The sequence below is a fragment of the Enterobacter sp. fkY84-1 genome (assembly GCF_052974705.1).
On sequence record NZ_CP169393.1, the window covers coordinates 4,396,247 to 4,453,513 of the forward strand.

General features: G+C 57.9%; 52 protein-coding genes (2 of these 52 only partly in view). 27 read left to right on the top strand and 25 right to left on the bottom strand.

Going from position 1 to position 57,267, the window contains the following annotated elements; translation table 11 throughout:
• The 10 genes in view from ACEPLT_RS21085 to acpT are tightly spaced (at most 3 nt apart) and all read left to right on the top strand, a layout consistent with a single transcriptional unit that may run on beyond the window.
• Window positions 1–1,210, top strand: the 3' portion of a protein-coding gene (locus tag ACEPLT_RS21085) for a glycosyltransferase family 2 protein (protein ID WP_069598852.1). 482 nt of this gene lie to the left of the window's left edge; the window shows 1,210 of its 1,692 coding nt (coding positions 483–1,692); the start codon falls outside the window, past its left edge; its stop codon occupies window positions 1,208–1,210.
• Window positions 1,211–1,213: 3 nt separating this feature from the next.
• On the top strand, window positions 1,214–1,636 hold the full coding sequence (locus ACEPLT_RS21090; RefSeq protein WP_008503087.1) for an acyl-CoA thioesterase: 423 nt from the start codon (window positions 1,214–1,216) through the stop codon (window positions 1,634–1,636).
• Window positions 1,633–2,238: a LolA family protein gene (locus ACEPLT_RS21095; RefSeq protein ID WP_232929178.1), complete on the top strand. Its 606-nt coding sequence runs from the start codon at window positions 1,633–1,635 to the stop codon at window positions 2,236–2,238. Before ACEPLT_RS21090 ends, ACEPLT_RS21095 begins: the two co-directional genes overlap by 4 nt.
• Window positions 2,207–4,531, top strand: coding sequence for an MMPL family transporter (locus ACEPLT_RS21100; RefSeq protein WP_232929177.1), 2,325 nt, complete (start codon window positions 2,207–2,209; stop codon window positions 4,529–4,531). The genes ACEPLT_RS21095 and ACEPLT_RS21100 overlap by 32 nt, the downstream gene beginning before the upstream one ends.
• The gene (locus ACEPLT_RS21105; protein WP_046092700.1) at window positions 4,528–5,106 is read left to right on the top strand and encodes a DUF3261 domain-containing protein; all 579 of its coding nucleotides are present in this window, start codon (window positions 4,528–4,530) and stop codon (window positions 5,104–5,106) included. Before ACEPLT_RS21100 ends, ACEPLT_RS21105 begins: the two co-directional genes overlap by 4 nt.
• Before the next feature lies 1 nt (window position 5,107).
• The gene (locus ACEPLT_RS21110; RefSeq protein ID WP_008503091.1) at window positions 5,108–6,277 is read left to right on the top strand and encodes a beta-ketoacyl-[acyl-carrier-protein] synthase family protein; all 1,170 of its coding nucleotides are present in this window, start codon (window positions 5,108–5,110) and stop codon (window positions 6,275–6,277) included.
• Window positions 6,274–6,747, top strand: a complete 474-nt coding sequence (locus ACEPLT_RS21115; RefSeq protein ID WP_008503092.1) for an ApeP family dehydratase — start codon at window positions 6,274–6,276, stop codon at window positions 6,745–6,747. Before ACEPLT_RS21110 ends, ACEPLT_RS21115 begins: the two co-directional genes overlap by 4 nt.
• Window positions 6,744–7,475 carry a 3-ketoacyl-ACP reductase FabG2 gene (locus tag ACEPLT_RS21120; protein WP_008503093.1) on the top strand — a complete coding sequence of 244 codons (732 nt, stop codon included), beginning with the start codon at window positions 6,744–6,746 and terminating at the stop codon, window positions 7,473–7,475. The genes ACEPLT_RS21115 and ACEPLT_RS21120 overlap by 4 nt, the downstream gene beginning before the upstream one ends.
• A complete protein-coding gene (locus ACEPLT_RS21125; RefSeq protein ID WP_021242168.1) occupies window positions 7,472–8,701 on the top strand; it encodes a beta-ketoacyl-ACP synthase in 1,230 nt (409 codons plus the stop codon). Before ACEPLT_RS21120 ends, ACEPLT_RS21125 begins: the two co-directional genes overlap by 4 nt.
• A gap of 2 nt (window positions 8,702–8,703) precedes the next feature.
• Complete coding sequence (acpT, locus tag ACEPLT_RS21130; protein WP_232929176.1) at window positions 8,704–9,312, top strand: 4'-phosphopantetheinyl transferase AcpT; 609 nt, start codon at window positions 8,704–8,706, stop codon at window positions 9,310–9,312.
• Here acpT and arnF read toward each other — a convergent pair.
• The 8 genes from arnF to ACEPLT_RS21170 all read right to left on the bottom strand — a co-directional run bounded on the left by arnF (window position 9,269) and on the right by ACEPLT_RS21170 (window position 17,466).
• Window positions 9,269–9,649, bottom strand: a complete 381-nt coding sequence (arnF, locus tag ACEPLT_RS21135) for a 4-amino-4-deoxy-L-arabinose-phosphoundecaprenol flippase subunit ArnF (protein WP_032675597.1) — start codon at window positions 9,647–9,649, stop codon at window positions 9,269–9,271. The genes acpT and arnF overlap by 44 nt on opposite strands.
• Entirely contained in the window at window positions 9,646–9,981 is a 336-nt protein-coding gene (gene arnE, locus ACEPLT_RS21140; RefSeq protein ID WP_126534890.1) for a 4-amino-4-deoxy-L-arabinose-phosphoundecaprenol flippase subunit ArnE, read from the bottom strand. Before arnE ends, arnF begins: the two co-directional genes overlap by 4 nt.
• The gene (gene arnT, locus ACEPLT_RS21145; RefSeq protein WP_232929175.1) at window positions 9,981–11,636 is read right to left on the bottom strand and encodes a lipid IV(A) 4-amino-4-deoxy-L-arabinosyltransferase; all 1,656 of its coding nucleotides are present in this window, start codon (window positions 11,634–11,636) and stop codon (window positions 9,981–9,983) included. The genes arnE and arnT overlap by 1 nt, the downstream gene beginning before the upstream one ends.
• Window positions 11,633–12,535: a 4-deoxy-4-formamido-L-arabinose-phosphoundecaprenol deformylase gene (arnD, locus tag ACEPLT_RS21150; protein ID WP_032664767.1), complete on the bottom strand. Its 903-nt coding sequence runs from the start codon at window positions 12,533–12,535 to the stop codon at window positions 11,633–11,635. Before arnD ends, arnT begins: the two co-directional genes overlap by 4 nt.
• Window positions 12,532–14,514 carry a bifunctional UDP-4-amino-4-deoxy-L-arabinose formyltransferase/UDP-glucuronic acid oxidase ArnA gene (arnA, locus tag ACEPLT_RS21155; protein WP_025910241.1) on the bottom strand — a complete coding sequence of 661 codons (1,983 nt, stop codon included), beginning with the start codon at window positions 14,512–14,514 and terminating at the stop codon, window positions 12,532–12,534. Before arnA ends, arnD begins: the two co-directional genes overlap by 4 nt.
• Complete coding sequence (gene arnC, locus ACEPLT_RS21160; RefSeq protein ID WP_447088382.1) at window positions 14,511–15,494, bottom strand: undecaprenyl-phosphate 4-deoxy-4-formamido-L-arabinose transferase; 984 nt, start codon at window positions 15,492–15,494, stop codon at window positions 14,511–14,513. Before arnC ends, arnA begins: the two co-directional genes overlap by 4 nt.
• Before the next feature lies 1 nt (window position 15,495).
• On the bottom strand, window positions 15,496–16,635 hold the full coding sequence (gene arnB, locus ACEPLT_RS21165) for a UDP-4-amino-4-deoxy-L-arabinose aminotransferase (protein WP_232929174.1): 1,140 nt from the start codon (window positions 16,633–16,635) through the stop codon (window positions 15,496–15,498).
• Between the two features lie 327 nt (window positions 16,636–16,962).
• Complete coding sequence (locus tag ACEPLT_RS21170) at window positions 16,963–17,466, bottom strand: phenolic acid decarboxylase (protein ID WP_008503103.1); 504 nt, start codon at window positions 17,464–17,466, stop codon at window positions 16,963–16,965.
• Between the two features lie 99 nt (window positions 17,467–17,565).
• Between ACEPLT_RS21170 and ACEPLT_RS21175 the strand changes: the two genes are divergently transcribed.
• The gene (locus ACEPLT_RS21175) at window positions 17,566–18,447 is read left to right on the top strand and encodes a LysR family transcriptional regulator (RefSeq protein WP_232929173.1); all 882 of its coding nucleotides are present in this window, start codon (window positions 17,566–17,568) and stop codon (window positions 18,445–18,447) included.
• Between the two features lie 32 nt (window positions 18,448–18,479).
• Window positions 18,480–19,274: an SDR family NAD(P)-dependent oxidoreductase gene (locus ACEPLT_RS21180; protein ID WP_021242161.1), complete on the top strand. Its 795-nt coding sequence runs from the start codon at window positions 18,480–18,482 to the stop codon at window positions 19,272–19,274.
• A 5-nt stretch (window positions 19,275–19,279) separates the two neighbouring features.
• On the opposite strand, the gene ACEPLT_RS21185 is transcribed toward ACEPLT_RS21180, so the two are convergent.
• The gene (locus tag ACEPLT_RS21185; RefSeq protein WP_175441106.1) at window positions 19,280–19,726 is read right to left on the bottom strand and encodes an NlpC/P60 family protein; all 447 of its coding nucleotides are present in this window, start codon (window positions 19,724–19,726) and stop codon (window positions 19,280–19,282) included.
• Between the two features lie 320 nt (window positions 19,727–20,046).
• Here ACEPLT_RS21185 and ACEPLT_RS21190 point away from each other — a divergent pair, with 320 nt between their 5' ends.
• Window positions 20,047–20,706 (top strand): HAD family hydrolase, encoded by a 660-nt coding sequence (locus ACEPLT_RS21190; RefSeq protein WP_023345058.1) that lies wholly within the window; start codon window positions 20,047–20,049, stop codon window positions 20,704–20,706.
• 65 nt (window positions 20,707–20,771) lie between these two features.
• On the opposite strand, the gene ACEPLT_RS21195 is transcribed toward ACEPLT_RS21190, so the two are convergent.
• Together ACEPLT_RS21195 and ACEPLT_RS21200 are read right to left on the bottom strand one after the other, a co-directional pair.
• Window positions 20,772–21,797, bottom strand: a complete 1,026-nt coding sequence (locus ACEPLT_RS21195) for a TerC/Alx family metal homeostasis membrane protein (protein ID WP_232929171.1) — start codon at window positions 21,795–21,797, stop codon at window positions 20,772–20,774.
• Window positions 21,798–21,960: 163 nt separating this feature from the next.
• Window positions 21,961–22,359 (bottom strand): potassium channel family protein, encoded by a 399-nt coding sequence (locus ACEPLT_RS21200; RefSeq protein ID WP_008503110.1) that lies wholly within the window; start codon window positions 22,357–22,359, stop codon window positions 21,961–21,963.
• 315 nt (window positions 22,360–22,674) lie between these two features.
• On the opposite strand from ACEPLT_RS21200, the gene ACEPLT_RS21205 reads away from it, so the two are divergent.
• A complete protein-coding gene (locus ACEPLT_RS21205; protein WP_045336746.1) occupies window positions 22,675–24,012 on the top strand; it encodes an MFS transporter in 1,338 nt (445 codons plus the stop codon).
• Window positions 24,013–24,046: 34 nt separating this feature from the next.
• On the opposite strand, the gene ACEPLT_RS21210 is transcribed toward ACEPLT_RS21205, so the two are convergent.
• On the bottom strand, window positions 24,047–24,784 hold the full coding sequence (locus ACEPLT_RS21210) for an IclR family transcriptional regulator (protein WP_021242157.1): 738 nt from the start codon (window positions 24,782–24,784) through the stop codon (window positions 24,047–24,049).
• A gap of 169 nt (window positions 24,785–24,953) precedes the next feature.
• Between ACEPLT_RS21210 and ACEPLT_RS21215 the strand changes: the two genes are divergently transcribed.
• A complete protein-coding gene (locus ACEPLT_RS21215; RefSeq protein WP_039267176.1) occupies window positions 24,954–25,646 on the top strand; it encodes an RraA family protein in 693 nt (230 codons plus the stop codon).
• Window positions 25,646–26,584 (top strand): NAD(P)-dependent oxidoreductase, encoded by a 939-nt coding sequence (locus tag ACEPLT_RS21220; RefSeq protein WP_232929194.1) that lies wholly within the window; start codon window positions 25,646–25,648, stop codon window positions 26,582–26,584. Before ACEPLT_RS21215 ends, ACEPLT_RS21220 begins: the two co-directional genes overlap by 1 nt.
• 32 nt (window positions 26,585–26,616) lie before the next feature.
• Here ACEPLT_RS21220 and ACEPLT_RS21225 read toward each other — a convergent pair whose 3' ends face one another.
• A complete protein-coding gene (locus tag ACEPLT_RS21225) occupies window positions 26,617–27,813 on the bottom strand; it encodes a BaiN/RdsA family NAD(P)/FAD-dependent oxidoreductase (protein WP_063436675.1) in 1,197 nt (398 codons plus the stop codon).
• Between the two features lie 228 nt (window positions 27,814–28,041).
• Here ACEPLT_RS21225 and pitA point away from each other — a divergent pair, with 228 nt between their 5' ends.
• The gene (pitA, locus tag ACEPLT_RS21230; RefSeq protein ID WP_008503116.1) at window positions 28,042–29,541 is read left to right on the top strand and encodes an inorganic phosphate transporter PitA; all 1,500 of its coding nucleotides are present in this window, start codon (window positions 28,042–28,044) and stop codon (window positions 29,539–29,541) included.
• A gap of 53 nt (window positions 29,542–29,594) precedes the next feature.
• Here pitA and uspB read toward each other — a convergent pair whose 3' ends face one another.
• A complete protein-coding gene (gene uspB, locus ACEPLT_RS21235) occupies window positions 29,595–29,930 on the bottom strand; it encodes a universal stress protein UspB (RefSeq protein ID WP_003861224.1) in 336 nt (111 codons plus the stop codon).
• Between the two features lie 283 nt (window positions 29,931–30,213).
• On the opposite strand from uspB, the gene uspA reads away from it, so the two are divergent.
• A complete protein-coding gene (gene uspA, locus ACEPLT_RS21240; RefSeq protein ID WP_003861223.1) occupies window positions 30,214–30,651 on the top strand; it encodes a universal stress protein UspA in 438 nt (145 codons plus the stop codon).
• 92 nt (window positions 30,652–30,743) lie between these two features.
• Here uspA and rsmJ read toward each other — a convergent pair whose 3' ends face one another.
• Window positions 30,744–31,496 carry a 16S rRNA (guanine(1516)-N(2))-methyltransferase RsmJ gene (gene rsmJ / locus ACEPLT_RS21245; protein ID WP_032675612.1) on the bottom strand — a complete coding sequence of 251 codons (753 nt, stop codon included), beginning with the start codon at window positions 31,494–31,496 and terminating at the stop codon, window positions 30,744–30,746.
• A gap of 7 nt (window positions 31,497–31,503) precedes the next feature.
• The gene (prlC, locus tag ACEPLT_RS21250) at window positions 31,504–33,546 is read right to left on the bottom strand and encodes an oligopeptidase A (RefSeq protein WP_447088314.1); all 2,043 of its coding nucleotides are present in this window, start codon (window positions 33,544–33,546) and stop codon (window positions 31,504–31,506) included.
• Between the two features lie 207 nt (window positions 33,547–33,753).
• Between prlC and ACEPLT_RS21255 the strand changes: the two genes are divergently transcribed.
• From ACEPLT_RS21255 to ACEPLT_RS21265, 3 genes are all read left to right on the top strand, one after another.
• A complete protein-coding gene (locus ACEPLT_RS21255) occupies window positions 33,754–34,596 on the top strand; it encodes a 23S rRNA (adenine(2030)-N(6))-methyltransferase RlmJ (protein ID WP_008503119.1) in 843 nt (280 codons plus the stop codon).
• A 71-nt stretch (window positions 34,597–34,667) separates the two neighbouring features.
• Window positions 34,668–36,020, top strand: a complete 1,353-nt coding sequence (gene gorA, locus ACEPLT_RS21260) for a glutathione-disulfide reductase (protein WP_023345065.1) — start codon at window positions 34,668–34,670, stop codon at window positions 36,018–36,020.
• A gap of 183 nt (window positions 36,021–36,203) precedes the next feature.
• Window positions 36,204–37,853 carry an alpha,alpha-trehalase gene (locus ACEPLT_RS21265; RefSeq protein WP_021242149.1) on the top strand — a complete coding sequence of 550 codons (1,650 nt, stop codon included), beginning with the start codon at window positions 36,204–36,206 and terminating at the stop codon, window positions 37,851–37,853.
• Between the two features lie 51 nt (window positions 37,854–37,904).
• Here the strand turns inward: ACEPLT_RS21265 and ACEPLT_RS21270 are convergent, their stop codons facing one another.
• On the bottom strand, window positions 37,905–39,494 hold the full coding sequence (locus tag ACEPLT_RS21270; protein WP_232929168.1) for an STY4199 family HEPN domain-containing protein: 1,590 nt from the start codon (window positions 39,492–39,494) through the stop codon (window positions 37,905–37,907).
• A 147-nt stretch (window positions 39,495–39,641) separates the two neighbouring features.
• On the opposite strand from ACEPLT_RS21270, the gene ACEPLT_RS21275 reads away from it, so the two are divergent.
• Window positions 39,642–40,181: a GNAT family N-acetyltransferase gene (locus tag ACEPLT_RS21275; protein ID WP_070531739.1), complete on the top strand. Its 540-nt coding sequence runs from the start codon at window positions 39,642–39,644 to the stop codon at window positions 40,179–40,181.
• 71 nt (window positions 40,182–40,252) lie between these two features.
• Entirely contained in the window at window positions 40,253–40,591 is a 339-nt protein-coding gene (locus tag ACEPLT_RS21280) for a lysozyme (protein WP_008503124.1), read from the top strand.
• Here ACEPLT_RS21280 and ACEPLT_RS21285 read toward each other — a convergent pair.
• Both ACEPLT_RS21285 and ACEPLT_RS21290 read right to left on the bottom strand, forming a co-directional pair.
• Complete coding sequence (locus tag ACEPLT_RS21285) at window positions 40,570–41,172, bottom strand: response regulator transcription factor (protein WP_023294761.1); 603 nt, start codon at window positions 41,170–41,172, stop codon at window positions 40,570–40,572. The two genes, ACEPLT_RS21280 and ACEPLT_RS21285, sit on opposite strands and share 22 nt — an antisense overlap.
• 154 nt (window positions 41,173–41,326) lie before the next feature.
• On the bottom strand, window positions 41,327–42,085 hold the full coding sequence (locus ACEPLT_RS21290; protein ID WP_025910193.1) for an SDR family NAD(P)-dependent oxidoreductase: 759 nt from the start codon (window positions 42,083–42,085) through the stop codon (window positions 41,327–41,329).
• Window positions 42,086–42,204: 119 nt separating this feature from the next.
• On the opposite strand from ACEPLT_RS21290, the gene ACEPLT_RS21295 reads away from it, so the two are divergent.
• From ACEPLT_RS21295 to ACEPLT_RS21305, 3 genes are all read left to right on the top strand, one after another.
• Window positions 42,205–43,104, top strand: coding sequence for a LysR family transcriptional regulator (locus ACEPLT_RS21295; RefSeq protein ID WP_008503127.1), 900 nt, complete (start codon window positions 42,205–42,207; stop codon window positions 43,102–43,104).
• A gap of 50 nt (window positions 43,105–43,154) precedes the next feature.
• Window positions 43,155–44,180, top strand: a complete 1,026-nt coding sequence (yhjD, locus tag ACEPLT_RS21300) for an inner membrane protein YhjD (RefSeq protein WP_008503128.1) — start codon at window positions 43,155–43,157, stop codon at window positions 44,178–44,180.
• Between the two features lie 260 nt (window positions 44,181–44,440).
• Window positions 44,441–45,763, top strand: a complete 1,323-nt coding sequence (locus ACEPLT_RS21305; RefSeq protein WP_008503129.1) for an MFS transporter — start codon at window positions 44,441–44,443, stop codon at window positions 45,761–45,763.
• Between the two features lie 93 nt (window positions 45,764–45,856).
• On the opposite strand, the gene ACEPLT_RS21310 is transcribed toward ACEPLT_RS21305, so the two are convergent.
• Entirely contained in the window at window positions 45,857–47,899 is a 2,043-nt protein-coding gene (locus tag ACEPLT_RS21310) for an AsmA family protein (RefSeq protein ID WP_045909059.1), read from the bottom strand.
• Between the two features lie 65 nt (window positions 47,900–47,964).
• A complete protein-coding gene (gene pdeH, locus ACEPLT_RS21315) occupies window positions 47,965–48,738 on the bottom strand; it encodes a cyclic-guanylate-specific phosphodiesterase (protein WP_045909060.1) in 774 nt (257 codons plus the stop codon).
• Between the two features lie 229 nt (window positions 48,739–48,967).
• On the opposite strand from pdeH, the gene ACEPLT_RS21320 reads away from it, so the two are divergent.
• The gene (locus tag ACEPLT_RS21320) at window positions 48,968–49,897 is read left to right on the top strand and encodes a 2-dehydro-3-deoxygluconokinase (protein WP_063622769.1); all 930 of its coding nucleotides are present in this window, start codon (window positions 48,968–48,970) and stop codon (window positions 49,895–49,897) included.
• Window positions 49,898–49,943: 46 nt separating this feature from the next.
• Here the strand turns inward: ACEPLT_RS21320 and ACEPLT_RS21325 are convergent, their stop codons facing one another.
• The 4 genes from ACEPLT_RS21325 to bcsC all read right to left on the bottom strand — a co-directional run.
• Window positions 49,944–51,437, bottom strand: coding sequence for a M16 family metallopeptidase (locus ACEPLT_RS21325; protein WP_045909062.1), 1,494 nt, complete (start codon window positions 51,435–51,437; stop codon window positions 49,944–49,946).
• A 227-nt stretch (window positions 51,438–51,664) separates the two neighbouring features.
• The gene (locus ACEPLT_RS21330) at window positions 51,665–52,951 is read right to left on the bottom strand and encodes a dicarboxylate/amino acid:cation symporter (protein WP_045909063.1); all 1,287 of its coding nucleotides are present in this window, start codon (window positions 52,949–52,951) and stop codon (window positions 51,665–51,667) included.
• 159 nt (window positions 52,952–53,110) lie between these two features.
• Window positions 53,111–55,117, bottom strand: coding sequence for a biofilm formation regulator HmsP (hmsP, locus tag ACEPLT_RS21335; RefSeq protein WP_048027807.1), 2,007 nt, complete (start codon window positions 55,115–55,117; stop codon window positions 53,111–53,113).
• A 119-nt stretch (window positions 55,118–55,236) separates the two neighbouring features.
• Window positions 55,237–57,267 carry the 3' portion of a cellulose synthase complex outer membrane protein BcsC gene (gene bcsC, locus ACEPLT_RS21340; RefSeq protein WP_232929166.1) on the bottom strand. 1,452 nt of this gene lie beyond the right edge of the window, so only the last 2,031 of its 3,483 coding nucleotides appear in the window; the start codon falls outside the window, past its right edge; its stop codon occupies window positions 55,237–55,239.

Sequence of the window (57,267 nt, forward strand, 5' to 3'; positions counted from 1 at the left end):
CTATCCGGTTTCACCCACGCTGCGGCTGGCAGCGCGCGAACCGCTCGGCAAGCGGATGGACTTTGACACCGAAGTGATGGTTCGTCTCTACTGGCAGGGCAACACCAGCGTCTTTCTGCCCACGCGCGTGACCTATCCGCAGGACGGTTTGTCCCACTTCGACGCGCTAAAAGATAACGTGCGGATCTCCCTGATGCATACCCGGCTCTTCTTCGGCATGCTGCCCCGCATGCCCGGCCTGCTTTTCCGTCGACGCCGCCAGCACTGGGCGCAGCAGGACGAGGTCAAGGGTCTGTGGGGGATGCGCCTGATGCTGCGCGTCTGGGAACTGCTGGGTCGGCGGGCCTTTACCGTGCTGTTGTGGCCGGTTATCGGCGTGTACTGGCTTATCGCGCGTCCGGCGCGGCAGGCCTCGCGGCAGTGGATGGCGAGAGTGAAGCAAGAACTGCGTCAGCGGAGCATGCCTGTTCCCTCACGGCTTAACAGCTTTTTCCATTTCATGCGCTTCGGCAACGCGATGCTGGATAAAGTCGCCAGCTGGCGCGGCGAGCTGAAGCTTCATCGCGATATTGTCTTTGCCCCTGGCGCGAGCGAAGCGTTAAACATCGCGGCGCCGCAGGGCAAACTGCTGCTGGCCTCGCACCTTGGCGACGTAGAGGCCTGCCGGGCCCTGGCTCAGCTGGAAGGCAGTAAAATCATCAACGCCCTGGTTTTCAGCGAGAACGCCCAGCGCTTTAAGCAAATCATGAGCGAAATGGCGCCCGAAGCTGGCGTGAATTTGATGTCGGTCACCGACATCGGCCCGGACACCGCCATTGCCATCAAAGAGAAGCTTGAGCGCGGTGAATGGGTCGCGATTGTGGGGGATCGCATCGCGGTGAATCCGCAGCGCGGCGGCGAATGGCGCGTGATCTGGAGCCGATTCATGGGCCAGCCTGCACCGTTCCCACAGGGGCCGTTTATCCTGGCCTCCATCCTCCGCTGCCCGGTGGTGCTGATTTTCGCCCTGCGCCAGCAGGGTAAGCTCGTCCTGCACTGCGAGCCGTTTGCCGACCCGCTGCGCCTGCCGCGCGGTGAACGCCAGCAGGCACTGCAAGATACCGTCGATCGCTATGCGCAGCGGCTGGAACATTACGCCCTCATGTCGCCGCTCGACTGGTTTAATTTTTTCGATTTCTGGCATCTGCCAGAGTCCAGTGAGAAGGAGTAAAGGGTGCTGACCGATCCCCGCTTTACGACTGAAGTCGAGATCACCGTTCCGTTCCACGACGTCGATATGATGGGCGTGGTCTGGCACGGTAACTATTTCCGCTACTTTGAGATCGCCCGCGAGGCGCTGCTCAATCAGTTTGATTATGGCTATCGCCAGATGAAGGCCTCCGGCTACGTCTGGCCCGTCGTCGACACCCGGGTGAAATACCGCGATGCGGTGACCTTTGAGCAGCGTATTCGCGTCCGCGCGCACATTGAAGAGTATGAAAACCGCCTGCGCATTGCCTATCAAATTTTCGATGCGCAGACCGGCAAACGCACGACCACCGGTTACACCATTCAGGTGGCGGTGGAAGAAGCGACCCGCGAAATGTGCTTTGTGAGCCCGGCAATACTGTTTGAACGTATGGGAGTAACACCATGAGATGGTTGCCTTTACTGGCGCTGATCGTCAGCCCGCTGGTCAGCGCCGTGACGCTGGATGAGCTGCAGCAGCGCTTCACCGAGCAGCCCGTGGTGCGCGCGCACTTCGAACAGGTTCGCACGATAAAAGATATGCCGCAGCCGCTGCGCTCGCAGGGCGAGATGCTGATCGCCCGCGACAGCGGCCTGCTGTGGGATCAAAAAGCGCCGTTTCCGATGACGATCCTGCTGGACGACAAGCGGATGGTGCAGGCGATTAACGGCCAGCCGCCGCAAACCATCACTGCCGACAATAATCCGCAGATGTTCCAGTTCAACCATCTTCTGCGCGCCCTGTTCCAGGCGGACCGCAAGGTGCTGGAAGAGAACTTCCGCATCGATTTTAAAGACCTGGGAGCGGGCCGCTGGTCGCTGGTGCTTACGCCAAAAACGACGCCGCTGGACAAGATTTTCGCCACCCTCGATCTGGGCGGCGCGACCTATCTGGAAACGATTCGCCTCAACGACAAACAGGGCGACCGTACCGATATCGCCCTTTCTCGCCACCAACTGACGCCCGCCAGCCTGACCGATGACGAACGCCAACGCTTTGCCGCACCGTAAATCCCTGCGCCCGGCGCTGCTGTGGGCCACGCTATGCCTGATTCTGCTGGGCGTGTTGCTGTCGCTGCTGCCCGGCGCGCGACTGAACAGCAGCGTGCTGGCCATGCTGCCGAAGCAGACGCTGGGGGCTATCCCGCCGGCGCTCAACGACGGGTTTATGCAGCGTCTCGACCGCCAGCTGGTCTGGCTGGTCAGCCCCGGCAAAGAGCCGGATCCGCGCGTGGCACAGCAGTGGCTGGCGCTGCTGCAAAGCACTGATTCGCTCAGCGAGGTCAAAGGCCCGATGGACGCCGCCGGGCAAAAGGCCTGGGGAGAGTTCTTCTGGCAGCACCGAAATGGCCTGATTGACCCCGCCACCCGCGCCCGCCTGCAAAACGGCGGAGAAGCGCAGGCGCAGTGGATTTTATCTCAGCTCTATTCGGCCTTTTCCGGCGTCAGCGGCAAAGAGCTGCAAAACGATCCCCTGATGCTGATGCGCGGCTCGCAGCTCGCTCTGGCGCAAAACGGCCAGAAGCTGCGGCTGATGGACGGCTGGCTGGTCGCAAAAGATGAGGCGGGAAACTACTGGTATCTGCTCCACGGCGAGCTGGCGGGCTCATCATTTGATATGCAGCAGACCCACCGGCTTGTGACGACGCTTAACGTGCTGCAGGAGACGCTGAAAGCCCGCTACCCTCAGGCACAGCTGCTTTCCCGCGGGACCGTGTTCTACAGCGATTACGCCAGCCAGCAGGCCAAACGTGATGTTTCGACGCTGGGTATCGCCACCCTGCTTGGCGTGTTCCTGCTCATCGTGGCGGTGTTCCGCTCTCTGCGCCCGCTGCTGCTGAGCGTGCTCTCCATTGCCATCGGCGCGCTGGCGGGGACGGTGGTGACGCTGCTGCTCTTTGGCGAGCTGCACCTGATGACGCTGGTGATGAGCATGAGCATCATCGGAATTTCGGCAGACTACACGCTTTACTACCTGACCGAACGGATGGTACACGGCGCGGAGCATTCTCCCTGGCAAAGCCTGGCCAAAGTTCGGAATGCGCTGCTGCTGGCGCTGCTGACGACCGTCGCCGCCTACCTGATTATGATGCTGGCCCCCTTCCCCGGGATCCGCCAGATGGCGGTGTTCGCTGCCGTGGGACTCAGCGCCTCCTGCCTGACGGTGATTTTCTGGCATCCGTGGTTATGCCGCGGGTTACCGGTGCGCCCGGTTCCCTTTATGGTCCTGATGTTGCGCTGGCTGGCCGCCTGGCGACGCAGTAAAAAACTGTCAATTGGTCTTCCCGTCGCGCTGGCGCTGCTCTCCGCCGTGGGAATAAGCACGCTGAAGGTGGACGACGACATCGCCCAGCTGCAGGCGCTGCCGAAAGATATTCTGGCGCAGGAGAAGGCCATTACCGCCCTGACCGGACAGAGCGTGGATCAGAAATGGTTTGTGGTTCATGGCGCTTCGCCTCAGCAAACGCTGGAGCGGCTGGAAGCCTTTACCCCGGCGCTGGCAGAGGCGCAGAAAGCGGGAGAAATTACCCGCTGGCGCACCCTGCCGCTGAACTCGCTGGCCCGTCAGAAAAGCGATCTTACGCTGCTGCAAAACGCCGCGCCTGCGGTAACGAACGTGCTGAAAAGCGCAGGGCTCAACGCCGTCTCCCCGAATCTGGACGCCATGCCGGTCAGCGTGGACGCGTGGCTTAAAAGCCCGGCCAGCGAAGGCTGGCGTCTGCTCTGGCTGACCCTGCCCGACGGTCAAAGCGGCGTGCTCGTACCGGTGGACGGCGCAAAAAACAGCGCGGCCCTCGGCGAGCTGGCCGCGCGCCATGACGGTGTCGCCTGGGTCGATCGCAAAGCCAGTTTTGACACCCTGTTTGCCCTCTACCGCACGCTGCTGACGGGGCTCCTGTTTGCCGCGCTGGCGGTGATTGCCTGCGGGGCGATGGTGCGCCTCGGCTGGCGTAAGGGGCTGATAAGCCTGGTGCCGTCCGTGCTCTCGCTGAGCTGCGGGCTGGCGGTACTGGCTGCAACGGGCCACCCGGTAAACCTGTTTTCACTGCTGGCGCTGGTGCTGGTGCTCGGCATTGGCATTAACTACACGCTGTTTTTCAGCAACCCGCGCGGCACGCCGCTGACCTCGATGCTGGCGATTACGCTGGCGATGATGACCACGCTGCTGACGCTGGGCATGCTCGTCTTCAGCGCCACGCAGGCCATTAGCAGCTTTGGTATCGTGCTGGTGAGCGGTATTTTTACCGCCTTCCTGCTGGCGCCGCTGGCGATGCCGGATAAGAAAGAGAGAAAACGTAAATGAACGCTTTTTACCGCGCCGCCGCGCTGGCTGCGGCGCTGCTGCTGGCAGGCTGCAGCCATTCGACCGATACCCAAGAGACGCGTCCCCAGGCCTGGCTCCAGCCGGGAACCCGCGTTACGCTCCCGCCGCCCGGCATTAGCCCGGCGGTAAGCTCCCAGCAGCTGCTGACCGGCAGCTTTAACGGGCAAACGCAGTCCCTGCTGGTGATGCTCAACGCGGATGCGCATAAAGTGACGCTGGCCGGGCTCTCTTCCGTGGGCATTCGTCTGTTCCTGGCGACGTACGATGAGACCGGTATTCATACCGAGCAGTCGATCGTTGTGCCGCAGTTGCCGCCCGCCAGCCAGGTGCTGGCCGACGTGATGCTCAGCCACTGGCCGATTAGCGCCTGGCAGCCGCAGTTGCCGAAGGGCTGGACGCTGACTGACACGGGCGATCGGCGCGAACTGCGTAACGCCAGCGGCAAGCTGGTGACGGAGATTGTCTACCTGCAGCGTAAAGGCAAGCGCGAGCCGATCAGCATCGAGCAACACGTTTTTAAATACCACATCACCATTCAATATCTGGGTGACTGAGATGATTTATATTTCCGCTGTTGGCATGGTCAACGCGCTGGGCAACTCGCATGATGAAATCGCTGCTAACCTGGTGACGGGCGTAGCGCCGGGTATGCATGCCCGAACCGGCTGGTTACAGGGTTCACCCGATGCCGTGCTGGGCGGTGTGGAAGGCGAACTGCCGCCCATCCCGGAAACGCTGTCCGCACACCGCACCCGCAACAACCAGCTTCTGCTGGCCGCGCTGGCGCAGATTCAGTCGACCGTCGACGAGGCTATCGCCCGCGTCGGCCGCGATCGGGTGGCCGTGGTGCTGGGGACCAGCACCTCTGGGCTGGATGAAGGCGATGAGCACGTGCAGCGCATGACCCATGGCGAAGCGAGCACGCACTGGCAGTACCCGCAGCAGGAGCTCGGCGATCCGTCCCGCTTCCTCGCCAACTGGCTTCAGCTCGAAGGCCCGGCCTATACGATCTCGACAGCCTGCTCTTCCAGCGCGCGGGCGATGATCGGCGGCAAACGTCTGATTGAAGCCGGGCTGGTGGACATCGCCATTGTTGGCGGAGCAGATACCCTGAGCCGGATGCCCGTCAACGGGTTTAACAGCCTTGAATCCTTCTCCCCTACGCTCTGCGAGCCTTTTGGTCGCGACCGTCGGGGGATCACCATCGGTGAAGCCGCCGCGCTGATGGTGCTTAGCCGTGAGCCCGCGGACGTGGCGCTGCTCGGGACGGGGGAATCCAGCGATGCGTACCATATCTCCGCCCCGCATCCGCAGGGCGAAGGGGCGATCAGGGCCATCACGCAGGCGCTCAACGAAGCGGGTATGCAGCCCGGAGATATCGGCTACATCAACCTGCACGGCACGGCCACGCCGCTTAACGATCAGATTGAATCGCAGGTGGTACACGATCTCTTTGGGGAAAGCGTGCCCTGTAGCTCTACCAAACACCTTACCGGCCATACGCTGGGCGCTGCCGGTATCACCGAAGCGGCCCTGAGCTGGCTGATTCTGACGCGCGATCTGCCCTTACCGCCGCAGGACTTCGCCCGCTACGCACCGGACGACACGCTGGCGCCGTGCGGTCTGCTGCACCAGCGCACCGCGCTGACAAAGCCGGTCATTCTGTCTAACTCGTTCGCGTTTGGTGGCAACAACGCCAGCATTCTGCTGGGGAGAGCGTCATGAGCTACTTATCACCCGAAGCCTATTTGCCGCACGATGCGCCCATGATGTTGCTGGAGTCCGTTGAGAATGTGACGGACGACATGGCGGTATGCCGCGTCGCGATAGACAGACAAAGCGTGCTGGCACCCTTTCTGAATGCCGATGGCGACCTGCCGGGCTGGTACGCGCTCGAGCTGATGGCGCAGACCGTCGGCGTCTGGTCCGGCTGGCATCGCCAGCAGCAGGGGCAGGAGCATATTGCGCTGGGCATGGTGCTCGGCGCGCGTGAACTGATCTGCGCCAGCGGGCGTTTCGCCGCAGGCTTGACGCTGGACATCACCGTTAAGCTGCTGATGCAGGACGAACGCTTCGGCAGTTTTGAATGCGCAATTTCCGCTAATGAAGAGACGCTGGCCACGGGCCGGGTCAACACCTTCCAGCCAAGCGCAGAAGAATTAACCTCGCTTTTTAATCAGGGATCTAACGCATGAGTCGTTCCGTACTGGTCACCGGGGCCAGCAAAGGCATAGGGCGCGCCATCGCCCGCCAGCTTGCCGCCGACGGGTTTACCGTAGGCGTGCATTACCATCGTGATGCCGCAGGCGCGCAGGAGACGCTGGACGCCATCACGCAGGCGGGCGGCAACGGCCGTTTACTCTCGTTTGATGTGGGCAACCGCGAGCAGTGCCGCGAGGTGCTGGAACAGGACATTGAAGCCCATGGCGCATGGTATGGCGTGGTTAGCAACGCGGGTATCACCCGCGATGGCGCCTTTCCGGCATTGAGTGAAGACGACTGGGACAGCGTGATCCACACCAATCTCGACAGTTTTTATAACGTCATTCACCCCTGCATTATGCCGATGATTGGCACCCGTAAAGGGGGACGCATTATCACCCTATCGTCCGTGTCCGGCGTGATGGGTAACCGCGGGCAGGTGAACTACAGCGCGGCAAAAGCGGGCATTATCGGTGCCACCAAAGCGCTGGCGATTGAGCTGGCAAAACGCAAAATCACCGTGAACTGCATTGCGCCGGGGCTGATTGATACCGGAATGATTGAAATGGAAGAGGCCGCGCTGAAAGAAGCGATGTCCATCATTCCAATGAAACGCATGGGCCAGGCTGAGGAGGTCGCCGGGCTGGCAAGCTATCTGATGTCAGATATTGCGGGTTACGTCACCCGCCAGGTCATTTCCATTAACGGAGGAATGCTATGACGCGTCGCGTGGTGATTACGGGCATGGGCGGCGTGACCGCCTTTGGCGAAAACTGGCAATCCGTGTCCAGCAGGCTGCTGGCGTATGAAAACGCGGTGCGTAAAATGCCGGAGTGGCAGGTCTATGATGGCCTGCACACCCTGCTGGGCGCGCCGATTGATGACTTCACGCTGCCGGAACATTATACCCGCAAACGGATCCGCGCCATGGGCCGCGTGTCGCTGATGTCGACCCGCGCCACCGAGCTGGCGCTGGAGCAGGCGGGGCTGATTGGCGAGGCGGTGCTCACCAATGGGCAAACGGGTATCGCGTATGGCTCATCCACAGGCAGTACCGGGCCCGTCAGCGAATTCGCCACTATGCTCACCGAAAAGCACACCAATAACATCACCGGCACAACCTACGTGCAGATGATGCCGCACACCACCGCGGTGAATACCGGACTGTTCTTTGGATTACGTGGCCGCGTCATCCCGACCTCAAGCGCCTGTACGTCCGGTAGCCAGGCAATTGGCTACGCCTGGGAGGCGATTCGCCACGGCTATCAGACCGTTATGGTTGCGGGGGGCGCTGAGGAGCTGTGTCCGTCTGAAGCGGCGGTGTTTGACACGCTGTTTGCCACCAGCCAGCGTAACGATGAACCCAAAACCACCCCTTCGCCATTTGATACGCAGCGCGATGGTCTGGTGATTGGGGAAGGCGCGGGCACCCTGATACTCGAAGAGCTGGAGCATGCCAAAGCGCGCGGGGCCACTATCTACGGCGAAATCGTGGGCTTTGCCACTAACTGTGATGCGGCCCATATCACCCAGCCTCAGCGTGAAACCATGCAGATTTGTATGGAGCAGTCGCTGGCCATGGCGGGATTAAGCGCCCTGGATATGGGGTATATCTCCGCACACGGTACTGCCACCGATCGCGGTGATATTGCTGAAAGCCAGGCCACTGCCGCTATCTATGGTGACAACGTGCCAATTTCATCGCTGAAGAGCTATTTTGGCCACACGCTCGGAGCCTGCGGCGCGCTGGAAGCATGGATGAGTTTACAGATGATGCGTGAAGGCTGGTTTGCCCCGACACTCAATTTAAGGCAACCGGATGAGCAATGTGGTGCTTTAGATTATATTATGGGAGAAGCCCGCCAGATCGATTGCGAGTATCTGCAGAGCAATAACTTCGCGTTTGGCGGCATCAACACCTCGATTATCATTAAACGCTGGGCGTAACTATGTACCAGTTTGTACTGGGAAAAATATCCACCCTTTGCGCGGACCCGCTGGCGTCAACGCTCGCAGACAGCGCACCTCAGGGTGCTCGCAATGCCTCATGGCTGGCTGGCAGGATGCTGCTCGCCAGAGCGTTATCCCCTCATCCGCTCCCCGACATTTTTTACGGCGAGCAGGGAAAACCGGCCTTTGCGGAGGGCCATCCGCTGTGGTTCAACCTGAGCCACAGCGGTGACGATATCGCCTTGCTGATGAGCGATGAAGGCGAAGTCGGCTGTGATATCGAAGTGATTCGCCCCAGGAAGAACTGGCAGGCGTTAGCGAATGCCGTCTTCAGCATGACGGAGCATGATGAGCTTGAGCGCGAAGCGCCAGAGGAACGGCTTGCCGCCTTCTGGCGTATCTGGACGCGAAAAGAGGCAATCATCAAACAGCGTGGCGGTAGCGCCTGGCAGATTGTCAGCATCGACAGCACGGCGCCGTCGCACTCGGTCAGCCAGGTGCAGATCGGCTCACTCAGCCTGGCCGTTTGTACGTCGACCCCTTACACCCTGACCACCGAGTCGATTATCCACGTCGGGGCAGGAAAATCACCAGTACACCCAACATAATAAACACGACGCCGACCAGCCCGTGCCAGGAGAAGCTTTCTCCCCAGCCCGGCAGCAGGATCGCGGCGCCCCACACCAGGATATAGCTAAGACTCAGCAAGGCATACGCTTTGCTGAGCGCCATGCGATGCAGCGCCAGGTACCAGCAGCCCATAGAAGCCACATACCCCATCAACCCCAGCAGCAGCGCGCCCGTGCCGGACGAGACGTGCCACAGCGCGGAAATAAACGTCAGAATCTCGCTGACCGGAGGCAGAGCCTGCATGGCCTCGCGCAGCAGCAGCTGCGCGGCGCTGACTAACAGCACGCTGCATAAGGCCCAGAACGCCCCTTTCACAGGCTCCCTCCCAGGATAACAATCCCAATGATGATCAACCCCACCCCCAGCCAGTGATGCGAGGCGACGTTTTCACGCCAGAATACCTTCGCCGCCAGCGTCACCCAGACAAAATTGAGGCTCAGCATGGGGTAGGCAATGCCGACAGGCAGGCGCTGCAGCACCACCAGCCAGACCAGCATCCCGCTGCCCAGCGCCAGCAGAGCCAGGCCAAGCCATAGCGCGATATGCACGCCACGCCGCCCGGCTTTCGCCGGACGGGTAGCCTGTTTCTGGCACAGCTGCCCCGCACAGCTGAGCAGGCTTGCAAGTACCAGCCAGATCCAGGTCATCACTTCGGCAGATACTGCAGGTAGGCCAGACGGCCCTGGATATACAGGCTGTCCGGTTCTGGCAGATTCGCCCGCGAAAGGTCATCGCGTTTTGACAGCAGGATAACCAGCGATACGCGTCCCTGCTGACGGTGCTCAGCCAGCCACTGCGCGAAGTCATCTTTACCGACAAAACGATCTTTCACATCAGGATAATCCAGCCCGTAGCGCAGCTCGCCACTCTGACCAAACAGCGTGATGTCATTGCGCTTCAGCTCCCACGCCAGGCCAGCGGCGAGGCCCACGTTATTGGCCAAGACAAATCGGCTGTCCTGAAGCGGCTCGCGCACGGTGTCGACCAGCGACTGCGGCTGTTTGGAATCCACCACCAGGTTAGGAATGGCAAAACCGATCAGCAGCGCCAGGCCCGCAGGGCAGAGCGCCGCAAGCCACCAGCGCTGCTGACTCTGCCTGAACGTAAACCAGCCGACCGCGGCCCAGATGAGGAACGCGACCACCGCGCAGAACACTTTATAGAGTTCAACCGAGGACCAGACCGGATGCTTAGCCAGCCCCCACGGAGAGACCACCAGCGCCGCCACCATGCCGATAACGCCAAACGCCAGGTTGATCCCGCCGTTAATGCGTAACGCTCTGGCGCCCTTCTCCGCCGCGAGGCAGGCATAGCGCGCCATCAGGATCGCCAGCGGGGCAAAGCACGGCAGGATATAGGTCGGCAGCTTGCCTTTGGCGATGCTAAAGAACAGCAGCGGCATTATCACCCATCCCAGCAGATAGAACCCGCCGCCCGCGTTTTGTCGGTCATGCCAGCCGAGACGGAACGCGCCGGGCAGCAGCGCCAGCCACGGCAGGCTACCCGCGATCAGGAACGGCACGTAGTACCAGAACGGGGCTTTGTGCTGCGCGTCGCTCTGGGCGAAACGCTGAATATGCTCAACCCAGAAGAAGTAACGCCAGAAGTCAGGCTCACGCTGCGCAATCGCCAGCCCCCATGGCAGAACAATCAGCACGCAGCTCAGGATCGCGAGCCAGCCAAAAATCAGCACCTCTTTCCAGCGCTTCTGGGCGATCACCCACGGCAGCACGCCAATCACCGGTACCGCCAGCGCCAGGAAGCCTTTGGTCATCACCCCCATCCCGCAGGCCAGCCCAAGCAGCACATAGCCCCCCGCTTTTCCGGCAACGGTTTGGGCCTGTGACGCCAGCCAGAAGCTGCACATCGCCGCCACCAGCCACAGGGTGATGATGGGATCCAGCACCGCATACGTGCCGATGCCATACACCAGGAACAGGGTCAGGAAGATCAGGCCGGAGAAAATGGCTGTCCGCTTATCCCGCCAGAGACGCCAGGCCATCCAGATGACCAGCAGCGCCGCTAAACCGGTGGAGAAGATAGACCCGGCGCGCACGGCGAGGTTCGTGTGCCCGAACAGCATCTGCCCGATGCTGTTGATCCAGTAGCCAGCAATCGGCTTTTCAAAGTAACGCAGCCCCAAAAAATGCGGGACAACCCAGTCTCCGGAGGCCAGCATTTCGCGGCTGATTTCCGCATAGCGCGTTTCATCAGGCTGCCAAAGCAGGCGGATATCAACCGGGATGAGGTAGTAAACGATAAACAGTGCGAGAAGCGCTAAGCCATAACGGGCTGTTTTCATTGGACCGGACTCACGGTTTGTTGATAGCCAAGCCAGCCTTCCCGGCCAGCCAGTTCATTGCGGACCACTTTGCCCACGGGCAGGGTGCTGAGGTCGTCTGGCAGCAGCTCGCTTAACGGGCAAAACGCAATGCCTTCCTGAGCGGCCATCGTCAGCAGTTCGTCGAAATCATGCTGATACGCAATCCCTTCCACTTCGGCATGGATGGTATACACCGGCGTACCGGCGTCACGATGAATGCGGTCCAGGATGTAGCGATTGAACTCATCAGCTTTCACCTCGCGCCCGACCACTTCATCCCAGGTGGGAAGCGTGACCGGAATTTGCACCGTACCGTAGCGATTTTCGCCCAACAGCGGCAAAAAGGGCCCGGTTCCGCGGCAATCGCTGTTGTAGCGAAACGCAAAGGCTTCTTTGGCCTTCACGACGCGCTGATCCGCACGCCATCCCGCCACGGCGGAGCAGCGCACGGGCTGACCGATAATGGCCTCCAGCTCCAGCATCCCACGCTCGACCTCACGGGACAGGCGCGGGATATCCCAGACGCCCGCCCAGGCTTGCCAGGCATGGTGATCCCAGGCGTGCAGACCCACCTCATGATGCTGCGCCGCTTCACGGATAACCGCTTCATTACCCGCGCCGATGCGTCTGCCGGGCCAGGCGGTGCCGGCCAGCAAAATATCCCAGCCGTAGAGGGATGCTGCGCGCGAGCGCAGCATTTTGAACAGAAATGCCGGTTTAACCAGACGCCATAAATGGCGTCCCATGTTGTCAGGCCCCACGCTGAAGAAAATGCTGGAGCGCACGCCGTGCTTGGTCAGCAGTTCCAGCAGTTTGGGTACGCCGTCACGCGTTCCCCTGAAGGTGTCGACATCAATGCGTAAACCGACTTTTTTCATGAGACCTGTTCCGACAGCTCCACGGTGCGCAGGAAGAAATCAAGCGTTTCATCAATGGTCTGTTCCATCTTCACCGTCGGCGTCCAGTTCAGGCAGCGCTTCGCATTGCGAATGCTTGGCTTACGGTGCTCAACGTCCTGATACCCTTTACCGTAGTAGCTGCTGCTTTCCACTTCGCGGAAACCGGCAAACGGCGGGAATTTATCGCGCAGCGGATGACGCTCAAAGCTGGCCAGCAGCATCTCGGCCAGTTCGCGAATGCTCGCTTCGTTGTCCGGGTTGCCGATGTTGATGATTTCACCGTTGCAGCGGTTATCTTTGTTTTCGATGATGCGGAACAGCGCTTCGATACCGTCGCTGATATCCGTAAAGCAGCGTTTCTGTTTCCCGCCTTCGATAAGCTTGATTGGCGAGCCTTCCACCAGGTTCAGGATCAGCTGGGTGATCGCACGGGAGCTGCCGATACGCGCCGCGTTCAGGTTATCCAGACGCGGACCCATCCAGTTGAACGGACGGAACAGGGTAAAGCGCAGGCCCTCTTTCTCACCGTAGGCCCAAATCACGCGGTCCAGCAGCTGTTTGGAGACGGAGTAAATCCAGCGCTGCTTGTTGATCGGCCCGACCACCAGGTTGGAGGTGTCTTCATCGAAGTTCTTATCGGTACACATGCCGTACACTTCAGAGGTGGACGGGAAGATGATGCGCTTGTCGTATTTCACGCAGTCGCGGATGATCTTCAGGTTCTCTTCGAAGTCCAGCTCGAACACGCGCAGCGGGTTACGGGTGTACTCGATTGGCGTGGCAATGGCGACCAGCGGCAGCACCACGTCGCATTTCTTAATGTGGTATTCAATCCACTCGGAGTGGATGCTGATGTCCCCTTCCACGAAGTGGAAGCGCGGGTTGTCGAGGAAACGGCTGATCGCATCCGCGCCAATATCCAGGCCGTAGATTTCGTAGTTATCGTCTTTGAGCAGACGTTCGGTCAGGTGGTTACCGATAAAACCGTTCACGCCGAGGATCAGCACGCGGGTACGGCGTTTGATGGCCACCACCGGCGCGCTGGTGATCAGCGCCCCGGCCACCAGCCCCAGCGACTGCGCCAGCTGGGTGCCCTGAACGTACAGGCCGTTGTCGGTTTGGCCGGTAACGATCTCCAGCGCCTGCTCGCCGCAGCTCACAATCAGCGGGGAGACGGAGACGACGGTGCCCGGTTTTGCCGCCGGAATGTCGTCACGCACGCGGGATTTCCAGACGATGAACTTGCTGACGCCCGCAAAGCTGTAGGCGCCCGGCCACGGGTCGGTTACGGCGCGCACCAGGTTGTGCAGCTGGCGGGCCGGTTTGTTCCAGTCCAGACGACCATCTTCCGGCGCGCGGCGACCAAAGCTGCTTGCCTTGCTCTCGTCCTGCGCGGTCTCGCTGAAGGTGCCGTTAAGGATGCCCGGCAGCGCATCGCGCAGCAGCGTCTGTGCCGTCGCGTTCAGCTTTTGATGCAGCTGCAGCGCGGTGTCGTCCGCATCAATAGCGACCTTCTGCTGCGCCACGATAGCGCCCGCATCCGCACGGCGCACCATGCGGTGCAGCGTCACGCCCGTTTCCGTTTCACCGTTCACCAGCACCCAGTTCAGCGGGGCGCGGCCACGGTAGGCAGGCAGCAGAGAACCATGAAGATTAAAGGCGCCTTTTGCAGCCAGGCCTAAGATCTCGTCGGAGAGCAGGTTGCGATAGTAAAACGAGAAGATGACGTCAGGCGCGAGGGCGCGGATGCGCTCCACCCACAGCGGGTGGTTGACGTCGTCTGGCGCATAAACCGGAATACCACGCTCGGCGGCGATACGCGCCACGGAGCCGAAAAAGTTGTTCTCTCCGGCCGTGTCCGGATGGGTAAAGATTGCCGCAATGTCATAGCCCGCTTCCAGCAGGGCCTGCGTGCCCGTGCACCCCATATCGTGATAGGCAAATACAACAGCTTTCATGGGTGAATTTCCTCTTGAGATGCTTTGTGTTCCTGACGGACAACACGTTGAATAAAGTAGCGCGGACGCGCGCGAACGTCGTTATAAATACGGCCAATGTATTCACCGAGGAGCCCCATCCCGACAAACTGGGCGCCGATGAACATAAACAGCACGGCAAAGAGCATAAAGACCCCTTCCGCCGCCCACTGCGGGCCAAAGACCAGGCGCAGTACCACCAGCAGAATGGACAGCGCGAAACCGGCCACGGCGATGATGCTGCCGAACACGCTCAGCAGACGCAGCGGCGTGGTGGTCAGGCAGGTGATGAGGTCGTACATCAGGTTGATGAGGCGCATAAAGCTGTACTTCGACTCCCCGTGCTCGCGCTCGGCGTGCAGGACCGGGATTTCCGTTGCCTTACGGGCAAAGGTATTCGCCAGAATCGGAATGAAGGTGCTGCGCTCGTGGCAATGCAGCATGGCGTCGACAATGTGGCGGCGGTAGGCGCGCAGCATGCAGCCGTAATCGCCCATCGCTTTACCGGTCGTGCGCTGGATCAGACGGTTGATGGTGCGCGAGGCCAGCTTGCGGAACAGGCTGTCCTGACGGTTCTGACGTACCGTGCCGACCACGTCATAGCCTTCGTCGGCTTTGGCCACCAGGCGCGGGATCTCTTCCGGCGGGTTTTGCAGGTCCGCGTCCAGGGTGATGATCAGATCGCCCGTGACGTGGCTAAACCCCGCCATAATCGCCGAGTGCTGGCCGTAGTTACGGTTGAGCAGCACGGCTACGATGTGGCTGCCTTCGGCCTGCGCGGCTTCGGTCATCATCAGCGCGGAATTATCGCTACTGCCGTCATCCACCAGCAGAATTTCGTAGGCCTTGCCCATCGTGTCGCAGGCGGCCGTTGTACGGCGGATCAGTTCGGGCAGGCTCTCCTGCTCGTTATAAACCGGGATGACCACGGATACTTTTTGTACAGGCGGTGCACTGAACATATCAATGTCCTGCAAGCTGATGGAGTGCGGTAATGACGCGGGTTGTGTCGTCATGAGTCATGTCCGGGAAAAGAGGGAGAGAACAAATACGCGCGCTATTCCATTCAGAATTCGGGAGCGATACATCAGGAAAACGCTCGCGGTAGTATTTTTGGGTGTGCGCCGCGCGGAAGTGGAGGCCGGTACCAATACCTTTCTCTTTCAGCGCCGCCATCAGGTTGTCGCGTGAGATCCCGCAGCGCGCTTCATCCACGCGAATAATAAACAGGTGCCAGGCGTGCACGTGCGGCCATGATGGAATGGTGAGCGGCTGGAACGGCGTATCGGCAAGCTCCCGCAGGTAGCGTTGCGCTATTTCCTCACGGCGCCTGTTGGCCTCTTTCAGTTTGCCTAGCTGCACCAGCGCCAGCGCGGCGTTGATGTCCGCCAGGTTGTATTTATAGCCCGGCGCGATCACTTCCGCCTGCGGCGCGCGACCGTGCGTCTGGCGGTCATAGGCGTCTACGCCGAGGCCATGGAATTTCAGACTGCGGATCCGCTGTGCCAGCTGGGCATTATCCGTGACCACCAGGCCGCCTTCCGCGCAGGTCATGTTTTTAATGGCGTGGAAGGAGAAAATTGCCGTTCCTTTCCAGCCCACGTGACGGTTTTTGTAATACGTTCCGGCGGCATGAGCCGCATCTTCAATCACCGGAATACCGTGACGTTCACCGATGGCATGGATAGCGTCGATATCACACGGCGCGCCGGCATAGTGAACGGGAATAATAGCTTTAGTGCGCGTGGTAATAGCGGCTTCCACGGCTTCTGGCGTCACCATTAATGTGTCTTTATCCACATCAATCATGACCGGCGTGGCGCCCAGCAATACGATCATATTCAGCGTGGAGACCCAGGTCTGGGAAGGGGTAATAACTTCATCGCCCGGGCCAATATCCAGCGCCATCAGCGTAACGTGCATGCCCGCGGTGGCGGAACAGAGGGCAATCGCATGCTGATTCCCGGTAAGTTGACAGAATGCCTCTTCAAGTTGCTGATTCTTAGGCCCTGTGGTGATCCAGCCCGACATCAAAACGTCCTGAAGCGCCGCAATTTCCTCAGCGCCCATCGACGGCCGCGAAAAAGGCAGAAAATCACTCATTATTAATTTCCTTGCAATCAAAATGGCATGTTTTTGATATTAACCAAATGCCAGCCCGCTTATTTCAACGAACCATAAACTCATATCAAAGTAGCTCTCTTTCCTTAGGGAAAAATTAAGACAGCGTTTACAACGCTATAAGACAACTAGCAGCCAATTGAAAAACAACAAGTTAATTTTATATTAAATATTTTTGATGTGATCTTCCGCAACATTTTGAAATGGAAACATTTAAACCAATCCTCAACAAACAAAAAAAAATCCCGGCTATTTCAAAATAATATGAAATAGCCGGGAACTTTTCTATTTAGTTAATTGTCGCGCTTATTACAGGTTATCTGGAAAGTTTTTCGGTAATTCACTGGCCGCGCAGGCGATCACGCTTTCATTATTGGCACCACAGTCGCGTACAAAGGTAATTGTGGCAAATTCATCAATCACTTCGGTTGGATACGCCGGGCCCGCATCACGGTAGCTGTTCATCAGCGGAATATGATCGTTCTGGAAGCAGACGGTTTTTTCCGGGTTGTTCATGACCCAGCGCGGGAAGAAGATGGTGCCGTGGAACAGTTTGTCGCCCAGGTTCACAATCAGGCTGACGTCGGTGCCGGTTGGCTCGGTCCAGGAAATTTTATAGATGCTTTCCCCTACCCGCACGATGTAAGCCTGCTGATCTTTCACCCAACGGTTTGCCACCAGACCGCTGTGAATACGGTAATCCAGGGTCGTCTCGTTTTTGACGTAAATCTCGTAGTTCCAGCCGTTGTCGTAGGTATAAACAAGGTGTTTGCCAACGAAGCCGCTTAAGTCGTGTTTGTCGAAGGTGTTCATAAGATGTCTCCTTTGTTTTGATGAGACGATCGTACCCCTTCAAAAATTGAATGAATAACGCTATGTTTTAATCAAATTCATCCAAATTTTAGATAAATTATGCATAAGACGACGCTGGAACAATGGTCTTTACTGGAAAGAGTGGTCGAGGCGGGCAGCTTTGCCAAAGCCGCAGAAGAAACCCACCGCAGCCAGTCCTCGGTGAGCTATAACCTGTCGCTGCTGCAGGAGCGGCTCGGCGTGGCGCTGCTGGTGCCGGAGGGACGACGGGCGGTGTTAACGCCGGCAGGAGAACTGCTGCTCAACCAGGTGAAACCGCTGCTGAAAGCCTTTTCGTACGTTGAGACGCGCGCAGCGACCCTTCGCAACGGAATGCGCACGCGGCTGGATCTGGTGGTGGATTCCATTTTCCCTCGCCGCCGCCTGTTTGCCATTCTGCGCCAGTTCCAGCAGCAGTATCCGCAAACCCAGGTACGCCTCACCGAGGTGCTGGAAAACACCCGGGACGATGCCATTAACGACGAAGCCGATGTGATGGTCCTCACCCGCCGCCAGGACATGACCGGGCTCGGCGAATGGCTGATGAATATCGACTTTGTTGCCGTGGCCCACCATCAGCATCCTCTCTTTCACCTCGACGCGCCGCTTAACGACGACATGCTACGCCCGTGGCCGCTCATTCAGATTGCGGACAGCCAGCCCGCCGCGCGCGCGGCCGGTGAGTCATGGACCTTCTCCACCATCGATGCCGCCATTGAGGCCGTCCTCTCTCAGGTCGGCTACGGCTGGCTGCCGGAGGAACGCATCCAGACCCAGCTGGATCAAGGCATCCTGAAACGCCTGCCGCTGAGCCACGGTGCACGCAGAGCGACGCCGCTTCACCTGATTGTTAAGCGCTCCCTCGCCCCGCTTGACGAGCGGGTGGAGACGCTGCTGCGCCTTTTTAGCCAGGAGCCCTCATCCTCACCTGCTACGCTTTAAGGTCCGAACGTTAAAACGATAAGGAGCGGATGATGAAAATCGACTTTACGGGGAAAGTGGCGCTGGTGACCGCCTCAACCGGCGGGATCGGGTTCGCCATCGCCAGAGGGCTGGCAGAAAGCGGTGCCGAGGTGATCGTCAATGGCCGCAGCACGGAATCGGTGAATAAAGGCATTCAGCAGCTGCAGCAGGTGGTGCCGGGCGTGCAGGTGCGCGCCGCGATTGCCGATCTCAGCACGGCGGAAGGGGTCGAGTCGCTGCTGAAGGTGGCGAATAACGTCGATATTCTGGTTAACAACGCCGGGATTTACGGCCCGCAGGATTTCTATGCCACCGACGATGAGACCTGGGAGCGTTACTGGCAGACCAACGTGATGTCCGGCGTGCGTCTTTCCCGCGCCCTCCTGCCGGGCATGGTGCAAAAGGGCTGGGGACGGGTGGTGTTTATCTCCTCCGAGTCGGCCTGCAATATCCCGGCGGATATGATCCACTACGGCGTGACCAAAACGGCGCAGCTCTCCCTGGCGCGCGGGCTGGCGAAGTTCGTGGCGGGAAGCGGCGTGACGGTCAACAGCGTCTTGCCGGGGCCAACGATGTCGGACGGTTTCGCAGAGATGATGAAGGATGAAATCGAAAAAACCGGTAAATCGCTGGAGCAGTTGGCGAAAGAGTTTGTGATGGCCAACCGCCCCAGCTCGGTGATCCAGCGCGCGGCCACGGTTGAAGAGGTGGCCAATATGGTGATTTATGTCTGTTCACCCCAGGCTTCCGCCACCTCGGGCGCGGCGCTGCGCGTCGATGGCGGCGTCGTGGATGACATCATCTGAGGCTGTCAGGCCGCACTGCCTGCAACCCGACGGGCAGTAATGTAGTGCGCCTGCCAGTAAGCATCCGTCAGGGTTGAGACCGTGACGCCCTGGCTGCTTGAGGCATGAATAAACTGGCTATTGCCAATATACACGCCGACATGCCTGCGGTTCGGACCCGTCTGGAAGAACACCAGATCTCCGGGCCTCAGGCGGTATTGCGTCACCTGCACCCCGCGGTGGATCTGCTCGCCGGTCGTGCGCGGTAAGTTAAGATGCGCCACATCGCTGAACAGGTGCTGCATCAGCGCGGAGCAGTCCACGCCGCGGCGCGTGGTTCCGCCCCACTGATACTGGGTCCCCTTCCACTTTTGGTATTGATCAAGGATGCGCGCGCGCAGCGGGCCCGTATCCTGTTGCATCAGTGCAGATTTCGCTGGCGAGACGGCCAGGTTACTGTTCATCGATAGCATCGACGCGGGGAGTTGAAAACTGAATGCAGAAAACGAAGCAAAACTTAACGTCAGGATTGAAATAAACGATCTAAGAGTCATATCAAGAAAGCAGTAGTGAGTGAGTTTTTCCTTACCTGTGGGGCCAAAGGGTTCCCCTGAATATCGTGCGATGTGGCGATAATATAGACAGATCGTTTTTTCACCAATTCTTATCGAGGCCAAAAATGGACTCACTTTGAGATCGCAAGATCGAGAAAAAAATGGTGGTGATGTAAGGACTGTCCTGGTAAAGCAGGTAAACTGATCCACAGAATGTGTATTTCAGCTAAGACGTATTTATGACCAATATGATTGCCGACGAGACGGTGGCGAAATCCAGCGTGCTCTCTGTCTTTGACTTTGATGGGACGTTAACACACCACGACAGCTTTATTCCTTTCCTGCGCTTTGCCTTCGGGAAACGCTACTTCGCGGGCCGTCTGGTGCGTATGGCGCTGCCCACGCTCCACTGCGTGCGTCGCAAGCTGACGCGCGATGAGCTAAAGGAAGTGCTGATCAAAACGTTCCTGACGGGCGTGGATGAACACTGGTTGCGCCAGCAGGCGGAAGCGTTTTGCGAAAAATACTGGAACAAGCTGATGCGCCCCGAAGGGGTTCTGGCCGTGGCGGCAGAGGTGAATTCCGGTGCGGAGGTGACCATCTGTTCCGCGTCTCCGGCGCTGGTGCTTCAGCCGTGGGCTGACAAACTGGGCATTAAGCTGATTGGCACGCAGCTGGAAGTGAAAGACGGCAAGCTGACGGGGCGCATCACGGGCCATAACTGCCGCTGCGCCCAGAAGGTGGCCAGGCTGGAAAAAGTGTATGGCGATCTGAACGCCTATCACCTGCGCGCCTGGGGGGACACCCGCGGCGACCACGAGCTGCTGGCAGCGGCGCAGGATCCGCACTGGCGGCACTTCCACCCGCCGCGCAAGCGCCGCAATTCACCCATCAAGTAGCCTTTTTGCCGGGTGGCGGCTGCGCCTTACCCGGCCTACATTCGAAAGCGCCACCGTGCGGTACATCAGGCTTCTCGTTTACCCGGGAACATCACGCTCGCAATAATTCCCAGCGCCAGCACGCCCAATACCACAAACAGGCTGGCCGTCGCGCCAATGCTGTAACCGTGATGCCAGAAGTGATCGGTGGCATTTAACCCCAGCTTGAACGCCACGAAGAACAGCAGCAGCACCACCGCTTTCTCGAGATGCACCAGATACTGCTTCAGCGCTTCCAGCACGAAGTAAAGGGTACGCAGGCCGAGGATAGCGAACATCATGGCGCTGTAGATAATCAGCGGCTCGCGGCTGACGGCGATAATGGCCGGCACGGAGTCAAACGCGAACATCACGTCTGAGAGTTCCACCACCGCCACGCAGAGCAGCAGCGGGGTCGCATAGCGCTTCGCCTTCTTCACGCGCCCAACCATCACGTCCTGGTTTTCCGGCTTTTCAAGCTCCGCATCCACCTCTTTCTGCGTCAGAATAAAGGCGTTGCTGCTGATTTTCGGCCAGACCGGATAGAAGCGTTTCACCAGGCGATAGGCGAGATGACCCGAGTAATCTTCCACTTCGTCACTCTCTTCATTGCGCCTCAGCATCATCACCGCCGTCCAGCCGACGACCAGCGCGAAAATCACCTCGACGTAAGGCCCCAGACTTAGCAGGCTGGTGCCGATAGCCACGAAAATACCGCGGAAGACAATCGCCCCCAGCACGCCCCAGTAGAGCACGCGGTGACGGTACTTATCCGGCACGCCGAACCAGGCGAAGATCGCCATCATCACAAACAGGTTATCGACGGAGAGCACCTCCTCCAGCGCATAACCGGTGAGGAACAGGCTCGCCAACTCGGCGCCGTGGTGAACGTACAGGAACCCGGCGAAGGCCATCGCCATCATGACCCAGAAGAGGGACCACATTGCGGCGCTTTTCAGCGAGATCGGTTTATCGTGACGGTGCATAAAGAGGTCGATAAACATCGCCCCAACGGCCATCACTACAAAGACAACAACGGTTTCCGTCGGGAAACCGAGATGAGCAGCAGACATACATAACCCTTTTATAGAGGCAAAGCACAGCACCATGCAGGCTGGCGTAAACCAGCAGAGAAAAAGGGTGGGCTGTTTATCACATCCACCCTCAAAACCGCAGCGCGACGGCCGCGTAAGGGGTGTACTTTACCTTACCAGATGGGGATTGCACATCTACCGTTTAGGCGCTCATGCCACGCAAACGCTGCAGCACTGCGACCAGAACCGCCACAGACCAGCCTACCATCAACGCGCCCACCAGTCCTTCCACCCCGCCGATGAGCCGCCAGTGCTGGGGTAACGTGACGTCGCCGTACCCTACCGTCGCATAGCTCACCAGCGAAAAGTAGAAGCTGGTGTTCCAGTCATTAAACGCGTCGATGACAAAATAAAAGGCAGCAAACAGCCCGGCCTCCAGAAGATGGGCGAAAATCATAGAGATCACGATACCGACATTGCGTAAAACAATGCGTACCGCAGAATCGACGTCTAACGTGATGAATTTTAAAACGCCAAACATCCACAGCGAATGAATGACCACGGTTAGGGTAAGCAAAATAATAATGCTGAGTAGCTGCATGGTACGTGCTCTGACCAAAAGGAGTATGGCCCCGCGAGCGCGGCGGGGCATCTGGTCGAAGCTTAGTCGAAGGGAGAGGAAAAGTTGGTGCAATAATTGCGCTACGTGATTATTTCTCTGCCGGCACGTCCTGCTTGCGGCTGGTCAGCAGCCTTGAGCGATATCCGCAGCGCACTATCTGTGAGTCACCTCTTATTTACATCATTTAAACCTTCCATTAACTGGATAAAAAGAACGCGCCGTCGCTATAGTGGTTTTGTTTAATAAAACTAAGTTGTACCTAATAAAACAAAGAACACACCCTGCGAGGATACAATGACAGAACATTTACGTAACGGCGCGACCGCCACCGAGGACATAGAAAGAGAGACGATGCGGAAGGTGATCTGGCGTATTCTTCCGTTTCTGATTGTCAGTTACCTGGTCTCGATTATCGATCGCGGGAATATCGGCATGGCTTCGCTGCAGATGAATGAGGACCTTGGCCTCAGCAAAGCGGCGTTTGGCTTCGCCAGCAGCCTTTACTTCGTGGCCTATTTCCTGTTTGAGGTGCCGAGCAACCTGGCCATGCAGAAAGTCGGCGCCCGGCTGTGGATACCGCGCATTATGATCAGCTGGGGCATCGTCTCCATGGGCATGGCGCTGGTTCAAAATACCACCTCGCTCTATATCGTCCGTTTTCTCCTCGGGGCAGCGGAAGCAGGCTTCTTCCCGGGCGTCGTGCTGTATCTGACCTGGTGGATCCCTGCCCGCTACCGCGCGCGCATTATTGCGTCCTTTATGGTCGCCATCCCGCTCGCTAACTTCATCGGCTCCCCGCTTTCCGGATTGATACTGTCGCTGGATGGCTGGCTGGGTCTTCGCGGCTGGCATCTGCTGTTCATTATTGAAGGCTTACCTGCGGTGCTGCTGGGTATTGCGGCCTGGTTTATTCTCCGGGATCGCCCTCATCAGGCGAAATGGCTCAGCGATGAACAGAAAAAGTGGCTGGAAACCACCCTTGAGACCGAGCGTAGCCAGCAAAAGAACATTGGACACCAGACGACGTGGCAGTTGCTGAAGCATCGTCAAATCTGGCTGATGGCGCTGATTTACGCGGGCGCATCGTCCGCGGGCACCACTATTAGCGTCTGGTCTCCTCAGCTGCTGAAATCCTTCCATCTTGATAATCTGCAAACCGGTCTGTTTAACGCCATTCCTTACGGTCTGGCATCGGTTCTGATGATTGTCTGGGGACGACACTCCGATCGCACCAATGAACGCCGCTGGCATACTGCGCTGACGCTGTTCATGATTGCCGCCGGCGTGTTCGCTGCCTTTGTCAGCGTCTCGCTCTTTGCCACTCTCGCGATCCTGAGCATTATCCTGACGGGCGCGTATTCGATGAAAGGGCCTTTCTGGGCGCTGGCGTCCGGCTGGATGAGCAGCTCCTCGGCGGCGGCAGGGCTGGCCGCGATTGGCGCCATCGCGAACCTGATTGGCGGGGCGGTCATGGTAAATGCCTACGGCATGATCAGCGAGCAAACGGGCAGCCACACGCTGGCTATGCTTCCGCTGGCCGTGCTGTGCCTGGCCGGGGGTATCGCGGTACTCATTATGGGACGGCAGGCCCGCAACGCTCAGCTACACGAAAAACAGGTCACACATTCATGATGACAGAAGCGGGACACATGTCCCGCTTCTGCGTTTAAAGATTTTCTTCCGCCGCGTCGCTCGTTTCACCAAAGAACTGCTGACAGAAGGGCTTACTGGCTCCCATTTTCTGCGACAGACGGCTGGCCGCCGCCTTCATCAACGGGCCTATCTCCTTCTCACGACGATCTTCCGTCAGCCGTGAGATGGGGCCGGTCAGGGCTAACGCCGCAACCAGCTTGTCGTGAACGCCGAAGACAGGCATCGCAAACGCCGCGGTGTGGGGATCGCGTGCGCCTGACGTGTAGAAAGGGAGTTCAGCGTCGCCCTCCGGCAGGCTCTCATTGAGCCCCCAGTGGCGCAAGACCTTACTGATGGCCGAATTATCGAGCGGGAACTGGCTGCCGGGAAGATTGCTGTGTCGCAGGCCGTGCGACGCTTCCGCGCGAAACAGGCAAAGGCGCTGCCCGCCCTCCAGCACATACCAGCTGGCGCTCTCCTGAGACGCCAGGGATAAGGCCTGAAGCTCTGGCTGAACCACCCGCGAAAGATGGAAAGATTGTTCATACAGCTTGCCGAGGTAAAGCAGACGTGGGCCAAGCGCATAATTGCCGTCTTCATGCCTGACGACGTAATTCATCCGTTCAAGAGAATTCATCAAGCGGTAAACCGTGGTTTTGTGATAACCCGACAGCTGTGCCAGCGCGGTCAGCGTCAGGCTCTCATCCCCAGGACGGAAGCAATCCAGTAAAGCCAGCGCTTTTTCAACCGCTACAACGCCTTCATTCCCCATCATTATCTCCTTGTTAGCCCGGCAGTGAGTGTACCTCAAATTTTGTGAGTCACTTCGTGTTTACATCACAAACGCCACCTCGGGTCTGGCTAAAAGGAAAGCAACACCGCTATAGTTGTTTTGTTCTGTACACCTGCGTTGTACTTAGTAAAACAATATGGAGGCATTCATGTCCGTTTCTGAAAAAAAAGCGATTAATCGCCAGTTCGAACGCGTTTCTGCCGAGGACGTTCGTCGGGCTGCCGAGTATCAGGCAGCCATTCTGGCCGACGTGGCCGGTCGCCGCGGTACGCTTCACGGCCGCATCAAACCGCTGGCTCCTCACATGTCCGTTGCGGGTCCGGCCATCACCGTGGAAGTCCGTCCGGGTGATAATCTGGCGATTCATGCCGCGATGGCGGTTGCGCAACCCGGCGATGTCCTGGTCGTCGATGGCAAAGGCGACCTGAGCTGCGCGCTGCTGGGCGAAATCATGGCCACCCAGGCTCAGGCGAGCGGCATTGCGGGCATCATCATTGACGGCGCTGTACGTGACGCCGATTCCCTGAGCAAAGGCCACTACCCTGTCTTTTCTGCCGGTCTGAACCCCTGCGGCCCGACAAAGTTAATTTCTGGCCGGGTGAATCATCCCATTTCAGTCGCCGGGGCGACGGTTCAGGCAGGGGATCTGGTTGTCGCGGATATCGACGGCGTGGTCGTCATCCCGCGCGATGAGGTTCAGCAGGTTATCGCGCTGGCAAAAGAAAAGCTGGAGATGGAGACCCGGCGTCTTGCCGCCATCCGTGAAGGCGATTTGCGTCCACACTGGCTTGATGACGCGCTTCGTAAGGCAGGTATGTTAGCCGACGGGGAGACGCTGTGATGGGGGGCAAAGACGTAATTCTGGTTACCGGAAGCGACCTGGCGGAGCAGGCCATGGTGATGCTGCAGGGCTTTGAGGTGGTGTTTGCGGGCCGCCAGCCGACAGAAGATGACCTGATCGCGCTGTGTGAACGACACAATCCCGTGGCGATTCTGGTTCGTTACGGCCGGATCACCGCGAAAGTCATGGATGCCGCCCCGGCTCTGCAGGTTATTTCCAAGCACGGAAGCGGGATCGATGTGATAGACCAGACGGCAGCGGCCGAGCGCAATATCGCCGTCCGCGCGGCCCCAGGCGCAAACGCGGCGGCAGTGGCTGAACATACCTGGGCGCTGATCCTCGCCTGCGCAAAGTCCGTGGTGCCTCTGGACAAGCGGTTACGAGACGGGCACTGGGATAAGGCGACGCATAAATCCATTGAGCTGGAGGGTTTAACGCTGGGGCTAATCGGATTGGGCGCTATCGGCTCGCGCGTGGCAACTATTGGTCACGCCTTCGGCATGAAGGTGCTGGCTTACGATCCCTATGCTAAATCGATGCCTGCACTGTGCGAACGTGCAGAGACGCTGACCGGACTTCTTTCCCGTTCCGATGTCATCTCTTTGCACTGTCCGCTAACCGATGAGAATCGGGGAATGATCAATAGCGAGACGCTCGCACACTGCAAGCGGAACGCCATTCTGGTCAATACGGCACGCGGTGGACTGATCCACAGTGAATCGTTACTGGCGGCGCTCCGGGATGGCACGCTGCACAGCGCAGCGCTGGACAGCTTTACCCAGGAGCCGCTGACGGCGCCGCACCTCTGGCAGTCCGTAGAAAACGTGGTGATTTCACCGCATATCGGCGGCGTTACCGCCGCGTCATACATCAAGATGGGGACCGTGGCCGCGAGCAATATTCTGGCCGTGACGGACGCCACCACCGTCAGCCCGTAAAGCCAAGCGTGACGAGTGGCAGCGCGCTGATGTCACTTGTCTTCTGCCAGCGCCTGAGCACATGCCCAGGCACTTGCCCATGCCCACTGGAAGTTATACCCGCCGAGCCAGCCGGTCACATCCATCACTTCACCGATGAAGTAGAGCCCCGGCACGTTGCGCGCTTCCATGGTACGGGAAGAGAGTTCATTCGTGTCGACTCCGCCCAGCGTGACTTCCGCCGTGCGGTAGCCTTCCGTGCCGTTTGGCTGCACGCGCCAGTTTGTTAGCGTCTCGACCAGCGTTTCCTGCTCGCGGCTGTTAAGCTGCTTTAGCGACACGTCGGGGATCTGCCCCAGCACCTGCAAACATTCCACCAGACGCTTCGGCAGCTGCATTGCGAGGGTGTTTTTCAGGCTCTGATTCGGGTGCGCGGTACGCTGCTCGTTGAGGAAGGCATCCAGATCGCAATCGGGAAGCAGGTTAACCGTGACAAACTCCCCCGGCTGCCAGTAGCTGGAGATTTGCAGTACCGCCGGGCCGGAGAGGCCGCGATGGGTAAAGAGCAGGTTTTCGCGAAACACCGTGCCGTCTTCGGCGGTGATAACGGCGGGAACGGACACGCCAGACAGCGTCTGAAGCTGTTCCAGAAGCGGTTTATGCAGCGTGAACGGCACCAGCCCGGCGCGCGTAGGCAGGACTTTCAGGCCAAACTGCTCGGCGATTTTATAGCCGAACGGGGAAGCGCCCAGCCCCGGCATAGACAGGCCGCCGCTGGCAATCACCAGATTATCGGCGCTGACGGTTTCACCGTTGAGCAGCAGCGTGTAGCCCTGGTCATCGCGGGAAACGTCCAGCACTTCGGTGCGCAGGCGCATGACCACGCCGCCCTTCTCGCACTCGGCCACCAGCATATCGACAATCTGCTGGGCGGAGTCGTCGCAGAACAGCTGGCCCAGCGTCTTCTCATGCCATGCGATACCGTGCTTACCCACCAGGTCGATAAAGTCCCACTGGGTATAACGCGCCAGCGCAGATTTACAAAAATGACGGTTTTGGCTCAAATAGGCCGCGGGTTCAACATACAGGTTAGTAAAGTTGCAGCGCCCGCCGCCGGACATCAGGATCTTGCGGCCTGGCTTTTTACCGTTATCCAGCAGCAGCACGCGACGACCCGCCTGTCCGGCCATTGCCGCACAAAACATACCCGCCGCACCGGCGCCAATTACCACGGCATCAAACCTTTCCACGTCAAAACCCTCTTTGTTAACTGCCGCGGATTGTAAAGTTTCCTCTGTGGTCACACCAGCGTAAAAAGATATTACAAAGCCATTCCATTGAAATTTAAAGAATATCCTTTCAGGCACTTTTCTCAAATCAGGTGGTATGTCAAAAAAAGTCTATATTTCACTTTGCCCGTTGCGCATTTGTCCTGGATAATGCGCCGCGTTCATGTCCTCAAAATGGCGTAACGTCCTATGCTACATTTGTTTGCCGGCCTGGATTTACATACCGGGCTTTTACTCTTGCTTGCTCTGGTTTTTGTACTGTTTTACGAAGCGATCAACGGCTTCCACGACACTGCAAACGCAGTAGCGACGGTTATCTACACTCGCGCAATGCGATCGCAGCTTGCGGTTGTTATGGCGGCGGTATTTAACTTTTTTGGTGTCCTCCTGGGCGGACTGAGCGTTGCGTATGCGATTGTGCATATGCTGCCAACAGATCTGCTGCTTAACGTAAGTTCTGGCCATGGCCTCGCTATGGTGTTCTCAATGCTGCTTGCTGCAATTATCTGGAACCTCGGTACCTGGTATTTCGGCCTGCCTGCATCCAGTTCTCACACCCTCATCGGCGCGATTATCGGTATCGGGTTAACCAACGCCCTCATGACCGGTACATCGGTTGTTGATGCGTTAAATATCCCGAAAGTGCTGGGGATCTTTGCCTCTCTCATCGTCTCCCCTATCGTGGGTCTGGTGGTGGCGGGCGGGCTGATCTTCATCCTGCGTCGTTACTGGAGCAATACCAAAAAACGCTCCCGTATACACCTGACGCCGGCAGAGCGTGAAAAGAAAGACGGCAAGAAAAAGCCGCCATTCTGGACGCGTATTGCCCTGATCATTTCCGCTATCGGCGTGGCTTTCTCACACGGCGCGAACGATGGTCAGAAAGGCATTGGTCTGGTGATGCTGGTACTGATCGGTGTTGCTCCGGCAGGCTTCGTGGTTAACATGAACGCCTCCGGCTACGAAATCACCCGTACCCGCGATGCGGTCAACAACGTTGAAACTTATTTCCAGCAGCACCCTGAGCTGCTGAAAAAAGCGACCGGCGTTGACCAGTTAATCCCGTCTCCGGAAGCCGGTGCCACGACTGCACCTGGCGAATTCCACTGCCATCCGGCTAACGCGATTAACGCGCTGGAACGTGCCAAAGGCATGCTGGGCAATATCGAAAGTTATGACAAACTGACCGTTGAGCAGCGTGGTCAGCTGCGTCGCATTATGCTGTGCATCTCTGATGTGACGGATAAAGTGGCGAAGCTGCCAGACGTGAATGCTGACGACCAGCGTCTCCTGAAGAAACTGAAAGGCGATATGCTCAACACCATTGAGTACGCGCCAATCTGGATCATCATGGCGGTCGCGCTGGCACTCGGTATCGGTACGATGATTGGCTGGCGCCGCGTGGCGACCACCATCGGCGAGAAGATCGGTAAGAAAGGCATGACCTATGCGCAGGGTATGTCCGCGCAGATGACGGCGGCAGTGTCTATCGGTCTGGCGAGCTACACCGGTATGCCGGTATCCACCACCCACGTACTCTCCTCGTCCGTGGCAGGTACCATGATTGTTGACGGTGGCGGCCTGCAGCGCAAAACCGTGACCAACATTCTGATGGCCTGGGTGTTCACCCTTCCGGCGTCCATCCTGCTGTCTGGCGGGCTGTACTGGATTTCGCTGAAGCTGATTTAATCGGTAAAGGCGACAAAAAAGCGGGTCAGGAAACTGACCCGCTTTTTTTATGCTCAGTGCCAAATCATCAATGCAATCATACTGACGACGACCAGCCCGCACAGGGCGCTGGTTAAAATGAACTGACGACGCAGGCGCTCGCAGCGACGGATAAATTCTTCATCGTGATGATCGCGGTAGCGCTGGTAGTAGATATATCCCACCAGACGCATCTGTTTGCTGGGCTGTCCATGCGAGGTGAAGAACCCTCCACCGTCCACATACTGATAAAGCAACGGATCGCAACCACGAAGTACCACTAACAGCGCACGTAACGATGAGAAGTAGCGCGCCATATTCACTATGCAAACTACGCATAACGCCCAAAACAATGCGACGGTGCTAATCATACATCCTCCCCGGCGTCCGCCCACGAAGCAAGGCTTCTGAGCTACCGCACCCCAATGCCCTGACAGACAGTTCAGTGAAAGAATGACCAAAAGTCGATCCGGTTCGCGTTTTAATATCCGAACGGCTCATTTAATAGTGTAGGAGATCCGTTAATTTTTTTGCCACAAGGTTAATCGTTATCAACACCAAAGCTTGAAAAATATGTTTAACTGGGCCGTAATGAAAGCATCAGACGACGGCTTTCCCATTTAGTCATCGATAACTTAAGGAAGGAGTAACACTATGGCTTACAAACACATTCTCATCGCGGTAGACCTCTCCCCGGAGAGCAAAGTGCTGGTTGATAAAGCGGTATCCATGGCACGTCCCTACAACGCGAAAGTTTCGCTGATTCACGTTGATGTGAATTACTCCGACCTCTACACCGGTCTGATCGACGTCAATCTGGGCGATATGCAGAAGCGTATCTCCGAAGAGACGCACCACGCCCTGAGCGAACTGTCCACCAACGCGGGCTACCCGATTACCGAAACCCTGAGCGGCAGCGGCGACCTGGGCCAGGTATTGGTTGATGCGATCAAGAAATACGACATGGACCTGGTGGTGTGCGGTCACCACCAGGACTTCTGGAGCAAGCTGATGTCTTCCGCTCGCCAGCTGATTAATACCGTTCACGTGGATATGCTGATTGTTCCGCTGCGTGACGAAGAAGACGAGTAAGTGCAAAAAAGCCCGGTGGCGCTAACGCTTACCGGGCCTACAGGCGGCACGAAATGTAGGCCGGGTAAGGCGAAGCCGCCACCCGGCTTTTTTTATTCCGGTGTCCCCGAATAAATATCAAACCGGTGCCCTTTGGTGGTCACCGCATTGGTCGTGGCAACGTCCGCCAGCGGCGGCGCATAGTCAGGGCGCTTCACCACCACCCGCTTCGTCGCCAGCTGACGAGCCGGTTCCAGCAGGCCATCCGCATCCAGATCAGGCCCCACCAGAGACTGAAACACCCGCATCTCTTTCTTCACCAGCGCGCTTTTCTGCTTGTGCGGGAACATCGGGTCGAGATAGACGACCTGCGGGCGCGGGGTGATATCGGTCAGCGCCGTCAGGCTCGAGGCATGGATCAGCTGCAATCGTTCCTGCAACCACGGCCCGATTTCCGGGTCCGCGTAGCCACGGCTCAGACCGTCGTCGAGCAGGGCTGCCACCACCGGATTACGTTCCAGCATCCGCACATGACAGCCGACAGACGCCAGCACAAACGCATCGCGCCCCAGCCCCGCCGTGGCATCCACCACGTCCGGCAGATAGCTTCCTTTAATCCCAACCGCTTTCGCCACCGCTTCGCCGCGACCGCCGCCGAACTTGCGCCGGTGCGCCATGGCCCCGCCGACAAAATCGACAAAAATCCCGCCGAGCTTCGGTTCGTCGCGCTTACGTAATTCGAGATGTTCTGGTGTCATCACCAGCGCCATCAGGTTATCTTCATCGTGCTCCAGCCCCCAGCGGGCGGCCAGAACAGATAAGGCGCCGTCTCCGGCGCCTGTTTCATCCACTAAGCAGATCTTCACGTAACAATCAGCCTTTGATCCCGTAATGCTCAAGCATCGCGTCCAGCTGCGGCTCGCGCCCGCGGAAGCGTTTGAACAGCACCATTGGCTCTTCGGAACCGCCGCGGGTCAGGATGTTGTCGAGGAACGACTGGCCGGTTTCGCGGTTGAAAATCCCCTCTTCTTCGAAGCGCGAGAAGGCATCCGCCGCCAGCACGTCGGCCCACAGGTAGCTGTAGTACCCCGCCGCATAGCCGCCTGCGAAGATGTGGCTGAACGCGTGCGGGAAACGACCCCAGGTTGGCCCAGGGATCACCGCGACCTGCTTTTTAATCTCCGCCAGGGTTTCAAGGATTTTCGCCCCCTGCTCCGGGCTGAACTCGGCGTGCAGGCGGAAGTCGAACAGGCCGAACTCCAGCTGGCGCAGGATAAACATCGCCGCCTGGTAGTTCTTCGCCGCCAGCATTTTATCTAGCAGTTCTTTCGGCAGCGGTTCACCGGTCTCGTAGTGGCCGGAGATAAACGCCAGCGCGTCCGGCTCCCAGCACCAGTTTTCCATAAACTGGCTCGGCAGCTCGACCGCATCCCACGGCACACCGCTGATGCCTGCCACGCCTGCGGTTTCGATGCGGGTCAGCATGTGGTGCAGGCCGTGACCGAACTCGTGGAACAGGGTGATCACTTCATCGTGGGTGAACAGCGCAGGTTTGCCGTTCACCGGACGGTTGAAGTTACAGGTCAGGTAGGCGACCGGCTTCTGCAGGGAACCGTCTGCTTTACGCATCTGGCCCACGCAGTCGTCCATCCACGCCCCGCCGCGCTTGTTCTCACGCGCGTAGAGATCGAGGTAGAAGCTGCCGCGCAGTTCGTTTTTCTCGTCATACAGCTCGAAGAAGCGCACGTCCGGATGCCAGACGTCGATATCGGTACGCTCTTTGGCGGTGATGCCATAGATGCGCTTCACCACTTCAAACAGGCCGTTAACGGCTTTGTTTTCCGGGAAGTACGGGCGCAGCTGCTCGTCGCTGATGCTGTAGAGGTGCTGCTTCTGTTTTTCGCTGTAGTAAGCAATGTCCCACGGCTGCAGCTCGTCCACGCCGAACTCCGCTTTCGCGAAGGCGCGCAGCTGGGCCAGCTCTTTTTCACCCTGCGGACGGGCGCGTTTCGCCAGATCGGTCAGGAAGTCGAGCACCTGCTGCGGGTTTTCCGCCATTTTGGTGGCGAGAGATTTGTCGGCGTAGTTTTCAAAGCCCAGCAGCTGCGCCAGCTCGTGGCGCAGGGCGAGGATTTCCGCCATCACCGGGCTGTTGTCCCACTTACCGGCATTCGGCCCCTGATCGGAAGCGCGGGTGCTGTAGGCGCGGTACATCTCTTCGCGAAGCGCCTGGTTGTCGCAGTAGGTCATCACCGGCAGATAGCTTGGGATATCCAGGGTTAACAGGTAGCCGTCCTGCTCTTTCGCTTCGGCCTGCGCTTTTGCTGCCGCCAGGGCGCTTTCCGGCATACCCGCCAGCTCTGCTTCGTCGGTAATCAGCTTCGTCCAGCCCATGGTGGCGTCAAGGACGTTGTTGCTGTACTGGTTGCCCAGCTCGGACAGGCGCGCGGCGATTTCACCGTAGCGGGTCTGCTTCTCTTTTGGCAGGCCAATCCCGGACAGCTCAAAATCACGCAGGGCGTTATCGACCGATTTTTTCTGCGCGGTGTTCAGCTTGGCGTAGTGATCGCCGTCGCGCAGGTTCCGGTAGGCTTTGTAGAGCCCTTCGTGCTGGCCGACCCAGGTGCTGTACTCAGAGAGCAGCGGCAGGGTTTGCTCGTAGGCTTCGCGCAGCTCCGGGCTGTTTTTTACCGAGTTCAGGTGGCTCACCGGGGAGAAGATGCGCCCCAGCACGTCGTCCACTTCGGCCAGCGGCTGACACAGATTTTCCCAGGTGTACGGCCCGCCCTGCGCGACCACGCTTTCTAGCGCCGCGCGGCAGTTGTCCAGCGATTGCGTAACGGCTGGGACTACATGCTCGGGGAGGATTTTAGAAAACGGTGGCAACGAAAAAGGCGTCAGTAATGGATTGGTCATAAACGCTGTCCTGTTGAAAGAGGTGAATGAAGCGCGCATCCGGCGCTGTGCATATGCGATCTAGAATGGGGTTAAGTGTAGAGGATTTCAATGCCAGACGTGGCGGAAAAGAGCCCGGTGGCGCTGCGCTTACCGGGCCTGCGGGTAATCTGCGCCGTTCTGCTGTAAACTGTGGCAAATCGTCAATTCAGCGGAATATCATTACCCATGCTCAGTTATCGCCACAGCTTCCACGCAGGCAACCACGCCGACGTCCTTAAACACACCGTTCAGAGCCTGATCATCGAATCGCTCAAAGAGAAAGAGAAGCCGTTTCTCTATCTGGACACGCACGCGGGCGCGGGCCGTTATCAGCTGAGCGGCGAGCATGCCGAGCGTACCGGTGAATATCTGGAAGGGATCGCCCGTATCTGGCAGCAGGACGACCTGCCTGCCGAGCTGGAGCCGTACATCGGCGTGGTGAACCACTTCAACCGCAACGGCCAGCTGCGTTACTACCCGGGATCCCCGCTGATTGCCCGCCAGCTGCTGCGCGAGCAGGACAGCATCCAGCTGACCGAGCTGCATCCGAGCGACTTCCCGCTGCTGCGTTCTGAATTCCAGAAAGACAGCCGCGCCCGCGTGGAAAAAGCCGACGGCTATCAGCAGCTGAAAGCCAAGCTGCCGCCGGTTTCCCGTCGCGGCCTGGTGCTGATCGACCCGCCGTACGAAATCAAAACCGACTATCAGGCGGTGGTGACCGGTATTCACGAAGGCTACAAACGCTTCGCCACCGGGACATACGCCCTGTGGTATCCGGTGGTGCTGCGCGCGCAAATCAAACGCATGATCAAAGACCTGGAAGCCACCGGCATCCGCAAAATCCTGCAGATCGAGCTGGCCGTGCGTCCGGACAGCGACCAGCGCGGCATGACCGCCTCGGGCATGATCGTCATTAACCCGCCGTGGAAGCTCGAAGCGCAGATGAACAACGTGCTGCCGTGGCTGCACAAAACGCTGGTGCCAGCCGGTACGGGTCATACCTCCGTCAGTTGGATCGTGCCGGAGTAATCGCAGCCATCGGTGGAAACTATTGATTTCAGGTATACAATCGCGGCAATTCACGATTAAGGACAAAAGCTATGACTAAGCATTATGACTACATCGCCATCGGCGGCGGCAGCGGCGGCATCGCCTCCATCAACCGCGCGGCCATGTACGGCCAGAAGTGTGCGCTGATTGAAGCCAAAGCGCTGGGTGGCACCTGCGTGAACGTGGGTTGTGTACCGAAAAAGGTGATGTGGCATGCGGCGCAAATCCGTGAAGCTATCCATATGTATGGCCCGGACTACGGCTTTGACACCACCATCAACCACTTCGACTGGGACAAACTGATCGCCAGCCGTACCGCCTACATCGATCGTATTCACACCTCCTACGACAACGTGCTGGGCAAAAATAACGTCGACGTTATCCACGGTTTCGCTCGCTTCGTTGATGCGAAAACGATCGAAGTAAACGGTGAGACGATCACCGCCGATCACATCCTGATCGCCACCGGCGGCCGTCCGAGCCACCCGAACATCCCGGGCGTGGAATACGGCATCGACTCCGACGGTTTCTTCGAACTGCCTGCCCTGCCAAAACGCGTTGCCGTGGTGGGCGCGGGTTACATCGCGGTGGAGCTGGCTGGCGTGATTAACGGTCTGGGTGCCGAAGCGCACCTGTTCGTGCGTAAACACGCGCCGCTGCGCAGCTTCGATCCGCTGATCGTTGATACGCTGGTTGAAGTGATGAACACCGAAGGCCCAACCCTGCACACCAACGCCGTGCCAAAAGCGGTCGTGAAAAATGCAGACGGCAGCCTGACCCTGGAGCTGGAAGATGGCCGCAGCCAGACCGTTGATTGCCTGATCTGGGCGATTGGCCGTGAACCGGCGAACGATAACTTCAACCTGGGCGTGACCGGCGTGAAAACCGACGAAAAAGGGTACATCGTCGTCGATAAATTCCAGAACACCAGCGTACCGGGCATTTATGCGGTCGGCGACAATACCGGTGCCGTTGAGCTTACCCCGGTTGCCGTTGCGGCGGGCCGCCGTCTCTCCGAGCGCCTGTTCAATAACAAGCCGGACGAGCATCTGGACTACAGCAACATCCCGACCGTGGTCTTCAGCCACCCGCCAATCGGCACCGTCGGCTTAACCGAGCCGCAGGCGCGCGAGCAGTATGGCGACGACCAGGTGAAAGTGTATAAATCCGCGTTCACCGCGATGTATACCGCCGTTACCTCCCACCGTCAGCCGTGCCGCATGAAGCTGGTCTGCGTCGGCCCGGAGGAGAAGATTGTCGGTATCCACGGCATTGGCTTCGGCATGGATGAGATCCTGCAGGGCTTTGCGGTAGCGCTGAAGATGGGCGCGACCAAGAAAGATTTCGACAATACCGTGGCGATCCACCCAACGGCCGCCGAAGAGTTTGTCACCATGCGTTAATGCATAAGCCCCTCTCCGGAGGGGCTTTTTTTATTCACATTCATAAATCGTTGCAAAACGAATGCTCCGAAAAGAGTGATCTACCGCACATATCCCTCCACATCTACCGAAGCGAATGTCTACGCTTATAAGACGCCCGGATAAACCTGTCTTTTGAACACACAACCGGAGGTCCCTATCACCATGTTCAACCAGAAACTACAGGCTACCGAGAACATCGAATTCGAGATTGCAGAAGAGCTGCGCTACGAGACCGATCCCTGCGAGTTGAAACTGGATGAAATGATTGAGGCGGAGCCGGAACCCGAGATGATCGAGGGGCTACCCGCCTCCGATGCACTGACGCCCGCAGACCGCTATCTTGAACTGTTTGAGCACGTGCAGTCCTCGCGCCTGTTCACGGACAGCAAAACCTTTCCCGACTGCGCGCCGAAGATGGATCCGCTGGATATCCTGATCCGCTACCGCAAGGTCAGACGCCACCGGGACTTCGACCTGCGCCAGTTTGTGGAAAACCACTTCTGGCTGCCGGAGACCTACAGCACGGAATATGTCTCCGACCCCGGTCTGTCCCTCAAAGAGCACATTGACAGCCTGTGGCCAGTGCTGACGCGCGAGCCGCAGGATCATATTCCCTGGTCTTCCCTGCTGGCGCTGCCCCAAGCCTATATCGTTCCCGGCGGACGATTCAGCGAGACCTACTACTGGGATTCCTATTTCTCCATGCTGGGGCTGGCGGAGAGCGGTCGTAACGATCTGCTGAAATGTATGGCGGATAACTTCGCCTGGCTGATTGAACGCTACGGGCATATTCCCAACGGCAACCGTACCTATTATCTCAGCCGCTCCCAGCCGCCGGTCTTTGCGCTGATGGTGGAGCTGTTTGAGGAGGACGGCGTGCGCGGTGCGAAACGCTATCTGGAACACCTCAAAATGGAGTACGCCTTCTGGATGGACGGCGCGGAGTCGCTGCTGCTTAACCAGGCCTACCGCAGCGCCGTGCGTATGCCGGACGGCTCGTTGCTCAACCGCTACTGGGATGACCGTGATACCCCGCGCGATGAATCGTGGATTGAGGACGTGGAAACTGCCCGCCATTCGGGCCGTCCGCCAAATGAGGTGTATCGCGACCTGCGCGCCGGGGCGGCGTCCGGCTGGGACTATTCCTCCCGCTGGCTGCGCGATCCGTCGCGGCTCGCCAGCATCCGCACGACGCAGTTTATCCCCATCGACCTGAACGCCTTCCTGTTCAAGCTGGAAAGCGCCATTGCCAACATCTCGGCGTCGAAAGGGGATAAAGAGACGGCCGACCTGTTCCGCCAGAAAGCCAGCGATCGCCGCGAGGCGGTGAACCGCTATCTGTGGGACGAGGAGAGTGGCTGTTACCGCGATTACGACTGGCGACGCGAAGAGCTGGCGCTGTTTTCTGCCGCCAGCATTGTGCCGCTGTATGTCGGCATGGCGACCCATGAGCAGGCCGAGCGCCTGTCGGATGCGGTCAAGGCGCGACTGCTGACGCCGGGCGGGATTCTGGCGACCGAGTACGAAACCGGCGAGCAGTGGGATAAACCCAACGGCTGGGCGCCGCTGCAGTGGATGGCGATCCAGGGGTTCAAGCAGTACGGCAACGACTCGCTGGGGGATGAAATCGCCTGGAGCTGGCTGCATACGGTGAACCATTTTTATCAGACGCATCATAAGCTGATTGAGAAGTACCACATCGCCAGCAGCACGCCGCGCGAAGGGGGCGGGGGTGAGTATCCGCTGCAGGATGGTTTCGGCTGGACGAACGGCGTGGTGCGGCGGCTGATTGGGTTGTATGGGGAGCCTTGAATAGGGTGCGGTCTGGTGCCCTCTCTCTCCCACGGGGAGAGGGAGGAGAAATCAGCGAATCACCTCATAAATGGCGCTCTGAATAGACTGCCATTTTTTGGTGGTGGCATCCGGCTGTGACTTCGCACGGCGTGTGGCCATGTCGAGATCGTGCTGCTGGCGTTTCACCACCGCTGGCACGGTGCAGAAAGCTTTGAGGTACTCTTTACGTACCGAGGTCAGAGACTCGCCGTTCGACATCGCGTGGCTGAGCGTGTTGATGAAGCGCCGACACGGCTTCTCCTCCACCATGTTTTGCCGGTAGCGTAGCATCAGCTCCAGCACGTCGTCATAGCCTGCCGACATCGCCTCTTCGGTCCAGGACAGCTTCCAGTCCATACCGCCCTGCAAAAAGAGCTGGGTCACGCGGGTGTCGTTGCGGTTAATGGCCGAGCGGAAATTATTCTCGTCCCAGGTCACTCCCATGCGCGTGAGCGTTTCGCGCGAGGAAGGCGTCTCACGCATTTCCTGTGGCGGCGCCGCTTCAGCCGCGCTGACGGCCGCAGGCTGCGGTTTACTGCTGCTCACCAGCCAGAAGCCTCCCGCCACGATGGCAATCACCATAACGCCAACCGCCCCCCATAACGCACCGGAAATGAGCTGCTCGCGTTGTTCGGGGGTGCGCGGCACGCGCTGGGTCGGCTTTTCAATGGTGTCACGGACTTCAAACAGATCCCCACCCGTGACCCGATCCATTTTCTGCGCCTTTTCCCAGAAGGTATGCAGTTCGCTGGCATCTACCGCCATGAATCCCGCCGGATTGACGCGCGTTCTCCCCTCTTCAAACGCGCGTTGAACGGGCCGCGCGATCTGCGCGTAGTAGTTATCCAGCAGCTGGATTTGCGCCGAGCTTAACGTTTTCTGGACGGTGATGTTGTTACGGATTTGCCGAATGTCATCGAGGAAGGTTTGCAGCGTTTTACGCGGTTCAACCAGCAGCGTCAGCATGGACGGGTCGCTGAACAGCGAAGCGTAATAGCGGCTGAACTCTTTTTTATCCACCAGCATTTGCGCCAGTTCGCTGAACATCATGCCGCTCAGGACATCGTTGATCTCGCCCAACTTCAGCCAGCGCCGTACGCGATCGGCGTTAAACAAAGTCTTGAGATGGTTATTCAGCCTTACCTGATCGGGCCAGGCCTGCTGGATGAGCCCTTTTATCATGAGCTCTATCGCCCGCACCTGCTTGTGCGCCTGCTGCTGCTGGAGTTCGCTGCCCGGAGCCAGCTCCGTGCTGTAGGTCAACAGCGGCTGCTGCAGGCGAAGGTGCTCCAGCGCGGTGACAAACCGCATCGCCGCAATCAGCTGGTTTTCACTCACATCCTGTCCGCTTTCATACTGCGGCACGCGCTGCTGCAGCAGGCGCAGCTGGAGCGTAAATTCCGACATCTCAGCATCATTCAGGTTGAGTTTTTTCGCCACGGCTCCCCAGCCGCCCAGGGCTAATCGCGCGCTGTCCAGTTGTTCCAGAAACCAGCGTGGATCTTTGCCCTCAGAAGCATGTACATTCAGAAGAAGCAAAATTTCCACCGACGCATGGCGAATGACCGCCAGACAGTGTTCGAACTGTTCGCGAATATGATGTGATGTGCTGAGAGTCATTGTTTTCCTTAAGCGACAACGAAGACATCCGGATTGGCCCGTAACGGCCTTTTTTCTTTTTATTTATACGCGGTTAACCATACCTGACTTTCTGTTGAAATAAAGTGACAACCCTAAAATCATTTAAAATGTTTCAGGAGAATCTGAATGCCGGTTTTAATTACCCCTCGCCTGAACTGCTCGCCTTTACGAGAAGAAGACTGGCCCTTTTTTCTGGCGCTACAGCAGCATCCCGACGTCATGCGCTTTGTGGCGGAAGACCGCCCCGTCGCGGCGATCCGCGAGGCGTTTGATTCGCGCCTGACGCCCTGGACGCCAGGGAGCGCGCACTGGCTGTGCCTCGTCGTGCGTGACGCCGCTTCCAGGGCTCCGTTGGGCGTCACCGGGTATATTCATCGGGAGGAGGATTGCGCTGAGGTCGGTTTTCTTTTCGCTCCCGAGGCGCAGGGGAAAGGTTACGGCTTTGAATCCCTGAAAGCGCTTTGCGATTACGCTTTTCATCAGGGCGGTATACGTCGACTTACCGCCACCGTCACCGCCGGGAATATCGCCTCACGACGTCTGCTGGAAAAAGCCCGCTTTTGCCTGGAGGGCGAATTACGCGAGAGCTATTACCTTGCGGGACGTTGGCATAATGACTGGTTATTTGGTTTATTGCGGCAGGAATATCTGAATAACAATCCCTGATCAATAGCCATTTGGCGGATATTTCTCGTACCTCATTTCCTCTACAGTGTCGCCATTAAGAGGAAATGAATATGAAAGAGCATGCGCTGAAAATATCTTCTGCCGCCATCGCGTTAATAAAGAAACATCAGGGTCTTTCTCTGGAAAAATATCGTGACGAAAAAGGATTATGGGTTATCGGCTATGGCCACGTTATCCGCGATCAGGAGCATTTTCACGGCCCTGTCACACCTCTGGAGGCTGAGACTTTGTTGCGCGAAGATATCCGGTTGTGTGAAGCGCTGCTGCGGGAAAATATGACACGTCCATTAACCCAACAGCAGCATGATGCGCTGGTGATGATGATATTCAGTTTCGGAGAGATAACGTCGCTCCCAAACGCGCTTTTTCAGGCCGTCGCCCGGGTATAATACATGGCTGCCTGCGTTCTGTTTTTCACGTCCAGCCGCCGGAAAAGTGCCTCGAGGTGCGCTTTTACCGTGGCCGCACTGATGTTCAGATTGCGGCCAATCTCTTTATTCGACTCCCCCGCCGCCAGCAATTTCAAGACTTCGCGCTGGCGCTCGCTCAAGGATAATAATGCCTGAGGCGACGTCGGCTCTCTGACCCACTCTCCGGGAAAACAGACCATCCCTCTGGATACCGAATCCAGTACGGCGGAAAACCGTTCGGGATTGGCGTTTCGGGGAACAATGGCCATGACGTTTCGCTGCCGCAGCTGCTCAGCACATTTGGCCTCTTTTTTCGCCAAAATCAGAATCACACGTATCGCCGGAAAGCGATGCAGGATCGCTTCCAGCAAAGTGCTCCCTTCGTCCTGAATTAAATTCCCATCAATCATGACGATAGCCGACGGTGAAGCAGAAATCTGAGTCCATAAATCTTCTGCCTGACAGGTCCCAGTTATATTTATTTCCGGAATCAACCTCTGAAGACTGTGTATCGCTCCGTGAATAAAGAGTGACTGCCTGTCAAACATGATTACTCGCATCGTTTTTTCCCCTCTGAGAATAGCGAAGGGGGATTCTACAGAGGCATTATTTAAGAAAAAACTCAACGAATGGATACGTTACAAATCCCCGGGGTTCTTTATATCTGTCAGTATTTAGACACATTTATCTTAAGGATTTACTCAAGCGCATACCTCACAGGAACATACCGCCTGATACTTCAATACGTTGCGCATTCATCCAGCCCAGTTTGTCGCTGAGCAGTGCCGCAATGGCATCGCCGATATCGTCAGGCAGCCCCACCCGTCCCAGCGCCGTCTGGGACGCCAGCATCTGGTTGAGCTCCGCGTTGTCGCGCACGTGTCCGCCGCCAAAGTCGGTTTCTATCGCGCCAGGGGCAATGATATTGACGGAGATGCCGCGCGCGCCCAGCTCTTTCGCCTGATAACGCGTCAACACTTCCATTGCTCCTTTCATCGCCGCGTAGGTCGCCGATCCCGGCTGGGTAAAACGGGCCAGCCCGCTGGAGACGTTGAGGATCCGTCCGCCGTCGCTAAGCAGCGGCAGCAGGCGCTGCGTCAGGAAGAAAGGTCCTTTGAAATGAACGTTCAGCGCCTCGTCAAACTGGGCTTCCGTCGTGTCGGTATAAGGCGCATATAAACCCGTCCCGGCATTGTTCAATAAATAGTCAAACGTTTCACGCTGCCAGACGCTCTTAAGGGTTTCCTGAAGCTGTTGGGCAAAATGCTCAAAACTCGTGATATCCCCGACGTTGAGCTGCAATGCCGCCGCGTTGACGCCTTTTTCCTGAATTTCATGCACAACGTCCAGCGCTTCCTGCTGGCTGCGGTTGTAGGTCAGCACAATTCCCGTGCCGTCTGCCGCCAGCTTTAAGGCAGCGTTTTTACCCAAACCACGGCTACCACCCGTCACTAATGCGATACGTTCAGTCATCATAAACCTCGTTTTGGCTGTTATGGAGATTGAGTAAGAGCTTATTAGGTGATAGAAAATCAATAAAGATGAGTTAAAACGCTTCACTGTTTCAGCACAAACAACAATGAGCTACATCTATGGATAAAATTCACGCAATGCAGCTGTTTGTTCGCGTCGCGGAACTGGAGAGTTTTTCCCGCGCGGCAGAAACATTAACGCTGCCGAAAGGCAGCGTGTCACGACAGATTCAGGCCCTCGAAAACCGGCTTGGCACCCAGCTATTGCACCGCACCACCCGCCGCGTCAGCCTGACGCAGGACGGTATGGTCTATTACGAACGGGCAAAAGATCTGCTGGCAAACCTCGATGAGCTGGACGGTATGTTTTTGCACGATCCCTCCAGCATCAGCGGACGGCTCCGCGTGGATATGCCCGTCGCCGTAGCTCGAAATTTAGTCATCCCCAAACTCCCTGCTTTTCTGCAGCATTATCCGGGCATCGAGCTGGAGCTCAGCAGCAGCGATCGTCTGGTGGATGTGATCCGCGAAGGGTTTGACTGCGTGGTACGCGTCGGCACCCTGAAAGATTCAGGGCTTATTGCCCGACCGTTGGGCAAGCTGTCGGTGATTAACTGCGCCAGCCCGGATTATCTGGCGCGTTTTGGCTACCCGGAAACGCTGGACGATTTAGGCTCCCACGCCGTCATTCACTACACCGCTACGCTGGGAACTCGCCCACAGGGCTTTGAGTTTTATAACGGCAGTACGACGCAGTGGATAAAAACGGGAGGGGTGTTAACTGTTAACAGCACCGAAACTTACCAGGCTGCCTGCCTCGCCGGGCTGGGCATCATTCAGGTTCCGCGGGTTGGGGTGCGAGATTTACTGCGCGCGAAGAAACTGATTGAAATTCTCCCGCAATACCGGGCCGAACCAATGCCTGTCTCCCTGATTTATCCCCACCGGCGCAACCTCTCCCGCCGGGTACATCTGTTCATGGAGTGGCTGACCGAACTCACAAAAGCTTACGTGGACTAGTCGCAAGCTATAATTCAGTAACATCCAGCCAAACGAAAAGGAAAAGACGCGTGACGCCGGAAAATAACCCGCAACGACCCACCCAACATTTAGAGTATGAACCCATCAAGAAGATGGAGACCGAGCCGGAAGAGACCAGGTCTCCAGGTACCGCCAGCAAAGCGCTGGGGACCGTCACCGGCATTATCGCCAGAATTCAGCAGTTTCCCATGATTGCGCATCTGATACGTGCGACCGAACGCTTTAATGACCGTATGGGTAACCAGTTTGGTGCCGCCATCACCTATTTTTCCTTCCTGTCGATGATCCCGATCCTGATGGTGTCGTTTGCGGCGGCCGGTTTTGTGCTCGCCTCGCACCCGACGCTGTTGCAGGATATCTTTAACAAAATCCTGAATAATGTCAGTGATCCAACCCTTGCCAGCACGCTCAAAAGCACCATCAATACCGCCGTCCAGCAGCGCACCACCGTCGGTATCGTCGGTTTGCTGATTGCCCTTTACTCCGGCGTTAACTGGATGGGCAACCTGCGCGAGGCCATTCGCGCCCAGTCGCGCGATGTCTGGGAGCGTAAGCCGCAGGATCAGGAGAAAATTTGGGTGAAGTATCTCCGCGACTTTGTTTCGCTGATTGGCCTGCTCGTCGCGCTCATCGTGACGCTGTCCATTACCTCCGTGGCGGGCTCGGCGCAGCAGATGATCATCTCCGCGCTCTACCTTGATTACATCGAATGGCTGAAGCCCGCCTGGCGCAGCATTGGGCTGGCCATTTCCATCTTCGCCAACTACCTGCTGTTCTTCTGGATCTTCTGGCGCTTGCCGCGCCATCGCCCGCGCAAGAAGGCGCTGATCAGAGGGACACTGATCGCGGCGATAGGCTTTGAGGTGATTAAAATCGTGATGACCTACACCCTGCCGTCGCTGGTGAAATCCCCTTCCGGCGCGGCGTTCGGCTCGGTGCTGGGATTAATGGCATTCTTCTACTTCTTCGCACGGTTAACCCTGTTCTGCGCCGCGTGGATCGCCACTGCCGAGTACAAAGACGACCCGCGAATGCCGGGCAAAACGCACCGTTAACGCCTCTCCCGGGCTGAAATTTCAGCCCGATTCATCATTTCAGCATATAAATCCAGTCCGTAACTTTTATTTAACCGAAAACCAGTTTTATTGACTGATATTTAAAATCTGTGAAGCATTTCATAGACGTGTTTTGGCTGGCCTGAAAATTATCCGCTTTTTGTTGCTTTTATCACCAGGTCGCGGCTTTGTTACAGATTGAAATGTCGCTTTTGCTGTGCGTAATATGGCCTTTCGTTCGACAAAAATAAGAAAATATTATGCAAGCAACCGCCACCACACTCGACTCAGAAACCGAAAACGTTCCGGTAAATTCGCGAAATAAAGTTGTCGTCGCCTCGCTGATTGGCACCGCCATCGAGTTCTTCGACTTTTACATTTACGCCACCGCGGCGGTCATCGTCTTCCCGCACATTTTCTTCCCGCAGGGCGATCCGACGGCGGCCACGCTGCAGTCCCTGGCGACCTTTGCTATCGCGTTTGTTGCGCGTCCGATTGGCTCCGCGCTGTTTGGACACTTTGGCGATCGCATCGGACGTAAAGTGACGCTGGTGGCCTCGCTGCTGACGATGGGGATCTCCACCGTGGCCATCGGCCTGCTGCCGACGTATGAGACCATCGGCATTCTGGCGCCGGTCCTGCTGGCGCTGGCGCGTTTTGGTCAGGGTCTGGGCCTGGGTGGTGAATGGGGTGGCGCGGCGCTGCTGGCCACCGAGAACGCCCCGGCGCGCAAGCGCGCGCTGTATGGTTCTTTCCCGCAGCTTGGCGCACCGATTGGCTTCTTCTTCGCCAACGGGACGTTCCTGCTGCTCTCCTGGCTGCTGACGGATGAACAGTTCATGAGCTGGGGCTGGCGTATCCCGTTTGTCTTCTCAGCCGTGCTGGTGCTGATTGGCCTGTACGTGCGTGTTTCTCTGCATGAGACCCCTGTTTTCGCGAAAGTGGCCGCGGCGAACAAGCAGGTGAAGGTACCGCTGGGCACGCTGCTGACCAAACACGTCCGCGTGACCGTACTGGGCACGTTTATCATGCTGGCCACCTACACGCTGTTCTACATCATGACCGTTTACTCCATGACCTTCAGTACCGCCGCCGCGCCGGTTGGGCTGGGTCTGCCGCGTAACGAAGTGCTGTGGATGCTGATGATGGCGGTGATCGGATTTGGCGTGATGGTGCCGATTGCGGGCCTGCTCGCGGATAAGTTCGGTCGTCGCGCAAGCATGATCACCATCACCACGCTGATCGTTCTGTTTGCTCTGTTCGTCTTCCCGCCGCTGCTGGGTTCAGGCAGCCCGGCGCTGGTGATGGCCTACCTGCTGATTGGCCTGAGCCTGATGGGGCTGACCTTCGGCCCGATGGGTGCGCTGCTGCCAGAGCTGTTCCCGACGGAAGTGCGTTATACCGGCGCGTCGTTCTCCTATAACGTCTCGTCTATTCTGGGCGCCTCCGTTGCGCCGTATATCGCCACCTGGCTGCAGGCAAACTACGGCCTGTTCTATGTAGGCGTTTATCTGGCGGCCATGGCGGCGCTGACGCTGATTGCGCTGCTGCTGACGCACGAGACGAAACACCAGGCTCTGTAAGCTAATGCCGGGTGGCGGCTACGCCTTACCCGGCCTACGATTCAAATGCAGGCCGGGTAAGCGCAGCGCCACCCGTCAAAAACAGGCCGCTCCTTACTTCTTCATTTGCGACAAAATGGTCCGGCACTGATTCGCCTCGCCTTCTGACGGCGAAATCAACGCCAGCAGCGCTGCGGCGGGGGTAACCAGCGTCGCGAGGGCTGCGGCCACCGCGCCACGCGCAATCAGCGGTCCGGGCTTCACGCCCGCCTGCGGATTTTTGAAGGTTCCGCGCACGTACAGCGGCGAGCGCAGGGTGATGATACGGATCCCCTTACTTTCCGGATCGATGGTCAAATCCAGCTGTTCGGACGCCATACTGGCGGTACCGGTCACGTTAATCACCGCATTTTCCGTGTCGAAGGCAAAAATCTGCGGACGCGCCACGCCGTTAACCAGATCCAGATTGGCCGCCGCGCAGTTCACCCGCACCTCATCATCACCGAAGATTTGCCCGATGATGTAGTTACCGACGTTCAGGCCCAGGATCTCCATCAGGTTGCGGCTCACCAGCCCGTCGTTCATCAGCAGCTTCAGGTTGCCATTACCGCTGCCCAGCAGCGCCGCCACGGAGTTACCCACGCCGCGAATGTCGGCATCGCCGTTCATCTCGCCGAGGGTTTTCTGCATCAGCTCGACGTTCGGCATCAGCGCTTTCAGCTTAAGCCTGCGCGCCTGAATCTCCGCCCGGCCCTGCATCGGCTTTTTATCGCCTTCCAGGTGAATGTTTGAGGAAATCGTCCCGCCTGCCATGCCAAACTTCAGCGGCTGCAGGCGCAGGTCGGCGTTTTTGAGGATGATATGCGTCGAGAGATCGCTCAACGGCAACGTGCTGCCATGCTCAATTTTACGCCCTTTGAAGCGGACGTCCGCATCCATCACGTTCCACTTATCGGTTTCAAAGCGATCGTAAGGCAGCACTTTTCCCGCAGGCTGAATGTCCTTTTTCACCTCTTTTGATTTTGTGCCTTTGCCGGAATCCACGCCGATCAGCGGGCCGAGATCGGCCAGACGCAGCTGTCGGGACTCAACGTCCCCTTCCAGCTTCGGCCTCGGTTTTCCGGTGGTGTAGGTCAGCGAGCCGTGGATATCACTGTCGCCGATGCGGCCGTTAAAATCACGGTAGTCAAAAACAGACGCTTTTTCGGTATCGATTTTGGCGACCAGATGCCCGTCCGTTTCGAACGGCGGCGTATCCGGCAGCAGCACGCCGGTCAGCTCATACAGCTCGCCCAGCGAATCACCGGCAAATTTAAGCTGAAGATCGACGCCGCCCATATTCATCGGGTCGTTGACCGTCCCCACAAACGCCACGCGGGTGTTACCGGAGCGGAAGTCCGCCTGCACCGGGAACGGCGTGCCTTCGCTCCGGAGCGCCAGCATGCCGCCTATTTTCCCTTTACCACTGAGCGGCTGGTCGTTGTAGCGTCCTTTTGCCGTCAGGCCGAAGACATAGTCGCCCACGCTTGCCGTGTCACCTTTGGCTTTCGTCCCCGTGACCTCGCTAAACGGCAGCGGCTTGCCCAGCGGATCGACCAGGATCTCCACGTCGGCCTTGCTGACTTTGTCGTCGATGGCGATCCGCCCGCGATCGAAGAGAATATTGTCGAGACGGAATGACCAGGAAGAAGGCTGGGCGTTCGGATCCTTTTCGCCGTCGCTGGCAAGGTTAAAGGTCCAGTTGTTATTTTTTTCTGAGAGGCGGATCAGTCGCGCGTCGGGCTGTTGAAGTTTGATCCACGGCAGATAGACGGTTTTGGTGAACAGCGCGAGCGGGGCCAGCGTGGCCTCAACGCGCGGCAGGTGGATCATGGTGACCGCCGGGATATCCGGCGGGTTGCCGAGAATGATGTCGTCGGCGTGGACGTGTGGCCACGGGATCCAGCTTCGCCAGCCGGGCTCCTCTTTCTGACGCTCCCACACGACCCCTAAATCACCGCGTATGGCGAAGGGGCGGTTCAGTTCGGTTGAGACTTTCTGGTTGATGGTCGGCTTAAGACGGTTCCAGTCAAACGTCGCGATAATGATGGCGACGACCACGATCAACAACAAGAAAATCCCTGCTGTCCAGGAGATTACCCTGGTTGTTCTTGTCATTTTTATCCCCTTTCCTGATGACCTGTCCTGTAAAACTATAGTCCAGACAAAGGGAAGCGGGCTTATCAGAGGGTAGTTATCACGCTATCGAGGCGATCCATGGGTACCGGACGGGAGAGGAAATAGCCTTGCGCCGCCGCGGCAGGCGAGCTTTGCACATCACGCCACTCTTCCAGCGTTTCCACACCTTCAACAATCACCCCCTGGCAATAGCGGTTCATCAGCTGCAATAGCAGCGTAAACAGGTTCCGCCCTTCCGGGGTCTGACGCAGCATAATGAACAGATCGCGGGCCACTTTGATGTAGTCATAACGCACTTCACTCAGGGCCGAAAAGTTCGCCATGCCGGTGCCAAAGTCATCCAGCCACAGCGGGCCGTATTCGCATATGGAGGCAAACGAGGAGTCCTGCGGCAGGCGAACATGCTCCACCAGCTCAAAACGCACCCACGGCAGGGTGGCAATCAGCTCCTGCAATTTCGCGTTCTGACGCAGCGCCAGCAGAGTGGGGCCATCAACATTCACGGAGGCAAGGATATCGTGCTGTTCGAAAAAGGGCTGCTTCGTTGCCAGCATATGGAGCTGCTCTTCCAGCACGTCCAGACGCTGGCGAACGGCCACTTCGGCAAAATAGCGATCCGGTGCGATGCGCTGGGTAGGGTTTGAGGGATGCGTTACGACGGTCAAAATTTCAATGGCCATCAGTCGACCGTCTGTTCGGTATATCGGCTGATAAGTGTACGCACGCTCACATTGCAGCCAGTAGCGATGCTCCTGCAAGTTCTCAATACTTGCCTCAGGCGTGGTGCTCAGCCGCTGGATAACCTGCTCTGACTTCATTTCAGATGTCCTGTTGTTGGGATGGCCTTTCTGGACTCGTCACAGGATTATCGGCGCGACAATTGAGAACTTTATGTTCAATTCACCGGGAAAATGAAATTAAGATGACAGAAATGCGCAGGAACACGCGCTGGCTCAAATAAAATAATGGAACGTTGTTTTAATATAGTTGACCGGTTAATTCACTCAGCGCACACTGCTGTTAATTCTTCTGTTCAGGTTCACGATTATGTCTAAAAAAATTGCCGTGATTGGCGAATGCATGATTGAGCTGTCACAAAAAGGCGCGGAAGTGAGCCGCGGATTTGGTGGCGATACGTTAAATACGTCGGTTTATATTGCCCGTCAGGTTGCGCCTGAGGCGCTCACCGTGAACTATGTTACCGCTCTGGGCACGGACAGCTTCAGCCAGCAAATGCTGGAGGCCTGGCAGAGTGAACAGGTTGAAACGTCGCTGATTCAGCGTATGGAAAACCGCCTGCCGGGGCTTTATTACATCGAAACCGACAGCACTGGCGAACGCACGTTTTATTACTGGCGTAACGAAGCCGCGGCCAAATTCTGGCTGGAGAGCGAGGCCGCCGCGGCCATCTGCCAGGAGCTGGCGACCTTCGACTATCTCTATCTGAGCGGGATCAGCCTGGCTATCCTCAGCCCGGCCAGCCGTGAAAAGTTGCTCTCGCTGCTGCGCGCGTGTCGTGCCAACGGCGGTAAGGTTATTTTCGATAACAACTACCGCCCGCGCCTGTGGTCCAGCCGTGAAGAGACGCAGCAGGTCTATCAGCAGATGCTGCAATGCACCGATATCGCCTTCCTGACGCTCGACGATGAAGACGCCCTGTGGGGTGAGAAACCGGTAGAAGACGTGATTGCACGCACGCAGGCGGCTGGCGTGCGTGAAGTGGTGATTAAGCGCGGTGCGGATTCGTGCCTGGTCGCGATTGCGGGTGAAGCAGTGGTTGAGGTCCCGGCGGTGAAGCTGGCCAAAGAGAAAGTGATTGATACCACGGCGGCGGGTGATTCATTCAGCGCGGGCTATCTGGCGGTACGCCTGACGGGTGGAACACCGGAAGCCGCGGCACAGCGTGGGCACCTGACGGCCAGCACCGTCATTCAGTATCGCGGGGCGATTATTCCGCGCGAAGCAATGCCTGTTTAAGCCCTCACCTTAACCCTCTCCCTGTGGGAGAGGGAATGTTTCCCCATTACTGTCCTTGCGGGATATCCGTCGCGTCCTGATGTAAATCATCAGCCGTTGCGGACTGCGTCGGCTGCGGCGCGGTAGCCATGATGGAATCCCAGGTCGTCTGAAGTTCCTTCATGTCATATTCCGGCTCGCCCTTCGGTTGCAGGAGAATCAACGCCATCTCCTGCGACAGCTGCTGGCGGAGCTCCTGGTTGAGCATATCGACGGTCAGACCGCTCAGGAAGTCCTGACGAAGCTTCTGGTACTGTTCCGGCGCAATGTCCACCACCTGGTTCTGCAGGGAGCGAATACGCTGGCTGATCAGAATGTCGGTATCGGCGCGCGCGTAGGTCGCGAACAGCTTCTGCAGCTCGAGTTTTTTCTGCGCCACAAGCGCGTTGAACTCCTCTTCAGAGAGCCCCTCTTTACGCACTTTTGCCAGCTCTTTCGCCACGACGCCCAGATTGGCATTCAGCTTATCGCCCGGCGATTCAACGTTAATGGCGCATTGCGCACGCTGGAACAGCACGCGGCAGTCAAAGCCAAGGCCGATATTCTTCACGTTGTTCTTACTGAGCGTCTGCTGAACGTGCCAGAACAGCGCTTCACGCGCCAGGTCGGCACGCCAGTAGCGCAACATCGCCGCGGACTCACGGATGGGCTGCCAGGCGTTATCCCACATCACGGAGAGTCGATCCTGACGCACGGTGTCCGTCATAATGCTGACAGGCTCTGCCCGCAGCGGGGAGAGTGTTGGAACAGGGGCTGGCGATTCACGCTTGCCTTTCAGATCGCCAAACGCTTTGTTGATCTGCTCTACCACCGCCCGGCTGTCCACGTTACCCACCACGATCAGCGTCATCGCGTCCGGGGTGTACCATTTCTGATAGAACGTTTTCACCTGCTCAGCATCCACCGGCTGTTTCAGCGGTTCGGCCGGGTCATGTCCGAGTAACGTCGAGCCTTTCAGGCGGTAACGCCACCAGCCCTCTTTGGTATCTCCAGGCCAGGTCGCCACCATGTCGCTGTTGCTCAACGCATAGTTGACGGTATCCGGCGTAATCGCCAGATTGCCAGAGGCATCGGAGAGATACGTCAGGGCTTCTTTAAGCAGATCGTTGCGGTTATTAGGCAGGCTCAGGTTAAACATGGTGTAGTCATACGAGACCACCGCCGGCGGGAGTGGGCGTTTTGGATCGATGGCCTGTTGCCAGAGCGAACGCACCTGAACCGCTTGCAGGCTGCCGCTCTGAGTGAGCGCCAGCCGGGGAATAAAGTGGCTGAAACCGGTTTGCTGGGTGCTTTCCGTGAGGGAACCGGTATTAACAGACAGACGGATTTCAATACGGTCACTGGGACGTTGCGGCGTGGCTAACACCTGCCACTGAAAACCGTTCGCTAATGTCCCTTGTTGCCAGGCCGGGTCTGGCTGGAGCGCATCTGCCTGCACATAACTGGCTGCTGCCATCATCAGCAAACCGCCGGTTAAGAGTCGAATTTTTGTGCCCTGCATGTGAACCCCTGATCAACATTCCTGGTTAAAAAAGAGTGCCTCGCGACGCGCTTCACTCTTAAAGATGACGATGAAAACACGTCGATTAGACCGCGCGTTCGGCAAAACGTCACGGTCCGAAGTGAAATATACCCAAAAAAAATCTTGTCGAATTATGACAGGTATGAACAGTTATTATGCGCAGGAGCCCGCATCCCCACAAGGGAATACGGGCATTTGTGACAAGATTAAGAGGATAAGCCAGGATTTTTGCTGTCAGTTGAACGATTATTCAGAGTATCGTCGAGCTTTTTGTGATCCAGCTCTTTCACCCATTTCGCCACCACCACCGTTGCCACGCCGTTACCCACCAGGTTGGTTAGCGCACGGGCCTCAGACATGAAGCGGTCAATACCCAGAATCAACGCCAGACCCGCCACCGGCAGGTGACCCACAGCAGAAATGGTGGCGGCCAGCACGATAAAGCCGCTGCCCGTCACGCCTGCCGCGCCTTTAGAGGAGAGCAGGAGCACCACCAGCAGGGTAATCTGATGGAAAATATCCATATGGCTGTTGGTCGCCTGCGCGATAAACACCGCCGCCATCGTCAGGTATATCGAGGTGCCATCCAGGTTGAAGGAGTAGCCCGTCGGGATCACCAGCCCGACCACCGATTTACGACACCCGAGTTTCTCCATCTTATCGAGCATGCGCGGCAGCGCCGATTCTGACGAGGAGGTTCCCAGAACAATCAGCAGCTCTTCGCGGATGTAACGGATAAATTTGAAGATGCTGAAACCGGTCGCACGGGCGATGGAGCCCAGCACCACCACCACGAAAAGAATACAGGTGATATAGAAGCAGATAATCAGCTGACCCAGCTGGACCAGCGTACCGACGCCATACTTACCGATGGTGAAGGCCATCGCACCGAAGGCACCGATGGGCGCCAGGCGCATGATCATATTGATGATGCCGAAGATGACCTGCGAGAAGCTTTCGATCACGTTAAAGATAAGCTGACCTTTGCTGCCCAGACGGTGCAGGGCAAAGCCAAACATCACGGCGAACAGCAGCACCTGGAGGATGTTTCCGCTGGCGAACGCGCCTATGACGCTGCCAGGAATGACGTCCAGCAGGAAGGCGACCACGCCCTGATCCTTCGCCTGCTCGGCATAGACCGCAACCGCTTTAGCATCCAGCGTCGCCGGATCGACGTTCATCCCCGCGCCTGGCTGCACCACGTTGACGATGATCAGACCGATAATCAGCGCAAGGGTACTGACCACTTCAAAATAGAGAAGCGCCACTGCACCGGTACGACCGACCGCCTTCATGCTTTCCATGCCAGCGATGCCCGTGACGACCGTACAGAAGATCACCGGCGCGATGACCATTTTAATGAGCTTAACGAACGCGTCGCCAAGCGGTTTCATTTGCGCGCCCAGTTCAGGGTAATAGTGACCCAGCAGAATACCGATGGCGATGGCTGTCAGGACCTGGAAATAAAGACTTTTGAAGAGTGAGGTTTTCATAAGGTGTCCTTGGGAAGAAAAACCACAGGTTTTGTAAGGTTATGGTTAACCTGCGGCTTTAAAATAACATCCACATAACAGGACAGAAATAAACTCAGTTCAAATTTGAAACACAAATGTTAAGAACTTTGAGCTGGCTCGCACAAGCCAGCTACAAAATTACGCTTTTGCGTGGTGATCGGCGCCAGAAAGGTATCGTTCTTCAAAGACATCCGAAGGGACTGCAGGGGCAAACAGGAAGCCTTGCCCGCTCTCCACGCCCGCCTCTGCCAGCCAGGCGCGTTGCGCGTCGGTTTCAATCCCCTCGGCAATAAGGTGCAGGTTGAGGCTGCGCGCCATCTGGATAATCGCCTGCACCATGCTGCTGTCGCCCGGCAGTCCGTCGACAAACGCTTTGTCAATTTTGAGCACATCCACCGGAAGGGTCTTCATGTGCTGAAGCTGACGCAGCCCGGCGTACCCCATGCCAAAATCGTCCAGGGCAATACGAATACCGGCATTACGCAGCGGCTTGAGAATCGCGACCGCCTCATTGGGATCGTCGATGCGTCGGCTCTCCGTCACTTCCAGGGTTAACGTATCAGGCTTGATGCGGTAACGATGGATCAGCTCCAGCATCTCTGAAACCATGGTCGGGTGCATAAGCTGCAGGGCAGACAGGTTGACCGACAGCGGCAGCGTCACGCCACGCTCCTGCCAGGCGGCAAGCTGACGGCAGCACTCCTCCAGCACCCAGTAGCCAACGGTAACCATCAGGCCACAGGACTCGATGCGCTCAATCAGCCCTTCCGGCAGCTCCCATGAGCCATCCGGCTGCTGCAGACGCAGCAGGGCCTCGGCGCTTTTCACCTCTCCCGTCTGCAGGTCCACCTGCGGCTGCAGCCAGAGGGCAAACTGGCGGTTATCCAGCGCGGTCAGGATGTCGCTCTCTTCCGTCAGGCGCTGCTGCGCCTTTTCCATCTGCGCCGGGTCGAAGAACTGGATCTGGTTTTTGCCTTTGCGCCGGGCGGTAAAGGCCGCCGAGAAGGCGCGGCGATAAAGCTGTTCCGCGGTCAGATCGCCATAGAACATGGCAATCCCGATACTGGCGCTCGGGCGAAGCTGGATACCCTGAATCGGTAGCCGCTCATTAATGACAGTGAGTACTTGCTGACCTAACGTGATCGCATGCCAGGGTTCTTTTACGCCGTTGGCAATCACCACCAGGTCGTAACCACTGACCTGAGTCAGCACCATGCGCGGGGCAAGGACAGATTTGATCTTTTCCACCAGGGTGAGCAGCAGCATTTCGCGCTGGCTCTCCTGAAGCACGCCAGCCGTGTCCTGCAGGGTTTCGCAGGCAATGACCATCAGCGCGGTGGTTTGCTGGCGCTCAACGGTTTGCTCCAGCATCGCCATCAGGAAGGCTTTATTGGGGAGCTCCGATACCGGAAAACGGGTGGCGCTACTGTTCAGTTCATCCTGCTGACGCTGGATGCGCTGCTGGTTGAGGTTATAGCTGCGCACCAGCATGCCGATCTCATCGTCATGATGCAGACGCGGCAGCTCAAGCTGGTGTCCCATCTGATCCTGCGGGGCGAGCGTGTTCAGCTCGCGGGCGATACGGCGCAGGGGATGGACAATCAGCCGGTTGATGCACCAGGTGAGCGCCACGCTGAGAATAAGCGTCATAAGTAAGCAAGTGGTCACTAACGTAACCACCCAACTCATGACGAATTTATACATGCGGTAGGAGTCTGCCTGTAACACCAGGTAGGCCAGCGGCTGCGGATTCGCAGGACGTTCAAGCGAATAGACGGGAAGCGAAATTTGCACCGGCAGTTCAAACAGGCGCATCACCATCATCGGGACGGGACGTTCCGGGATAAAGCTCATCCGCAGCGCCTGAAACTGATTGGGTAGCACGACGTCCGCCCGGCTCACAACACCGGCTGGCTGAATACGTTTTAGAATGGTTTCCGCTTCGGGGATATCCCCTTTCAGGATAGAGGCAGACAGCGGGCCGCGTACCGAGCGGGCGATACTTTCTAATTGCGAAGCCGTGTTATAGCGATTCTGCTGTACGGAATGAAACAGCAAAATGACGCAGAAGAGCAGGACAAACAGCATGGTGACGGCAGAGACCATCGCCATCTGTTTGATTGTTAAGGAACGGCTGACACGCAAAATGACTCTCCACAAAACTCGAAGCGCAGGGCGCGCCAGGGTGTAAACCTGGCGCGCCTGAGTATACCCGATTGCCGCGCTATTAAGAGAGACTTACAAATGGATTAAGGAAAATCCGATTACCAGTCCGCGTAAGGGATAAGCGGCTGCGGCGGTAAGTCCATATCGCCCTGCCAGCCTGCAGCAGAGTAGCGCACATAGATCAGCGCGTGGCTTGGGGTATAGTCTTTCGCTTGCTGGATATCCACGCCCATGCCCACAAACCAGTTGGACGTGACCCGCCGCTCGATTATGGCCCGCGCGGTATAACCCGTACCGGAGGAGCTGCTGCCGGTTTCCATCGCGCCCCGGTCGGTATAGCGGTCTGGCTCATCGGTCGGGATCAGATTCTGGATCGGGTAGCGCAGCTCGTCTTTGGTTTTGGAGTGGGACCAGGAGACCGAGCCCCCCAGCTCCCAGGACCAGTTTTCCGTGCGCTTACGCCATGTCACCGGCAAGGCGAAGGAGACATACTCCTGCGGGCTGTAATAGCCGCCCTGACCCAGGGTATAACCGCTCAGGTCTTTGTCGTAGTGCCAGAGCATGTTGGAGACGCCGACCGTCAGGCGCTCGTTGTTTTTATTAATGAGCTTGTAGTAATAACCCGTCATCCAGCGGACGCGCCAGTTATCCTCCACATTTTTACCCGTCAGCGTTTCCGCGTTGAGGCTTGACCAGACGCCGTTCGCTTCCCCTTTGTCATAGCTCATACTTACGCCGCCACCGGTGGCGCGTACGCCGCCCCAGGTGGTGCCGGTATTGGTATCTTTTTGCCCGCCGAAGGCCAGCAGAGAGCTGGAGATTGGCCGACGATGGGCGTTAACGGTATAGCCGATGGGCCCCAAATCGCTGCTGTAGCTGATGCCGCCCACCACGTCGACGACGTCAAAGCCCATTGGCGTGGTGCCAATATCCATCGCCCAGGTTTTATTCTGCCAGCCGACGGCAACGCTCGCGCCATTGTCTGACTGATGGGTGTTACCGCTACACGGCGTTTCGTAGCAGGTTCCCCATTTAGGGTCGTAAGTCCCGTTCCTGGTATCGAATGACCCGACGTCCATATTGACCAGATCGCTTCTGAAGAACATGCGCCCGTCAGAGAGCGGCGCATCCACCTGCAGCATGGTGGTATGCGCTTTCAGATCGGAATAACCGCCCGTGCCGCTGGAGCCCCAGTAATCGTGCTGCAGCGTGACGTTAACATCCTGCTGACGGTACAACTCACCGGCATCACTGCGCACGCCGCGCTTCAGCCAGTCGTCTTTTTCATCGTTACGCGTCAGACGGGTGAAACTGTCGTTGTCAGCCGGACGCGTCGTGGTGATACCCGTCGATACCATCGCATCTTTGTAGGTTTCCAGCGCCTGCTGAGGCTGGCCGTTCTGCGCCTGGAAACGTGCGGCATCACGCAGCACCAGCGCGTTTTCCATGGAGCCAGGCTGCGATTTTGCCTGCGGAATGATTTTATTGAAGGTCTGCTCTGCGGCAGCGGCATCGCCCAGACCCGCCTGCGCCATCGCGATGCGGCGCTGCATATTGAGCGACAGCGGCTGGCCGTTTTGCGCGGCGGGCAGCTTCGCCAGCTCCGCGCGCGCGGCATCTTTGTTACCCTGCGCGCTGTAAATCTCGGTCAGGCCGAGGAGCGCGTCTTCATTCTGCGGCTCACGCTGCAGGACGGCGTTGTACGTCGTTTTCGCCGAGTCCAGATCGCCACGCTGCTGTGCCCAGTCCGCCAGCGTGAGGTCGATACGGGTGGAGGTCGGCTGCTGGCGAAGAAAATTCTCTGCGTCCTGCTCTTTGCCGCTGTCGCGCAGGCGGTTGGCGGTTTCCAGCACCTGGTTGCTTTGCAGGCGGTCGGCAAGCTCCTGAATATTGCCGTTCCACTGGCTGCGCGGCAGCGTCTCCAGATGCGCCAGCGCGGCCCGGTCCTGATCGTTTCCGGAAAGGTAGAGCCCGTTAGCATAAACCTGATCCGGGTCGGACGGTTTCTGGTGGGCAAGCTGACGCATCAGGGTGTCCGCCTGGCTGCGCTGACCCGCGCTGTAGAGATCGCGCGAAAGACGATAGGTTATCCACACGTCGCCGGGAGAGAGCGCCAGACGACGACGCTG

Bases quoted from the DNA above. Each gene is read 5' to 3' on its own strand.
- ACEPLT_RS21095 (WP_232929178.1), top strand. From the start codon at position 1,633: ATGAGATGGTTGCCTTTACTGGCGCTGATCGTCAGCCCGCTGGTCAGC.
- ACEPLT_RS21100 (WP_232929177.1), top strand. From the start codon at position 2,207: ATGACGAACGCCAACGCTTTGCCGCACCGTAAATCCCTGCGCCCGGCG.
- ACEPLT_RS21105 (WP_046092700.1), top strand. From the start codon at position 4,528: ATGAACGCTTTTTACCGCGCCGCCGCGCTGGCTGCGGCGCTGCTGCTG.
- ACEPLT_RS21110 (WP_008503091.1), top strand. From the start codon at position 5,108: ATGATTTATATTTCCGCTGTTGGCATGGTCAACGCGCTGGGCAACTCG.
- ACEPLT_RS21115 (WP_008503092.1), top strand. From the start codon at position 6,274: ATGAGCTACTTATCACCCGAAGCCTATTTGCCGCACGATGCGCCCATG.
- ACEPLT_RS21120 (WP_008503093.1), top strand. From the start codon at position 6,744: ATGAGTCGTTCCGTACTGGTCACCGGGGCCAGCAAAGGCATAGGGCGC.
- ACEPLT_RS21125 (WP_021242168.1), top strand. From the start codon at position 7,472: ATGACGCGTCGCGTGGTGATTACGGGCATGGGCGGCGTGACCGCCTTT.
- acpT (WP_232929176.1), top strand. From the start codon at position 8,704: ATGTACCAGTTTGTACTGGGAAAAATATCCACCCTTTGCGCGGACCCG.
- arnE (WP_126534890.1), bottom strand. From the start codon at position 9,981: ATGACCTGGATCTGGCTGGTACTTGCAAGCCTGCTCAGCTGTGCGGGG.
- arnT (WP_232929175.1), bottom strand. From the start codon at position 11,636: ATGAAAACAGCCCGTTATGGCTTAGCGCTTCTCGCACTGTTTATCGTT.
- arnD (WP_032664767.1), bottom strand. From the start codon at position 12,535: ATGAAAAAAGTCGGTTTACGCATTGATGTCGACACCTTCAGGGGAACG.
- arnA (WP_025910241.1), bottom strand. From the start codon at position 14,514: ATGAAAGCTGTTGTATTTGCCTATCACGATATGGGGTGCACGGGCACG.
- arnC (WP_447088382.1), bottom strand. From the start codon at position 15,494: ATGTTCAGTGCACCGCCTGTACAAAAAGTATCCGTGGTCATCCCGGTT.
- arnB (WP_232929174.1), bottom strand. From the start codon at position 16,635: ATGAGTGATTTTCTGCCTTTTTCGCGGCCGTCGATGGGCGCTGAGGAA.
- ACEPLT_RS21170 (WP_008503103.1), bottom strand. From the start codon at position 17,466: ATGAACACCTTCGACAAACACGACTTAAGCGGCTTCGTTGGCAAACAC.
- ACEPLT_RS21175 (WP_232929173.1), top strand. From the start codon at position 17,566: ATGCATAAGACGACGCTGGAACAATGGTCTTTACTGGAAAGAGTGGTC.
- ACEPLT_RS21180 (WP_021242161.1), top strand. From the start codon at position 18,480: ATGAAAATCGACTTTACGGGGAAAGTGGCGCTGGTGACCGCCTCAACC.
- ACEPLT_RS21185 (WP_175441106.1), bottom strand. From the start codon at position 19,726: ATGCTATCGATGAACAGTAACCTGGCCGTCTCGCCAGCGAAATCTGCA.
- ACEPLT_RS21190 (WP_023345058.1), top strand. From the start codon at position 20,047: ATGACCAATATGATTGCCGACGAGACGGTGGCGAAATCCAGCGTGCTC.
- ACEPLT_RS21195 (WP_232929171.1), bottom strand. From the start codon at position 21,797: ATGTCTGCTGCTCATCTCGGTTTCCCGACGGAAACCGTTGTTGTCTTT.
- ACEPLT_RS21200 (WP_008503110.1), bottom strand. From the start codon at position 22,359: ATGCAGCTACTCAGCATTATTATTTTGCTTACCCTAACCGTGGTCATT.
- ACEPLT_RS21205 (WP_045336746.1), top strand. From the start codon at position 22,675: ATGACAGAACATTTACGTAACGGCGCGACCGCCACCGAGGACATAGAA.
- ACEPLT_RS21210 (WP_021242157.1), bottom strand. From the start codon at position 24,784: ATGGGGAATGAAGGCGTTGTAGCGGTTGAAAAAGCGCTGGCTTTACTG.
- ACEPLT_RS21215 (WP_039267176.1), top strand. From the start codon at position 24,954: ATGTCCGTTTCTGAAAAAAAAGCGATTAATCGCCAGTTCGAACGCGTT.
- ACEPLT_RS21220 (WP_232929194.1), top strand. From the start codon at position 25,646: ATGGGGGGCAAAGACGTAATTCTGGTTACCGGAAGCGACCTGGCGGAG.
- pitA (WP_008503116.1), top strand. From the start codon at position 28,042: ATGCTACATTTGTTTGCCGGCCTGGATTTACATACCGGGCTTTTACTC.
- uspB (WP_003861224.1), bottom strand. From the start codon at position 29,930: ATGATTAGCACCGTCGCATTGTTTTGGGCGTTATGCGTAGTTTGCATA.
- uspA (WP_003861223.1), top strand. From the start codon at position 30,214: ATGGCTTACAAACACATTCTCATCGCGGTAGACCTCTCCCCGGAGAGC.
- prlC (WP_447088314.1), bottom strand. From the start codon at position 33,546: ATGACCAATCCATTACTGACGCCTTTTTCGTTGCCACCGTTTTCTAAA.
- ACEPLT_RS21255 (WP_008503119.1), top strand. From the start codon at position 33,754: ATGCTCAGTTATCGCCACAGCTTCCACGCAGGCAACCACGCCGACGTC.
- gorA (WP_023345065.1), top strand. From the start codon at position 34,668: ATGACTAAGCATTATGACTACATCGCCATCGGCGGCGGCAGCGGCGGC.
- ACEPLT_RS21265 (WP_021242149.1), top strand. From the start codon at position 36,204: ATGTTCAACCAGAAACTACAGGCTACCGAGAACATCGAATTCGAGATT.
- ACEPLT_RS21270 (WP_232929168.1), bottom strand. From the start codon at position 39,494: ATGACTCTCAGCACATCACATCATATTCGCGAACAGTTCGAACACTGT.
- ACEPLT_RS21275 (WP_070531739.1), top strand. From the start codon at position 39,642: ATGCCGGTTTTAATTACCCCTCGCCTGAACTGCTCGCCTTTACGAGAA.
- ACEPLT_RS21280 (WP_008503124.1), top strand. From the start codon at position 40,253: ATGAAAGAGCATGCGCTGAAAATATCTTCTGCCGCCATCGCGTTAATA.
- ACEPLT_RS21285 (WP_023294761.1), bottom strand. From the start codon at position 41,172: ATGCGAGTAATCATGTTTGACAGGCAGTCACTCTTTATTCACGGAGCG.
- ACEPLT_RS21290 (WP_025910193.1), bottom strand. From the start codon at position 42,085: ATGACTGAACGTATCGCATTAGTGACGGGTGGTAGCCGTGGTTTGGGT.
- ACEPLT_RS21295 (WP_008503127.1), top strand. From the start codon at position 42,205: ATGGATAAAATTCACGCAATGCAGCTGTTTGTTCGCGTCGCGGAACTG.
- ACEPLT_RS21305 (WP_008503129.1), top strand. From the start codon at position 44,441: ATGCAAGCAACCGCCACCACACTCGACTCAGAAACCGAAAACGTTCCG.
- ACEPLT_RS21310 (WP_045909059.1), bottom strand. From the start codon at position 47,899: ATGACAAGAACAACCAGGGTAATCTCCTGGACAGCAGGGATTTTCTTG.
- pdeH (WP_045909060.1), bottom strand. From the start codon at position 48,738: ATGAAGTCAGAGCAGGTTATCCAGCGGCTGAGCACCACGCCTGAGGCA.
- ACEPLT_RS21320 (WP_063622769.1), top strand. From the start codon at position 48,968: ATGTCTAAAAAAATTGCCGTGATTGGCGAATGCATGATTGAGCTGTCA.
- ACEPLT_RS21325 (WP_045909062.1), bottom strand. From the start codon at position 51,437: ATGCAGGGCACAAAAATTCGACTCTTAACCGGCGGTTTGCTGATGATG.
- ACEPLT_RS21330 (WP_045909063.1), bottom strand. From the start codon at position 52,951: ATGAAAACCTCACTCTTCAAAAGTCTTTATTTCCAGGTCCTGACAGCC.